Annotated in this window: 51 protein-coding genes and 1 pseudogene (2 of these 52 running past the window's edge); 23 read left to right on the top strand and 29 right to left on the bottom strand. The window is 33.1% G+C overall.

The features are described 5' to 3' along the window. The 3 genes from ABXT06_RS12460 to ABXT06_RS12450 form a co-directional block, all read left to right on the top strand. A protein-coding gene (locus ABXT06_RS12460; RefSeq protein ID WP_354591044.1) for a serine hydrolase domain-containing protein crosses the window boundary here: on the top strand, positions 1–255 show its final stretch. The gene continues 1,251 nt to the left of window position 1, outside the view; only the last 255 of its 1,506 coding nucleotides appear in the window; its start codon lies beyond the left edge, outside the window; its stop codon occupies positions 253–255. Positions 256–583: 328 nt separating this feature from the next. Further along, complete coding sequence (locus tag ABXT06_RS12455; RefSeq protein ID WP_354591043.1) at positions 584–2,032, top strand: serine hydrolase; 1,449 nt, start codon at positions 584–586, stop codon at positions 2,030–2,032. 151 nt (positions 2,033–2,183) lie between these two features. Further along, positions 2,184–2,627: a hypothetical protein gene (locus ABXT06_RS12450; RefSeq protein WP_354591042.1), complete on the top strand. Its 444-nt coding sequence runs from the start codon at positions 2,184–2,186 to the stop codon at positions 2,625–2,627. 107 nt (positions 2,628–2,734) lie between these two features. Here the strand turns inward: ABXT06_RS12450 and ABXT06_RS12445 are convergent. Continuing rightward, a pseudogene (locus ABXT06_RS12445) lies at positions 2,735–5,125 on the bottom strand (penicillin acylase family protein). Between the two features lie 105 nt (positions 5,126–5,230). On the opposite strand from ABXT06_RS12445, the gene ABXT06_RS12440 reads away from it, so the two are divergent. Both ABXT06_RS12440 and ABXT06_RS12435 read left to right on the top strand, forming a co-directional pair. Beyond that, entirely contained in the window at positions 5,231–6,787 is a 1,557-nt protein-coding gene (locus ABXT06_RS12440; protein ID WP_354591041.1) for a hypothetical protein, read from the top strand. A 200-nt stretch (positions 6,788–6,987) separates the two neighbouring features. Further along, a complete protein-coding gene (locus ABXT06_RS12435) occupies positions 6,988–8,784 on the top strand; it encodes a hypothetical protein (protein WP_354591040.1) in 1,797 nt (598 codons plus the stop codon). Positions 8,785–8,840: 56 nt separating this feature from the next. Here the strand turns inward: ABXT06_RS12435 and ABXT06_RS12430 are convergent, their stop codons facing one another. The 10 genes from ABXT06_RS12430 to rsgA form a co-directional block, all read right to left on the bottom strand. Next, positions 8,841–9,266 carry a YMGG-like glycine zipper-containing protein gene (locus tag ABXT06_RS12430; protein ID WP_354591039.1) on the bottom strand — a complete coding sequence of 142 codons (426 nt, stop codon included), beginning with the start codon at positions 9,264–9,266 and terminating at the stop codon, positions 8,841–8,843. Between the two features lie 330 nt (positions 9,267–9,596). Then, positions 9,597–10,871 carry a kynureninase gene (gene kynU / locus ABXT06_RS12425; RefSeq protein ID WP_354591038.1) on the bottom strand — a complete coding sequence of 425 codons (1,275 nt, stop codon included), beginning with the start codon at positions 10,869–10,871 and terminating at the stop codon, positions 9,597–9,599. Positions 10,872–11,184: 313 nt separating this feature from the next. Beyond that, positions 11,185–12,234: a tRNA preQ1(34) S-adenosylmethionine ribosyltransferase-isomerase QueA gene (queA, locus tag ABXT06_RS12420; protein ID WP_177211934.1), complete on the bottom strand. Its 1,050-nt coding sequence runs from the start codon at positions 12,232–12,234 to the stop codon at positions 11,185–11,187. Between the two features lie 410 nt (positions 12,235–12,644). Further along, positions 12,645–13,874: a 3-phosphoshikimate 1-carboxyvinyltransferase gene (aroA, locus tag ABXT06_RS12415; protein WP_354591037.1), complete on the bottom strand. Its 1,230-nt coding sequence runs from the start codon at positions 13,872–13,874 to the stop codon at positions 12,645–12,647. Between the two features lie 98 nt (positions 13,875–13,972). Then, positions 13,973–14,299, bottom strand: coding sequence for a nucleotide pyrophosphohydrolase (locus ABXT06_RS12410; protein WP_354591036.1), 327 nt, complete (start codon positions 14,297–14,299; stop codon positions 13,973–13,975). A 3-nt stretch (positions 14,300–14,302) separates the two neighbouring features. Next, positions 14,303–14,563 carry a DUF3858 domain-containing protein gene (locus tag ABXT06_RS12405; RefSeq protein ID WP_354591035.1) on the bottom strand — a complete coding sequence of 87 codons (261 nt, stop codon included), beginning with the start codon at positions 14,561–14,563 and terminating at the stop codon, positions 14,303–14,305. 104 nt (positions 14,564–14,667) lie between these two features. After that, on the bottom strand, positions 14,668–16,692 hold the full coding sequence (locus ABXT06_RS12400) for a DUF3858 domain-containing protein (protein ID WP_354591034.1): 2,025 nt from the start codon (positions 16,690–16,692) through the stop codon (positions 14,668–14,670). Positions 16,693–16,726: 34 nt separating this feature from the next. Further along, complete coding sequence (locus ABXT06_RS12395) at positions 16,727–18,634, bottom strand: DUF3858 domain-containing protein (RefSeq protein ID WP_354591033.1); 1,908 nt, start codon at positions 18,632–18,634, stop codon at positions 16,727–16,729. A gap of 64 nt (positions 18,635–18,698) precedes the next feature. Then, positions 18,699–19,151, bottom strand: coding sequence for a D-aminoacyl-tRNA deacylase (gene dtd / locus ABXT06_RS12390; RefSeq protein WP_354591032.1), 453 nt, complete (start codon positions 19,149–19,151; stop codon positions 18,699–18,701). A 138-nt stretch (positions 19,152–19,289) separates the two neighbouring features. Then, positions 19,290–20,267: a ribosome small subunit-dependent GTPase A gene (rsgA, locus tag ABXT06_RS12385; RefSeq protein ID WP_354591031.1), complete on the bottom strand. Its 978-nt coding sequence runs from the start codon at positions 20,265–20,267 to the stop codon at positions 19,290–19,292. A 289-nt stretch (positions 20,268–20,556) separates the two neighbouring features. Here rsgA and ABXT06_RS12380 point away from each other — a divergent pair, with 289 nt between their 5' ends. Together ABXT06_RS12380 and ABXT06_RS12375 are read left to right on the top strand one after the other, a co-directional pair. Then, a complete protein-coding gene (locus ABXT06_RS12380; protein WP_354591030.1) occupies positions 20,557–21,822 on the top strand; it encodes a C10 family peptidase in 1,266 nt (421 codons plus the stop codon). A 47-nt stretch (positions 21,823–21,869) separates the two neighbouring features. Continuing rightward, a complete protein-coding gene (locus tag ABXT06_RS12375) occupies positions 21,870–22,304 on the top strand; it encodes a hypothetical protein (protein ID WP_354591029.1) in 435 nt (144 codons plus the stop codon). A gap of 209 nt (positions 22,305–22,513) precedes the next feature. Here ABXT06_RS12375 and ABXT06_RS12370 read toward each other — a convergent pair whose 3' ends face one another. The 8 genes from ABXT06_RS12370 to ABXT06_RS12335 form a co-directional block, all read right to left on the bottom strand. Continuing rightward, positions 22,514–23,596, bottom strand: a complete 1,083-nt coding sequence (locus ABXT06_RS12370; RefSeq protein ID WP_073410583.1) for a bifunctional 3-deoxy-7-phosphoheptulonate synthase/chorismate mutase type II — start codon at positions 23,594–23,596, stop codon at positions 22,514–22,516. A 12-nt stretch (positions 23,597–23,608) separates the two neighbouring features. After that, complete coding sequence (locus ABXT06_RS12365) at positions 23,609–24,466, bottom strand: prephenate dehydrogenase (protein ID WP_354591028.1); 858 nt, start codon at positions 24,464–24,466, stop codon at positions 23,609–23,611. Positions 24,467–24,575: 109 nt separating this feature from the next. Continuing rightward, on the bottom strand, positions 24,576–25,721 hold the full coding sequence (locus ABXT06_RS12360) for a pyridoxal phosphate-dependent aminotransferase (protein WP_111376515.1): 1,146 nt from the start codon (positions 25,719–25,721) through the stop codon (positions 24,576–24,578). A gap of 164 nt (positions 25,722–25,885) precedes the next feature. Then, complete coding sequence (locus ABXT06_RS12355; RefSeq protein WP_354591027.1) at positions 25,886–26,713, bottom strand: prephenate dehydratase; 828 nt, start codon at positions 26,711–26,713, stop codon at positions 25,886–25,888. 543 nt (positions 26,714–27,256) lie between these two features. Next, a complete protein-coding gene (locus ABXT06_RS12350) occupies positions 27,257–29,650 on the bottom strand; it encodes a ribonucleoside-diphosphate reductase subunit alpha (protein ID WP_354591026.1) in 2,394 nt (797 codons plus the stop codon). 262 nt (positions 29,651–29,912) lie between these two features. Beyond that, entirely contained in the window at positions 29,913–30,890 is a 978-nt protein-coding gene (locus ABXT06_RS12345; RefSeq protein WP_091494805.1) for a ribonucleotide-diphosphate reductase subunit beta, read from the bottom strand. Between the two features lie 335 nt (positions 30,891–31,225). After that, positions 31,226–31,795 carry a DUF3109 family protein gene (locus tag ABXT06_RS12340; RefSeq protein WP_354591025.1) on the bottom strand — a complete coding sequence of 190 codons (570 nt, stop codon included), beginning with the start codon at positions 31,793–31,795 and terminating at the stop codon, positions 31,226–31,228. A gap of 86 nt (positions 31,796–31,881) precedes the next feature. Beyond that, entirely contained in the window at positions 31,882–32,661 is a 780-nt protein-coding gene (locus ABXT06_RS12335) for a hypothetical protein (RefSeq protein WP_354591024.1), read from the bottom strand. Between the two features lie 291 nt (positions 32,662–32,952). Here ABXT06_RS12335 and ABXT06_RS12330 point away from each other — a divergent pair, with 291 nt between their 5' ends. The 3 genes from ABXT06_RS12330 (at position 32,953) to ABXT06_RS12320 (ending at position 34,449) form a co-directional block, all read left to right on the top strand. After that, on the top strand, positions 32,953–33,531 hold the full coding sequence (locus ABXT06_RS12330) for a MarC family protein (RefSeq protein WP_008465051.1): 579 nt from the start codon (positions 32,953–32,955) through the stop codon (positions 33,529–33,531). 107 nt (positions 33,532–33,638) lie between these two features. Then, positions 33,639–33,842: a hypothetical protein gene (locus ABXT06_RS12325; protein ID WP_095928256.1), complete on the top strand. Its 204-nt coding sequence runs from the start codon at positions 33,639–33,641 to the stop codon at positions 33,840–33,842. Between the two features lies 1 nt (position 33,843). Next, on the top strand, positions 33,844–34,449 hold the full coding sequence (locus ABXT06_RS12320; RefSeq protein WP_354591060.1) for an FAD-dependent oxidoreductase: 606 nt from the start codon (positions 33,844–33,846) through the stop codon (positions 34,447–34,449). A 5-nt stretch (positions 34,450–34,454) separates the two neighbouring features. On the opposite strand, the gene ABXT06_RS12315 is transcribed toward ABXT06_RS12320, so the two are convergent. From ABXT06_RS12315 to ABXT06_RS12290, 6 genes are all read right to left on the bottom strand, one after another. Then, positions 34,455–35,069 (bottom strand): hypothetical protein, encoded by a 615-nt coding sequence (locus ABXT06_RS12315; RefSeq protein WP_354591023.1) that lies wholly within the window; start codon positions 35,067–35,069, stop codon positions 34,455–34,457. Positions 35,070–35,105: 36 nt separating this feature from the next. Further along, on the bottom strand, positions 35,106–35,423 hold the full coding sequence (locus ABXT06_RS12310) for a hypothetical protein (RefSeq protein ID WP_354591022.1): 318 nt from the start codon (positions 35,421–35,423) through the stop codon (positions 35,106–35,108). Between the two features lie 133 nt (positions 35,424–35,556). Next, positions 35,557–35,922 carry a nuclear transport factor 2 family protein gene (locus tag ABXT06_RS12305; protein ID WP_111365862.1) on the bottom strand — a complete coding sequence of 122 codons (366 nt, stop codon included), beginning with the start codon at positions 35,920–35,922 and terminating at the stop codon, positions 35,557–35,559. Positions 35,923–35,938: 16 nt separating this feature from the next. Further along, positions 35,939–37,516: a S41 family peptidase gene (locus ABXT06_RS12300; RefSeq protein ID WP_354591021.1), complete on the bottom strand. Its 1,578-nt coding sequence runs from the start codon at positions 37,514–37,516 to the stop codon at positions 35,939–35,941. Beyond that, positions 37,516–37,947, bottom strand: coding sequence for a deoxycytidylate deaminase (locus tag ABXT06_RS12295; protein WP_008465062.1), 432 nt, complete (start codon positions 37,945–37,947; stop codon positions 37,516–37,518). The genes ABXT06_RS12300 and ABXT06_RS12295 overlap by 1 nt, the downstream gene beginning before the upstream one ends. Positions 37,948–37,953: 6 nt before the next feature. Next, entirely contained in the window at positions 37,954–38,547 is a 594-nt protein-coding gene (locus ABXT06_RS12290) for a HupE/UreJ family protein (RefSeq protein ID WP_201999638.1), read from the bottom strand. A 169-nt stretch (positions 38,548–38,716) separates the two neighbouring features. On the opposite strand from ABXT06_RS12290, the gene ABXT06_RS12285 reads away from it, so the two are divergent. Then, positions 38,717–39,148 (top strand): TerB family tellurite resistance protein, encoded by a 432-nt coding sequence (locus tag ABXT06_RS12285; RefSeq protein WP_177211913.1) that lies wholly within the window; start codon positions 38,717–38,719, stop codon positions 39,146–39,148. A gap of 134 nt (positions 39,149–39,282) precedes the next feature. Here the strand turns inward: ABXT06_RS12285 and fbp are convergent, their stop codons facing one another. Next, the gene (gene fbp / locus ABXT06_RS12280) at positions 39,283–40,290 is read right to left on the bottom strand and encodes a class 1 fructose-bisphosphatase (RefSeq protein ID WP_354591020.1); all 1,008 of its coding nucleotides are present in this window, start codon (positions 40,288–40,290) and stop codon (positions 39,283–39,285) included. Positions 40,291–40,461: 171 nt separating this feature from the next. Between fbp and ABXT06_RS12275 the strand changes: the two genes are divergently transcribed. The 8 genes from ABXT06_RS12275 to ABXT06_RS12240 all read left to right on the top strand — a co-directional run bounded on the left by ABXT06_RS12275 (position 40,462) and on the right by ABXT06_RS12240 (position 48,857). Beyond that, on the top strand, positions 40,462–40,950 hold the full coding sequence (locus tag ABXT06_RS12275) for a GNAT family N-acetyltransferase (RefSeq protein ID WP_160783128.1): 489 nt from the start codon (positions 40,462–40,464) through the stop codon (positions 40,948–40,950). A gap of 139 nt (positions 40,951–41,089) precedes the next feature. Beyond that, positions 41,090–42,349, top strand: a complete 1,260-nt coding sequence (locus ABXT06_RS12270; RefSeq protein ID WP_354591019.1) for an aspartate kinase — start codon at positions 41,090–41,092, stop codon at positions 42,347–42,349. 143 nt (positions 42,350–42,492) lie between these two features. After that, complete coding sequence (locus ABXT06_RS12265) at positions 42,493–42,693, top strand: hypothetical protein (RefSeq protein ID WP_354591018.1); 201 nt, start codon at positions 42,493–42,495, stop codon at positions 42,691–42,693. A gap of 166 nt (positions 42,694–42,859) precedes the next feature. Continuing rightward, on the top strand, positions 42,860–43,093 hold the full coding sequence (locus ABXT06_RS12260) for a putative signal transducing protein (protein ID WP_354591017.1): 234 nt from the start codon (positions 42,860–42,862) through the stop codon (positions 43,091–43,093). A gap of 54 nt (positions 43,094–43,147) precedes the next feature. Then, the gene (locus ABXT06_RS12255) at positions 43,148–43,375 is read left to right on the top strand and encodes a hypothetical protein (RefSeq protein WP_354591016.1); all 228 of its coding nucleotides are present in this window, start codon (positions 43,148–43,150) and stop codon (positions 43,373–43,375) included. 103 nt (positions 43,376–43,478) lie between these two features. Further along, positions 43,479–46,913, top strand: a complete 3,435-nt coding sequence (locus tag ABXT06_RS12250; RefSeq protein ID WP_354591015.1) for a DUF8818 domain-containing protein — start codon at positions 43,479–43,481, stop codon at positions 46,911–46,913. A 63-nt stretch (positions 46,914–46,976) separates the two neighbouring features. After that, positions 46,977–47,552 carry a hypothetical protein gene (locus tag ABXT06_RS12245; protein WP_354591014.1) on the top strand — a complete coding sequence of 192 codons (576 nt, stop codon included), beginning with the start codon at positions 46,977–46,979 and terminating at the stop codon, positions 47,550–47,552. Between the two features lie 225 nt (positions 47,553–47,777). Then, on the top strand, positions 47,778–48,857 hold the full coding sequence (locus ABXT06_RS12240) for a glycosyltransferase (RefSeq protein WP_354591013.1): 1,080 nt from the start codon (positions 47,778–47,780) through the stop codon (positions 48,855–48,857). Positions 48,858–49,007: 150 nt separating this feature from the next. Here the strand turns inward: ABXT06_RS12240 and ABXT06_RS12235 are convergent, their stop codons facing one another. The 3 genes from ABXT06_RS12235 to ABXT06_RS12225 form a co-directional block, all read right to left on the bottom strand. Further along, entirely contained in the window at positions 49,008–50,318 is a 1,311-nt protein-coding gene (locus tag ABXT06_RS12235; RefSeq protein ID WP_354591012.1) for a porin, read from the bottom strand. Between the two features lie 169 nt (positions 50,319–50,487). Beyond that, entirely contained in the window at positions 50,488–51,567 is a 1,080-nt protein-coding gene (locus tag ABXT06_RS12230) for a sensor histidine kinase (RefSeq protein WP_354591011.1), read from the bottom strand. A gap of 250 nt (positions 51,568–51,817) precedes the next feature. Next, complete coding sequence (locus ABXT06_RS12225) at positions 51,818–52,501, bottom strand: response regulator transcription factor (RefSeq protein WP_008465097.1); 684 nt, start codon at positions 52,499–52,501, stop codon at positions 51,818–51,820. 243 nt (positions 52,502–52,744) lie between these two features. On the opposite strand from ABXT06_RS12225, the gene ABXT06_RS12220 reads away from it, so the two are divergent. The 4 genes from ABXT06_RS12220 to ABXT06_RS12205 form a co-directional block, all read left to right on the top strand. After that, a complete protein-coding gene (locus ABXT06_RS12220) occupies positions 52,745–55,501 on the top strand; it encodes a TonB-dependent receptor (RefSeq protein ID WP_354591010.1) in 2,757 nt (918 codons plus the stop codon). A 246-nt stretch (positions 55,502–55,747) separates the two neighbouring features. Continuing rightward, the gene (locus ABXT06_RS12215; protein ID WP_354591009.1) at positions 55,748–56,932 is read left to right on the top strand and encodes a beta-helix domain-containing protein; all 1,185 of its coding nucleotides are present in this window, start codon (positions 55,748–55,750) and stop codon (positions 56,930–56,932) included. Positions 56,933–57,039: 107 nt separating this feature from the next. Then, positions 57,040–57,378, top strand: coding sequence for a T9SS type A sorting domain-containing protein (locus ABXT06_RS12210; protein ID WP_354591008.1), 339 nt, complete (start codon positions 57,040–57,042; stop codon positions 57,376–57,378). Between the two features lie 124 nt (positions 57,379–57,502). Beyond that, positions 57,503–57,671, top strand: partial view of a LuxE/PaaK family acyltransferase gene (locus ABXT06_RS12205; RefSeq protein ID WP_354591059.1) — the start only. Its footprint extends 812 nt past the window's final position; 169 of the gene's 981 nt are visible here — the first part of the coding sequence; it begins with the start codon at positions 57,503–57,505; its stop codon lies off the right edge, out of view.

Genomic DNA, 57,671 nt, shown 5'->3' with positions numbered 1-57,671 from the left:
CATCAAGTTCAGACCAAAAAGAACAAATACTTTGGTTTGGGTTTCGAAATTTACGATTTAGGAAATGAGAATTATGCTTTATCTCACGGCGGCGCAGATCAAGGTGTCCAGACTATTTTTATTTTGCTTCCCAAAACGAAACAGGGTTTGGTAATTTTTACGAATGTTGATGACGGCTATAAAGTTTACGAAAATATTGTTGTTCATTATCTTGGAGAAAACGGTAGAAAAATAGTCGATATCGAAACAAAATAATTTTCCACTTCAATCAGATATTAACTTTAATCTGAAAACATGCTAAAATTATTTATCCTTTTATTATTATACATAAGTAAAATTTTAACTGCTTAATAGCATTAAAAATATTTGTTAGTTATGAGCATAGACCAAGTTTTAAAGCAACAGGTCTGTGCTTTACTTTTTTATATTCTGAAAAAAAATAAAAAAAAATGGATTTATCTTGAAACCAAATCGCAAATCAATCGTCTAAAGTTTTAGAGCGTCTTTTGTATTTCATTTAAGAAGTTTCAATCATCAATCAAAAACGAATCATTCATTAATCTTAAACCATAATAAAATCATTATGAAAAAATCAATCAAGCTTATTGCACTTTTTGTTGCTTTTCAATTTTCATCCTTTAGCACTTTTGCTCAAGATAAAGCACAGCAAATTGAACAGCTTCTTAACAAATATAACGAATACGGACAATTTAACGGTTCTGCTTTGGTAGCAGAAAACGGAAAAGTAATTTTCAAAAAAGGTTTTGGTTCTGCGAACATGGAATGGAATATTCCGAATCAGCCAGATACTAAATTCAGATTGGGTTCTATCAGTAAACAGTTTACGGCACTTTTAATTGTAAAATTGGCTGAGGAAGGAAAAATAAAACTGGATGTCCCTATTACTACTTATCTTGCTGATTATCCAAAAGAAAATGGAGATAAAATCACAATTCATCACTTATTGACTCACACCTCTGGAATTCCAAATTATACTAACGCGCCAAATTTCCTTAGAGATAAAGCAAAAAACCCTTATACTCCAGAAGCATTTGTAAAGACATTTTCTAGTCTTCCGCTAGATTTTGCTCCAGGTGAAAAATTCAATTATAGTAATTCGGGTTATTTTCTATTAGGATACATTATCGAAAAAATTACAGGCAAAACATACGAACAGAATCTGCAAGAAACTATTTTCACGCCTTTAAAAATAGCTAATACGGGTTACGATCATAGCGAGGTTATTATAAAAAACAGAGCTGCTGGTTATGAAAAAGAAGGAAAGAAAATTGTCAATGCTTCTTACATTGACATGAGCATTCCGTATGCAGCAGGATCTTTATATTCTACCGTAGAAGATTTATATTTATGGGATCAAGCACTTTATACCAATAAATTGCTTTCTGAAAAATCAATGGAATCTTTATTCAAACCTTACATCAAAGCTTGGAATGGATTTTACGGATATGGATGGTCAACTTATGAAGTGCCAAATGGAGACAGCAAGCTAACTGTTGTTGAGCACGGAGGTGGCATCAACGGATTTAATACCATTATTTCGCGTATTCCTAAAGATAAAAACCTTGTTGTTTTATTGAATAATACTGGCGGAACTGTTTTAGGAGAAATGAATACTGCAATTCGCAATATTTTGTACAATCAGCCATTTAATCAGCCGAAAAAATCTCTTGCTCTTGATCTGTTAGATGTTTATAATGAAAAAGGTGCAGCAGCAGGAACAGAAACTTACAAAAAGCTAAAAACCGATCCGACTTATGCTATTAAAGAAGGCGACATGAACCGAGTTGGATATCAATTGCTTCAAACTGGAAAAAAGAAAGAAGCTATCGAAGTTTTCAAAATCAATGTAGAAGCTTTCCCAAAATCTGGAAATGTTTATGATAGTTTGGGCGAAGCATATTTGGCTGATGGAGACAAAAAATTAGCAATGGTCAACTATAAAAAATCTGTTGAACTTGATCCTACAAATGAAGGCGGAAAAAAAGTTCTGGAAGAGCTTTCTAAAAAATAAAAACAGGCAATTATAGATTAAAGTGGTTCCGAAAAAGTAGATTCAAAGTCTATTTTTTCGGAACCTTTTTTGTTACAACTTGGGACATTCAAATTCGGTGAATTATTTTCTTTTAATACTATTTTAGCCCACCCAAAAAATTGAATAACCTATGAAAAATCTAAAAAATCACGGTTTCTTAACTGTATTATTATGCCTTTTTATTTCGTCTAAATCTTTATCGCAAAACCATAAGCCACTGATGCCAAGTCAGCAAAACAAAATTATAATTGATCGAATTGTTGAGGCAACTCGCTATAAAAACTATGTTATTGATTTTTGCCTTTCAAAAATAAGTGAAGCAACAGCAAAAGAAGGCTGGAACGAACAAAAAGCAATGGAGATTACCCAAAGCATCAATTACAAAAATTTCAGAGATGCTATCTACAACAGTTTTGTTGTTTTTGATGAAGTCGAATTGGAAACTTTATTGAAAGCCTATGAAAAAAATCCAGCTTATCAAACCCAAAATGTAATGACCAATAATAAAGTGCTTATTAATAATCTGAACATTTTTGCTGATGATATTGTGAAGGGGAAATATCTTTTAAAGTAAGGTACAGAGATGCAAAGGAACAAAGGTTCAAAGATTTTTTAAAACTGAAATCTTTGAACCTTTCTAATTTTTGAAACTAACTTGAAACTTCAAACTTGAAACAAAATTTAGTTCTTCGGTTTTAAAACCAATTTTGTCGAAGTTTTTATGATTTCGTCTTTGTTCAATTTCATTTTTCTGAACTTTCCTGCGTTGTACATTTCTGCTTGATCGCTGTAATGTTTGCTAAAAGGATTTCCAGATTGACCCGTTGGCAAAATACTCCAGCTGTTTTCTACATCGGCAAAATCAACAATTCTTCTGGTTGAAGGTCCGCCTTTGGTGTAATATTTTCCTTCATCATTAAATCCGAAGAATAAATTATTGATTACTTCATTTGAGCCTGGAGAATTGAAAGGCCCAACATTAAACAATCCGCGAAGCGCTTTGATTTTTCCTAACGGATGTTCGTGTTCTACGGTATGCACTTTGCCCCAATTCCATTCTGAGATATTTTCTCCTAACTGATTTTGCAATGCGCCAACTGCTTCATGAAAAGATTTTGAAACAACTTCTGTTCTGTTTTCTTTTATATTTTTTGTTTTGATATTATCCCACCAAACCGAATTTTCGTTTTTTATCTGATTGGCAATAACTTGCTTTCCTAGAGAAATTCCCAAAAATAAATTGAAATTATCTTTGCCCATTTCATCCTCAAATGTATTTTTAAGATACAAATAAATCCATTTGTTGTAAATCGTTGGCGCAACATCATCAATATTTGTTGTTCCCTTCCAAGATTTTAAAAACTTCAAAACTTCATTTTCATTATTAGAAAGCGATTTATTGTCTAAACTTGCAATTAAGTTTTTGGTCGTTTCAACGGCAACATCAGAAGTATTGTCATAAATCATTTTGCTGATAGCTTCCTTGTCCCAATCTGATTTTGCATCTAAAATTCCCGAAATTCTTTTCGCACGATCTTCAGGCAGATAATAACCTGGGTATAAATAGCCATTATCTATAGCTTCAGGCTGATTATTGGCAGAATAGACATATCCCCATGCTGGATTTTCAGCTGATGGATTTTTTTCAAAATCTAAAAACTTCGTAATATCATCTTTTCCGCTTGAGCCGTCCAAAATTAAATGCGTATTAACGCCCTCATTATGTCGGTACAATTTTCCACTCGCCCACCAAGCCACATTACCTTTTGCATCACCATACATAACATTTAATCCTGGCGCTGCAATTAAGGAAACAGCCTTCTTAAAGTCGGTTGTATTTTTAGCATGCGAAAGTCCATAAGCTGCATCTAAAATCAAGATTGGCTCTCTGGTATAAGTCCATGACATTGCGATTGGATTTTTCTTTTCCAAATTAGCGACAAAATCATTCATAACTGGTCCGTGACGCGTAATCTTAACTGTCAAAACAACATCTGAAGAATCTTTTACTTTTATTATTTTTTTTCTGATTTCCTATTTGCTAAGACCTGTCGGAGTCTGATATTGAGAGGCATCATCTGCTTTGTTTTTCTCTTGATAAAAATCGATGTCATCATTTTCAAACATTGTCAAACCATAAGCATAATCTCTGTTGTGCGCCAAAAGCGGAAACGGAGTTCCAGCCAAATAACAGCCATACAATTCATGTTTTGGAGTTACAATATGCGCTTCATACCAAGTTGCAGGTTGAGAAAATCCGATATGCGGATCATTCGCAAAAATAACTTTTCCAGTTTTCGATTTATGTGGGCCAACAACCCAACTGTTACTTCCAACAAACGGCGGAATCGGAGATTGATCCAGCATTGCAGTTATAGATTTTGAAATCTCGGCATACTCATCTGTTTTCTCTTTTGAGATTTTTATTCTAGTATTATTAAATTCTCCTTCAATACCTAAATCTTTCAAATAAGCAACTCCATATTTATTTTTTATATCTGTCAATAACGGATCTGTTTTCTGCGCCATAGCAAAACTAAAAGACATATATCCAAAAATATTATAAACATCTTTTATGGTAAATTTTTGCTTTTTTACGCCAACCAAAGTAAATTCTATAGGCGTTACTCCCTCTTCCAAATACTGATTAATTCCGTCCAAATAAGCTTGAGTTAATTTATAGCTTTCACTATTTTTATCCAATTTTGCGATCGCTTTTGCAGAAGCTTCTTCGATTCCTATTCCCGCAAAAAATTTGTCGTTTTTAAGCGCAACGCCTCCAAAAAGCTCAGAAAGACGTCCTGGTGCAATTCGGCGTAACAATTCCATTTGCCATAATCTTTCTTGCGCATGCACATAACCAAGCGCTCGCATAGCATCTTTTTCAGAATCTGCATAAATATGAGGCACTCCAAAATCATCAAAATAAACTGTTGTTTCTTTTTCAAGATTTTTTAATTCTAATGAGCCTTCGTATTTAGGCTTTAAATGAAAAATATAAGCGCACAAACCAATCGCAAGAATTACAATAAGAACCAATAAGGCCAACAGAATTTTTTTAATTATTCTCATACTCTAAAAAGGATAAAAATTCAAAATGATATAACTTTTCTCTAAAATCTTATAAAAGAAAACGCTCTTTAAAACTCTAAATTTATGTATTTAAAATTAATACTAATGTCAATCTATAAAAAAATAGCGATTGTAGTAATTTCTCTTTTTGTAATTGTAATTCTCGCCAATGTTGGACTGAATTACTGGATCAAAAAACAGCTTCCGATTATTATTCACGAAAAAAATAAAACTGCATACAATATCAATTATGAAAAAATTGAAGTCTCTCTTTTTTCGAGTAATATCAATGCCCAGACTTTGCTTGTAAGTCCGAAAAACGAACCTAAAGACAGTAAAAATGGACTTTTCTCCAAAATCGAATCTATCACTATAAAACATTTCAACATTTGGGATTTGGCTTTTCGCGATATCATTCAGGCAGAAAGCATTATTATCAATAAACCGCGAATTATTTTATACAAAAAAGGCGAAAAATTAATCAATAACAGTAAAAGTATTGAAAAAGAAATTGTTGATCCTTTTCGAAAAATTATTGCGGTTTCGAATATTTACCTCAACGAAGGATCAATTGATGTTGTTTCTTTAGACACGGAAAAACCTATTTTCAGCATAAAAAAAATTCTTTTAAAACTTGAAGGCATTTTAATTACTGATGCTACTTTAAAAGAAAAAATTCCAATTCGATATGAAAAGTACGCTCTCGTTTGCGACAGCTTGTTTTATAGACCAAATGGTTTCTATTACATCAATATTGGAAAAATAAGTACCGAAAAGAATTTTTTAAAGATTAATAATTTCTCTAATCTTCCTCAATTTGAACGATACGAATTTGTAAAACGTCTAGAAAAAGAAAAAGACATCTACAATTTGAAATTTGATTCGGCTCAAGTTGCAAAAATGGATTGGGGTTTCAAAAATGATCGTTTTTATTTCAAAGCAAATTCGCTTCTAATTCATCATTTTGATGCCAATATTTACCGCGGAAAAATGCTAAAAGACGATCCAAGCAAAAAATATCTTTACAATCATTTATTGCGAAATCTAAAATTTCCGCTTCAGATTGATACTTTACAGGTTCTTAAATCGAAATTGGTTTATGAAGAAGAACTTGATGTTTCTAAAGGGCCCGGAGTTTTAACTTTCGATAAGTTCAATCTTCAGGCAACCAATTTAAAAAGTGGTTTTGGTTTAAAAAAAACAGACGACGTAAAAATCAAAGTCAAATGTATTTTTATGAAAAACTCTCCTCTTAATGTCGATTGGAGTTTTAATGTTTTAGATAAAAGTGATGGATTTCATATTCAAGGTATAATTTCGAATTTTAACGTTGAAGGAATGACGAGATTTACAAAACCATATATTAACACCACTTTTACTGGAACTTTTAATAAATACCGTTTTAATTTCTATGGAAATGATAACGGATCAAAGGGAAATGCTTCTTTAGATTATGACGACCTCAAAGTCAAATTATATAAAAAGAATAAACCCGAAAAAGAGGCAAAACTCAAAACAGCTGTTGCCAATTTATTAGTCAAAAACGATTCGAAAGACAAAACCAAAACTGCAGAAGTCGAAGTTGAACGGCTTCAAGACAGATCTTTCTACAATCTTTTGTGGAGAAGTATTGCAGAGTCTTTGAAGAAGATTTTAATTTAATATATTATCCTTTAGCCACGAATTGCACAAATTGACACTAATTTTTTATCCATATTGTGAAAAAAAGAAAAATTCGAGAAAATTTGTGCAATTCGTGGCAATCTTTTTGCAGTATCCGCAATCCCTTTCAAACCTGACATTTATCAGGTTTTAGGAGAAAATATTTTTTTTCATTTGCTTCTATTTTAATCTGAATACAAATGACAAAAAAAAACCTGCATACTTTTCATATTCCGGTAATGGGATTGGCTTATACTATAGACAGTCCGATTAGAGTCGCGCAGTATGGAATTTCATCGGTTGTGGCTCTCGCAGACGATGATTTAATTGAAAAGATGCGTAATTTTTACAGCACAAAATTCAATATCCCATACGAAGAAATTACTCAAAAATTTCATGATTATCGTGCTGAAAGAATTACCTCCTATTTAAATTTAGTCGACAAGATTGTAAAAGAGAAGTTCGAGAATTTCAAGATAGAATTGACAGAAAGTAAAACGGCTTTAGAAAATTTCATGTCGATGCTACCGAATACTTCTGATATAAAAAAAGGATTTCAGAATTTACTGGATGACGGAATTGCTTTTAAAGAAAACATTCAAAATTACATCGAAACGCATCTTTTTCCAGGAGAAATTGACGTCAATATTATGACGAAATTAGACAAAGATAATTTCATTAAAAACGAACAGCTACCAATCGAGTTTAATGATGCTCATGCTGCTTTAAGAGGTTTTGCCAACAGCAATTTAGAATCTTCTGTTGTACTTTCTGCAGGAATGAATCCGAGGTTGTTTGGTTATTTCGAAAATTTCAAAGATTTTTTCCCAAATGAAAACAACCAACTTAAAAAGAAAATCATCTTAAAAGTAAGTGATTTTAGATCGGCCATGATTCAAGGAAATTTCTTGGCAAAAAAAGGACTTTGGGTTTCAGAATATCGAATCGAATCGGGATTAAACTGTGGCGGACATGCTTTTGCTACCGATGGACTCTTATTGGGTACTATTTTAGAGGAATTCAAGCAAAAAAAAGATCAATTGGTACAATCGGCTCATGATTTAATGATTAAAGCTTTACAGGCCAAAAATCAGCCTATTCCCGAAAATCCTTTAGAATTAAAAATTACGGTTCAAGGCGGTGTTGGTACTGCTGCAGAACATGAATTTTTATTGGACGAATATCATGTTAATTCTGTTGGTTGGGGTTCACCATTTTTATTAGTTCCTGAAGCTACTTCTGTAGACCAAGAAACTCGTAATTTATTAATGAAAGCCAAAGAAGATGATTTTTATTTAAGCAATATTTCGCCTTTGGGAGTTCCTTTTAATACTTTGAAAGGAACTACAAACGAATTCTTAAAACAAAAACGAATTCACGAAAATAAAGCTGGAAGTTCATGTCCGAAGAAATTTTTAGCCTTAAGCAAAGAATATGATCCGCATGGAATTTGCACGGCTTCAAAAAAATATCAGGATATAAAACTGGAAGAATTAGAAGCAAAAAAAGATTCTTTATCTGCTGACGAATTTGACAAAAGCAAAATCAAAATCACCGAAAAATCATGTTTATGCGTTGGTTTGGCTAATGCTTCATATCTAGAAAATGATATTAAAATAAAAGGTCAGGCACAAGGCGTAGTAATTTGCCCTGGACCAAACTTGGCTTATTTTGATCAGGAAGTTTCTTTGAAAGACATGATCCAGCATATTTACCAAGGAAAATCGGTTATTAGAACTGAGCGCCCAAACTTGTTTATAAAAGAGCTCAAAATGTATATTACTTATTTTAGAAATGAAATTCAATCGGTTTCTGGAGAATTTACAGCCGCTCAGCTTAAAAAATGGAATTCTTTTAAATCTAATCTGTTAGATGGAATTGAGTATTATAAAAATTTATTTGAATCGACGACAGTCTTTAAGGGTGATATAGATCAACTCGATTCTTGTAAATCAGAATTAGTTGGTATAAAAATTCCCGTTTCAGAGTTGGTTTAAAAATGAAAACCCCAAATTATTATCTAATTTGGGGTTTGTTTTTATTTATAGAATAGCTATTCTTTCTTTTTGTTTTTACTGTCAATAACGGCTCCAGTTCCTGTTCCCACTGCAGCTCCGGCTAAACCACCAATAATGGCACCTTCTCCTTTTTTCTTACTGACAATTGCACCAGTTGCCGCTCCTACTCCAGCACCAATTACAGCACCTTTAGCGGTTGCGCTCCAACCTTTCTTTTTAGTTGGCGTCGCTGCTGTTGCATCTTGCTGATGTACTACAACGACTTTCTCTTTCTGGGCTTCGATCTTCTCTTCATTTAATTTCGCCATTTCAGTCTTCATCGAATCGATAACACGCTGTTTGTTAATCTCAACTTTCATTGAATCAATGCTGGCTTGTTTGGCTTTATTTATATCTTCTTTGTTTTGTTGCTGACAAGAAGTTAAAAATATCACGGTCAATAAAATATATAAGCCTTTCATGATCTTGTAATTTTAAAATTATACATTACAAAATAAGCAATATCTGCTATAATGCTTATTACAGAATTTTTTTGAAAGTTTATAAAATTACGCTAAGGAATATTCTTTCAGGAACATTTTATTTCTAAAAATCTCGTAAGTTTAATTTTAAGTTGCTTCCAGCTTTAGTTATAGGACAAAATTGACAAATAAAAAAGGCTTTAGCCAAACTGATTATTTGGGCTAAAGCCTTTCTATTTTGATTCAAAATAACCTCCAGCTAAAGCTGGAGGCAATTCATATAATAATTTAAAAAACTTTGCGTCTTAGCGATTTTGCGAGCAATTACTCTTACTTTGCTAAAATCCCTTTTTTCAGAATTTGTCCAAAGTCATACATATCTTCATAAGAACAATATAACGGAACTGGTGCTAGACGAATAACATTTGGTTCGCGCCAATCAGTAATGACACCATTTTTCATTAAATAATCAAATAAAGCCCTTCCTTCTCCGTGCAAAAATACAGACAGTTGTGAAGCTCTTTCTTCTGGATTTGAAGGCGTAATAATTTCGAAAGTACTTTCTACTTCTTTATCAATTTCGTGAAGAATAAATTCTAGATACGAAGTAATATGATCACGTTTTGCAATTAAAGCATCCATTCCAACCTCAGCAAACATTTCTACTGAAGCTAAATATGGCGCCAATGAAAGAACCGGAAGATTACTAATTTGCCAGCCGTCTGCTCCGTGAACAGGATCAAAAGTAGGTTCCATTTTAAAACGGCGTTCTTTGTTGTGTCCCCACCATCCTGCAAATCTTGGCAGATTTGAATTATGATGCTTTTCGTGAACGAAGCATCCAGAAGCATTTCCTGGTCCTGAGTTCATATATTTATAACTGCACCAAGCAGCAAAATCTACATTCCAATCGTGAAGTTCTAATTTGATATTTCCAGCTGCGTGTGCTAAATCCCAACCTACTTTTGCACCAGCTTTTTGTCCCGCAGCAGTTATGGTTTTAATATCGAAAACTTGTCCGGTATAATAATTTACTCCACCAATTAAAACCAAAGCCAGCTCATCACCAACTTCTTCAATTTTAGCCAAAACATCTTCTAAACGAATATTATGTTCTCCTTCGCGACGCTTGATTTCTACAATTGCATCTTCTGGTTTGTATCCGTGAAAGTTTACTTGACTTTGAAACATATATTGATCTGATGGAAAAGCTTTTTCTTCACAGATAATTTTATAACGTGTTTTAGTTGGCTGGTAAAAAGAAACCATTAATAAATGAAGATTTACTGTCAAAGTATTCATCACCGTAACTTCAGACGGAAGCGCTCCAACAATCTTACTCAACGGTTCTGCAAATCTTTCCTGATAATCCCACCAAGGTTTCTCGGCATAAAAATGACCTTCAACTGCCAATTCTGCCCAATCGTTCATTACTTCATCAACATAAGCTTTGGTGCGTTTTGGCTGTAATCCTAAAGAATTTCCAGTAAAATAGATAACTCGTTTATCATTTACTTTAGGAAAAATAAATTGATCTTGATAATGTTTTAATGCGTCTTTCGAATCTAGCTCTCGTGCAAATTCGCGTGTATTTTGAAAAGTCATTGTTTTTTGTTTTGCTTGCTAAAATAACAAAAATTGTTTGTTTTGTTTCAGGTTGATATGCTTTGTGTGTTTTTTAACGCAAAGAACGCAAAGTCTTTTTTTTATCAAGGCTAACGTTTATAAACGCTAAGTTCGCAAAGCTTTGCGTTCTTTTGTTTCTGGTAAACATATACTGAGCAAAAAAACTTTGCGTTCTTTGCGTTTAAAATTTCTCAACGAATGTCAAACTTGAAACCTGAAACTTGAAACAATTAAAACAAAAAACCCGACAAGTCTCGAAAACTCGTCGGGTCTTTTATATGATAAATTCTAATTAAAGAATTAACATCGCATCTCCGTAAGAATAGAATTTGTATCCTTCTTTGATTGCTTCGTCGTATGCTTTTTTCATTAAATCATGTCCACAGAAAGCAGAAATCATCATTAATAATGTTGATTTTGGTGTGTGGAAATTTGTAATCATACAGTTTGCAATACTGAAATCGTGAGGAGGGAAAATAAATTTATTTGTCCATCCTTCGTAAGGATTTAAAGTATTAGCAGAAGAAACAGAACTTTCGATTGCACGCATAGAAGTTGTTCCTACAGCACAAATACGTTTTTTCTTTGCTTTTCCTTCATTAACGATATCACAAGCTTCTTGAGTAATGATTAATTCCTCAGAATCCATTTTGTGTTTAGATAAATCTTCAACCTCAACTGGATTAAAAGTTCCTAAACCAACGTGTAAAGTTACCTCAGCAAAGTTCACTCCTTTGATTTCTAATTTTTTCAAAAGGTGTTTTGAAAAGTGTAAACCAGCTGTTGGTGCTGCTACAGCTCCTTCTTCTTTTGCGTAGATTGTTTGGTATCTTTCAGCATCTTCAGCAGTTACTTCTCTGTTGATGTATTTAGGAATTGGAGTTTCTCCAAGTTCTGTCAATTTATTTCTGAATTCTTCATAAGAACCATCGTATAAGAAACGTAAAGTTCTACCACGAGATGTTGTATTGTCAATTACCTCAGCAACTAACGAATCGTCATCACCAAAATAAAGTTTGTTACCAATACGGATTTTTCTAGCAGGATCTACTAAAACGTCCCATAAACGTTGCTCTGAATTTAATTCTCTTAATAAGAAAACCTCAATTCTAGCTCCAGTTTTTTCTTTGTTTCCGTACAAACGTGCAGGGAAAACTTTTGTATTGTTAAGAATTAAAACGTCTCCGTCATCAAAATAGTTGATCACGTCTTTAAACATTTTATGTTCGATAGTGTTTTTTTTACGGTCAATTACCATTAAGCGAGATTCGTCTCTGTTTTCTGCTGGGAATTCAGCCAAAAGTTCTTTCGGTAAATTGAAATTGAAGTGTGATAATTTCATATTTGAATTGTTGATTTTAGAGTGTAGCTTTTAGATTTGTTTATCTAAAATTTTAAATCGGTTGCAAATATACGATTGTGAAATAGGCGTTGTCAAGTGTTTTGCCTTTTATTTTCAAAAGTCCTTGATTTTGTGGCATTTTCAGAACCATTAAAAATGTTTTTTTCTATAAAAAACATTTTCAACATATTATTGTCATTTCGACGAAGGAGAAATCTTCGCCAGAAACTCGACAAAGATTAGATTTTGATTGCGGAGCTACTTGCAAAGATTTCTCCTTCGTCGAAATGACAAACTTTGCGATTATATTCAAACTTGGACATAAAAAAACCTCTGGTTGAAACCAGAGGCTATGTTTTATTATGCTTTAATTTAAATGAACTTATATTTCTTATATGGTTCAAAAAAAATTACAATTCTGAAATTTGAAAGTTCAATGCTTTTAAATCATTCCAGAAATCTGGGTATGATTTAGAAACTACTTCAGCGTCATCAATAATAACCGGAACTTTGATTGCTAAAGGCGCAAATGCCATTGCCATGCGGTGATCGTTGTAAGTCGCAATATGAACATCGTGATTAATAGCTCCTGAGCGCTCTAAAGTTAAACTATCATTGGTTACAGAGATATTTGCTCCTAATTTTGTAAGCTCAATTCTTAAAGCTTCTAATCTATCTGTTTCTTTAATTTTTAAAGTATGAAGACCTGTTAAGTGACATCCAATTCCTAAACCTAAACATGTTACAACAATTGTCTGCGCAATATCTGGAGTATTATTCAATTCAAAATTTACATCTTGATAATTGAATCCAGCAACTTTCTCCAAAGTCATTTTATTGTTTTGGAAAGTCGTTTTCACACCCATTTTTTCATAAAGAGAAACTAATTCTGAATCTCCTTGAAGGCTATTTTCTTTATAACTGCTCAAAGTAATTTTAGCAGATTCAGATAAAGCTACTAAACTAAAGAAATAAGAAGCTGAACTCCAATCCGATTCTACAACCATTTCTTTTGATTCAACTGATTCTTTAGGAAAAACTTTAATTACATTTCCTTCAAAGCTTGTTTTAATATCTAAATCATTTAGCAAAGCCAAAGTCATTTTGATATACGGAATAGAAGTAATTTCTCCTTCTAATGTCAATTCTAAACCGTTATCTAATTTAGAAGCTACTAATAAAAGTGCTGAAATATATTGACTGCTCACATTTGCTGCCAAGTTCACTTTTGAAGCCGTAACTTTTTTTCCTTTAATTCGAATTGGCGGATAACCTTCTTCCTTTTCATAAGAGATTTCAACACCTAATTGTCTTAAAGTATCAACTAAAATTTTGATTGGGCGCTCCTGCATTCTGCTGGATCCTGTCAAAACCACTTCTCTTCCCTCGTTAACAGAAAAATAAGCAGTTAAAAAACGCATTGCAGTTCCAGCGTGGTGAATGTCTACGATTTCGTCATTTCCTGCCAAAGCTTTTTGCATTACTTCGCTGTCATCAGAGTTTGAAGTATTGGCTAAAGTAATATTTGGGAATAATGCTTTTAGTAATAACAAACGGTTCGTTTCGCTTTTTGAACCAGTAATATTGAGTTGCGAATCATCAATTATGAATGGTGAATTCGTCGTTAATTTTAAATTCATGATATTAGTTATGAGTTGCGAATTATGAGTAACATAATCCAAGCGTGCAATTTACCACTCCTCGCTCGTAAATCAAAATTCACGCTGAAATTTCACAATTATTTCAATTTATCATTGTTTTTGTGACGATCTTTATCTCTAACCGATTTCAGATCCATTTTTTTGTCGAAAGCAGCTTGTAAATCAATTCCTGTTTGATTCGCTAAACATAGTACAACAAAAACAACGTCTGCCAATTCTTCTCCTAAATCTTTATTTTTATCACTTACTTTCTCAGATTGTTCTCCGTAACGGCGGGCAATAATTCGGGCAACTTCTCCAACTTCTTCTGTTAGCTGTGCCATATTGGTCAATTCGTTAAAGTAACGAACACCGTGTTCTTTTATCCAAGTATCAACATCTAGCTGTGCATTTTTCAAATCCATCTTCTATATCTTTTTTAGAATTATTTTTTCATTTTGGCTAAGGATCATCTTCTGAAAAAACTCTTTTACCATTCCGTAATCCTCTGTTGCAAAAATACTATTGTTGATTTCTTTTTGGCTCACAATTTGAATTTTGTTTTCTGTAATTGAAAAATTTAAAATAAACGACATCTGTTTGTCCTCTGAAGTTATCTTTACCGGTTTTGAAATAGATTCCACAGCATAACCTTCTGGAATCTGAATACTAAAATTATACTTTTCCATGTTTTTATATCCAAAATAAACGAGCATTTGTTTTCTTTCCTGATTAAAAGGTTTTTGCTTCGGGTAAAAAATAATAAACTAGGAGAAATCTCAGCATAATATTTTTAAATACGTTTTAAAACGATTTTTTCTGTTTCTTTCGCAATCATCGCCTTATAATACTCTTTCAACATATCATACTTTTCAGCAGAAACAATTGCTTCATTTATCTGATGCAAAATAGACAATTGTAAAGTATCTCCATTGGCTGCAATATTAAATTTAAAAGTGCCAAGATTATCTTCCATTGTTATAGCGGCCGGAGCTGGAAATGTTTCCACTGCAAAACCTTCTGGGATTTTAATCGTAATGTTATACTTATCTGCAAAAGGATAACTAAAATCAACTGGATATTCTCGTACTTCTTGTTTAAAAGGGTTTTTGTCGTTGGTAAAAAATAGCATTGGGCTTACATAAATTTTTCCGCCTATCAGTTCACATAAATTATTTCCCGTAAAAGAATAAGTTTCAATTATAGGCAGTAACACATCATGCTCGTTTGTTTTTGAATAATCGCTTATTTCTATTTTATTATTTTTATTTTCAAGCTTTTCCAGATATTCCTCCTCTTTAAGGTTACTTATATTGTCTCTTGTTATCATGGCATTATAATCTGCATACTGTCTTCTGGTTTTTCCTGTCACCTTCCCATCAGATTCAATACTGTAAGTCATAAAAACATTGTCGCTAGATGTTTTTTCTGGCATCAAATTAATCATTTCAGATGTTCCATCCTTTCGTATTAATCTTCCCGACCAGTTTAAAACTCTTAAAGGCAAAATATTTGGAGTTGAAAATTTTTCGGATGCATCTAATAAAATATTTCCGTTTGGAGTTTCTACAGCTGCAATTACATAATTGAATGCCGTTCTGTTTGGGAATAGCGCAATTCCGTTAGAACGTGTGCTTACTAAAACTGGATTTGCTGTTAAACCAGAATAACGAAGCATTGCTGTAAGCATTAAATTAATATCGGCAATATTTCCTGTTTTCTCTTTATAAGCCTTTTTAACGCCACTATCACAGCTATAACCCGTATAATTATTCCATTTCACGTTTGATTTTACATGATTAAAAACCACCCAAATTTTCTCTTCTGGTGTTTTCGTTTCTGCTAGGAGTTTTTTCAGATCTTCTTCAAAATATCCTGTCTTATTCAATTCTGGACCAAAACTATCATAATCATAAATGGTTTTGACCACTGAATTCCAATCTGCAGAAAGTTGTTTTATGGGTTTATTAGGAAACTTTGTCATAGACAACTCATGAGAAACTGATGACATATAATTTTCTATATTATTTACATAGTCCTCGTCTTTCATTGCGGCAAAGTTTTCTGCAATATAAGTAGTTAACGTTTCTACATACTCGATTTTATCCTGATAAAACTCGGTCTTGGTCACTCCGCCTGCGAAGCCTCCTGTATTGTATCTTTCTTTTGAGTTTATAATGAATGATTTGTTAGATTTTTCAGAAACAACCTTAGGAAAAATATAGCCTTTTTGTGCTGGAGTAAAAACAAAATATTCAGGGACATATGTTTTAAATTCTGAATAATTTACAGGAATACTAGTTTGAAAATCCCAATCACGAATAAGAACATCTGGGCTTCTAACGCTATATTTAAATTCTATAATAGAACCTTCTTTAACGTTGGGCATAGTAATTTTTTTCTGGCTTCTAAATTTACTTACCGTCTCGTCAAATACTCCATCACTTTTTAGTTTTGTAGCTTCAATTTTACCTCCAACCAAATTATACGTTACAGCATCACTAACTGATACTTTTTCTTTAAAATCAGTATTGTAATAATACCAAATTGCTTCATTGGCCCAATTATACCCTTCTTTTTTATAGATTTTAATACGAGTTTCAACCTCCATGTAAGTTACAAAACCTAAATTCTGGTCATAGTCGATTCTTGCTTTTCCTCTTTTGTATAAAATAGCAGCTGAGGCAGATGAATCTTTTGGATGTATCTTTTGTTCAAGTTCAGCAATAGATACTTTTCCTAGTTTAAATTCTTGAGAAATTACTTTTTGACCAAGTAACAAGATCACAGATAGAGTAAATAGTTTTATAATTTTCATTGGTAATTTTTGATTTGTTTTGGGTTTATAATGGTTAGTTCTTGGTCAATATTATTTTGGCATTATCATTTCTGGAAACTTGTTCCATAAATAAGCGGTACTCATCATATTCTTTGTTAGAATATCTTCCTTTGCTTACAAACATGGATCTTTTGTAAGTTAATTTACTATTATCCTTTTTTATGATTTCGGTTTTGTATTCCCCAAATTTTCCTTTCAATTCATAATTGGATGGAAGGAATTCAATACTATATCCTTCAGGAAGATTGATCTCGATTTCATCTGTATCTAAATAGCCACGCTGAATTTGAAATGGATTTTTGCGATTTCGAACTCGTTTTATATTTCCTGTATACTGATTAAAAGCGTCAACCACAAAAATCATTTTATTACCTGTAAGTGTTCCATAATTTGTTGCGCTTAACTGGACATCTTCAGTAAAACAAATATTCTCTTTATCGTTGGCAAAAGTTATTTTACCTAATTTTAAGTTATTGATGTTATCCCAGTAATCTTTGTAATGTTCTTCTTTTTCGTTTGGTTGCATGGTTTCGACACGAGATTTAGAAGCATATTGACTTCCTTGCGATGCAATTTTTAATGTCCCTGAAAAATTGCCAACTCCATCAATTGTATATGTTCCTTTACCATTCTGAGTATTTCCATTATCATTGTAGATTTTAGTGCGAACAATTTCTCCCCCTTCTGGTTTCACAACCAAAACATCACGATCGTCTGTAAAAGTTCCTTGATAACCAAATGGATCATCCTGACTTGTGCATTCCAGCCAGATGTAATTATCATTATTCGGAATTGCCAAAATCATGTGATTTCCCTGCATCGAAACAAAATCAGATTGAATATCTGATTTATAACGATCACCATACAAAATAGTATTATATGACGGAACATCTACAACCTGCAAAAGTGCTTTTGTATAATTAGACAATGCTTTACAGTCTCCATAGCCCAAACGATCAACGTCATTGGCCAACATAGGTTTCCAGCCGCCAATACCAACTGCAATGTTTACATATCGGGATTTTTTCTGCACATAATCGTAAATGATTTTAGCTTTCTTTACAGGATCTTTTTCATCACCAACAAGCGCTTTGATTTTTGTTTTTGTTTCTTCTGGCAAAACAGTAGTTCCTGTTAAGATTTTATCTCCATACCATTTTCCAAATGCTTCCCAAGTAGTAGCATTTCCGTCAACTCCTTCCAAGTGGAAGTTTTCTAAACCCATCATAACTTTCGGGAAAAGATCTGAAGGAGAAGGACTAAGGTCTTCTTGTTTTTGAGCAACTATATTCGTTGCTATATAACTTAAATTGGTATCGGTATCGACTGTTTTTTGTATATTAAAATTATCAAATCGGAACTCTTTTTTCTTAAAGCCCAATCCTTTTGGGAAAGTAACATTCAAAACACATTTTTCCACACTTTCATAATAATTACCAATAAAATACCATTGCGGAATAAATGCTGTATTTGATGTTTCAGTTTCGCACGTAAAAGCGATTGTAAAAGGATATGAAATTGGAGTATAATCTAAATAAACCACTCGATTATCTGAAAAAAGAGTACTTCCGCTTACAGCGCTCTGATCTCTAAAGTCTTTTCTTTTGATTTTCTTTATTTCATTTCCTAATGCATCATAAACAATAGCTTCAATATTTTTTATTGAAGTTGTTTTATCATAATGACTAAAAGCATCAATATCTTTTAACCCTTTTTCATTAAAAACAGAAACAACCCTTTGAGTTTTGATAACCATGCTTCTTTGTGAAGCAATGACAATGTCCATCTGATCCAAGCGAAGAACAGAATTAGCATTTTGTGTTAAACTATCAGGAATAGAAAAGGTAGGATAAATGCTCTTTTGAGCAGAAATATTGGCACTAAATAATATAAAAAATAACGCGCAAAACAGGTTTTTCATTAGTAGGTATTTTCGTCAAATATATATTATTTTCAGAAATCCTTAACAAATGTTTAATAATATTTTATTCCCTATTTTTACTATCCACTACGATTGTAACTGGTCCGTCATTAATAAGACTAACTTTCATATCAGCACCAAAAATTCCGGTTTGAATCTTCTTACCCAACTCTTTTTCTATCACTCGAACAAAATTTTCATACATCGGAATTGCAAAATCTGGTTTTGCCGCTTTAATATAAGAAGGACGATTTCCTTTTTTAGTCGATGCATGAAGCGTAAACTGACTCACAACAATAATATCTCCGTCAATATCCTGCACTGAACAGTTCATAACATCATTTTCGTCTCCAAAAATTCTCATTTTTATGATTTTTCCAGCAAGCCAATCAATGTCTTCCTGTGTATCAGCTTCTTCAATTCCTACTAATACTAATAATCCTTTTTTAATGTCTGCTGTTTTTTTATTGTCAACGGTTACTGTTGCTTCTGAAACTCTTTGGATTACAACTTTCATTTATTTTATTTTTTAGCCACAGATTAAAAGGATTAAAAAGATTTTAAATTCTAATGTTAGATGCACTGTAGTACATTTCTACAATTAGAATCGGTCTTACCTTCTGTTTGGAATTTGGATTTTTAAAATTGGATTTTTTTACTTTCTCGTTTCATCACTTGCAGCGCGATCTTCTCCATAGGTATCAGTACGATAATGTTCTTCGTCGCCTTCAAGAATTTTAAGATAACTGTTGTAGCGTGACCAAGCAATTTCATCTTTTTCTAAAGCTGCTTTTATGGCGCAATGCGGTTCTTCTTTATGTAAACAGTTGTTAAACTTGCACTGATCTTTGAGCTTGAAAAATTCTGGGAAATAATCGGTGATTTCTGTCGGTTCCATATCAACGATTCCGAAACCTTTAATTCCTGGAGTATCGATAATTCGTGCATCAAAAGACAAGTCGTACATTTCAGCAAAAGTAGTCGTATGCTGTCCTTGCTTGCTTTGCTCTGAAATTACAGAAGTTTTTAAGTGCAGACTTGGTTCTAAAGCATTTACCAAAGTTGATTTTCCAACGCCAGAATGCCCTGAAAACATACTTACTTTTCCGATCATCATTTCTTTCAGCTTGTCAATTCCTTTATTTTCTGTCGATGAAATTCGGAGACATTTATATCCTATTTCCTGATAAATATGCTGCAGATAAAGCTGATCGTCTAAAGTTTGTTCCGTTAAAGTATCAATTTTATTAAAAACAAGAACGGCTTCAATTCCATAAGCTTCAGCAGTTACCAAAAAACGGTCTATGAAACTAGTAGTTGTTGGCGGATTATCAATCGTAACCAATAAGAAAACCTGATCGATATTTGAAGCAATAATGTGAATCTGCTTTGACAAGTTAACCGATTTACGAACGATATAATTTTTTCTTTCGTGGATATTATGAATCATTCCAGTAACAGCATCAGATGTTTCTTCTAATTCATAATCAACTATATCGCCTACAGCAATAGGATTGGTACTTTTAATTCCCTTAATTCTAAATTTCCCTTTCATACGGCATTCCACAAAATCTCCATTTTCAGATTTTACGGTATACCAGCTTCCTGTAGATTTATAAACGGTTCCTGTCATTCTTTAATTTTAGATTGCTGATTTTAGATTTTTAGATTCCTCTTAAAACTAAAAATTTTAAAAGACAAAATTACAGTTTTTCTAATGGAAAGTTATTCAATCCATTATTTAAAAATTCATTGGCACTACAATTTAAAGAATTAGACTAAAAAACTTATTAAAGTTATTTAATAAACCAAATACTATTATTTAAAATAATTGCATTTAATTAACAAATATTAAACTACTTTTAATATTTTTATAACAGAATTTTCTTAAGTAAATCTATCTATTAACAAAAAAAGTAAAAATGAAAAAAAGCAAACCAAACCCAAATCACACCAAATTCAATCTTTATGGATTAACAAAAATTCTTTTTTTAGTAATTACTCTTCTATTTTTAGCAAGTTGCAGTAATGAAAAAGAGGATGGAGAACTTAATCCTTCATCAAATTCAACAAATAAGGTTTCGAAAGAAACTATTATTTTAATTGCTCAAAATTTTTTTAAGAATACAAGTATTACAGGAAAAAATGTAATACAAAATAGAACTATCAAAAGCACAAAGGAATATGTTACATCAAAAAAAGAAAGTGCTTTTTATGTTATAAATTATAACGAAGGCGGATTTATTATATTGGCTGCTGATAATCGAGTAAGTCCAATTTTAGCCTATTCTGATTCAGGAAATTTTGCGACTACAGATCAGCAAATTATTCCTCCTGTAGCTTATTGGATGGAAGGACAAAAAAAAGAAATTCAAGCCAAAATTAGCAACAATCAAGTTCAAACCAAAGAAATAAAAAGTGAGTGGAACGCTATTACAAATAAAAGCACTGCTCAAATAAAAACAACTAGTAAAACGTCTTATGTTGAGCCAGAAGACCCAACAAGCTGCCCAGATTATTCTACTTATGTTAAAGGTCCACTTTTAACAACAAATTGGGGGCAGGGCGATGGATATAATAATCTTTTAGCTTTGAACTGTTCTCATGACTATTATTTTGGATACAAAGCGGCTACAGGTTGTGTTGCCACCTCAATGGCGCAAATTATGCGCTATTTTCAAAAACCTAATACCTACAACTGGAATAATATGCCAAATAATGGGCAATATGGATATGGAACTTATGACATACAACTTTTAATGAAGAATGCAGGTGCTTCAGTGAATATGTCATATGGATGTGGCTTATCAAGTGCAGTTACAGCAAATGCTGCAACCGCTTTAAAAAATACATTTGGCTATCACTATGCAACATTTGGCAATTTTAATTTAAACACTGTTATTCAAAATCTTAACAATAACCGACCAGTTATTTTAACAGGAGGAACAAATTCTGGTGGAAGTTATGTAAATGGACACGCATGGGTTTGTGATGGCTATAGTCAAACTACAATTTATCATAAGGATGATTATGGTGTTTGTCTGGGAGCTAGCACATATCAAGCAATTTTGCATATGAACTGGGGTTGGGATGGTGATTACAACGGTTATTATAGTGTCGGAAGCTTTAACCCTGGAACATATACTTTCAATTATCAAAATGGAATGTTATACGATATTGGTCTTTAATTTATTTTATTAATTTGAAAACTCTATTTTTTATTTTTCTAATCTTAATGGGAACATCAGAACATAACTCGCGTCCTACAGATCAAGCAACTGTATTAGGAAGAAGTATAGATATTGAATTAAAAAACAAAATTGGTATTAATTTGTTGGGAACTGAGAAATTCCCAATTACAGGAATTTTGGTCAAATATTATAGTAATGATTTGCAACCTCCACAAGCAAAGAGCAGTATAATTTTAGACAATCCTAATAATATATTATTTATAGATCAAAGAGAATCTAAATATGTTAAGGTATTTTTAAATTATTCAAAATCTGAAGATTTCCCCATGACTTATATTCATTGGAATAAAACTGATATAGATACTATTAAAGCAAAATATAAAAAAAATGAAAATTCTATAGTACTTGAGAAGTTGTGGATTTTCAAAAACAATTCGTGGGAAGAGATCAAATCAAAACCGTTGGTTCTAATTAAGTAAATCTTAAAGGCTAAATTCTATAAAAAGTATATAGAATTTAGCCTTTTTTAATTTTAATCATTTTTGGCAAAAAAAAATCCTCAAACTTTTTCCAAAGTGTTGAGGATTCTTAAAAAACAATCTATTTTTAATTAGTGCTATAATAAAATTTAGAGAATCGTTTTGCTTCAATTTAAATTAACTTATATCACTTATATGTTTAAAGAAAATTATGCGTTGAAAATTTTCTCTTGGTGTCCGATACTTTCTTGGTGAATCGCTTTGAACATTCTTAAAACGAACTCTTCAGTAAGACCTTTTTTCTCACCTTCAAGGATCATTTTACCTAAGATTTCGTTCCAACGGTTGTTTTGAAGAATTGCAACGTTTGCATCTTTTTTCACTTGACCAATTTCGTCAGCCACTTTCATACGTTTTCCTAACAACTCTAATAAGTTAGCATCCAAAACGTCGATGTTAGCTCTTAACTTAGTCATTTTTTGGCTGTACTCATCTGTAGTATCATCCGTTTTTCTGATAGTCAAATCTTTGATGATTTGTTTCAAAGCATCTGGAGTTACTTGTTGTGCAGCATCAGACCAAGCGTTGTCTGGATCGATATGAGTTTCGATAATCATACCATCGTAGTTCAAGTCTAAAGCCTCTTGAGTTACTTCAAAAATCATTTTACGATCTCCAGTAATGTGAGATGGATCGATGATTAATGGCAAATCAGGGAATTTATTTTGTAATTCGATAGCAATCTGCCACTCTGGAATGTTTCTGTATTTTGTTTTTTCGTAAGTAGAGAAACCTCTGTGAATAACACCTAATTTCTCTATTCCTGCCATGTGTAAACGCTCAACACCACCTAACCATAAAGCTAAATCTGGGTTTACAGGGTTTTTAACCAAAACGATTTTATCAGTTCCTTTTAAAGTATCAGCAATTTCCTGAACTGCGAAAGGGTTTGCAGTTGTACGTGCACCAACCCATAATACGTCGATATCGTGTTCTAAAGCTAGTTTACAGTGCGCTGCAGTCGCAACTTCTGTTCCCATTAATAAACCAGTTTCAGCTTTTGCTTTTTGTAACCATTTTAATCCAATTTCACCAACACCTTCAAATCCTCCCGGACGAGTTCTTGGTTTCCAGATTCCAGCTCTGAATACACTTACTTTTGAATCTTTTAATTCGTGAGCAATTTTCAAAACCTGATCTTCAGTTTCTGCACTACAAGGTCCAGCTATCACAAGTGGGTGATTTAAATTGAAATCTTCTAACCACTTTCTCATTTCTTTTTTATTTTCCATCGTTTTTATAGTTTACTTTTTTATAGTTATTCCGTTTAATATTTCTCTAATTTTATTTACGCTTTCCATTTCTTCAAAAATGGCGTTGTAATTGTCGTCTGCCAGCAAATCTCTAAATTGAGTTAAATTTGCGATATACCCTTCTAAGGTTTCCAGAACGTATTCTTTGTTTTGTTTAAAAATTGGTGTCCACATTGCGGGTGAACTTTTTGCCAAACGTACGGTACTTTCAAATCCACTTCCCGCCATATCAAAAATATCCTGTTCGTCTTTTTCTTTTATCATTACTGTTTTTCCGAGCATAAACGAACTGATGTGCGATAAATGCGAAACATAAGCAATGTGTTTGTCGTGCGAAATCGGATCCATATATCGAATCCTCATTCCTATTTCGCTGAAAAGCTGCAATGCTTTTTCCTGCAACTTGAAAGCGGTTTTTTCCACTTCACAAATAATGTTTGTTTTTCCGTTAAACAAACCTTTTATTGCTGCTGAAGGTCCGGAAAACTCTGTTCCTGCAATTGGATGCGTGGCAATAAAATTTCTTCTTTTTGGATGATTGGCCACTACATCGCAGATTGGCTTTTTGGTCGATCCTACTTCAAAAACTATCGTTTTATCTCCAACTGCATCCAGAACTTTAGGCAAAACCGTCAACGCTACATCTACGGGAACCGAAACGATTACAAAATCTGCTTTTTGTAAATCTTCGAAGCTTCCTGCTTCGTCAATAACTCCAAGATCAATTGCTTCCTGCAAATGTTTTTCGTTATTATCAATTCCGAAAATAGTCGCATTCGGATGCTTTTCTTTGATGTCTAACACCATCGAACCGCCTATTAATCCTATTCCTATTACGTATACTTTCATACTATCTTTTTAATTTCCAATTTTAAAATTCCAAATTCCAACCTTATTTACCGCAAAGGATTTACGCAAGGTTCGCAAAATCTGAAATCTAAAATCTGCATTCTAAAATCTAAAATCGATCAATCGCTTCCTGTACTTTTTCTTCTTTCACACACAATGAGAATCTGATATATCCTTCGCCGTTGCTTCCGAAAATCGTTCCCGGCGTGATGAAAATATGTTTCTCGTATAATATTTCGTCAATGAACTTCTCTGCTGATTCTATTCCTTCTGGCAATTTTGCCCAAACAAAAAGACCAACTCCTTCTTTATATACTTTACAGTTTAACTTTTCAGCCAATTTCTCCGTTAATTCTCTACGGCGTCTGTAAATTTTGTTTTGGTCTTCAAACCAAGATTTATCACATTTCAAAGCTGCAATAGCGCCTTTCTGGATTCCGTAATACATTCCGCTGTCCATGTTGCTTTTTACTTTCAGGACTGCATCAATAATTTCAGGATTTCCTAAAACCATTCCGACTCTCCAGCCTGCCATGTTGAATGTTTTACTTAACGAATTCAATTCTAAAGCCACATCTTTCGCTCCTTCAACTTGCAGTAAACTCATCGGATTATCATTCAAAACAAAACTATACGGATTGTCATTAATCAATAATATATTATGTTTTTTAGCAAAAGCAACCAATTTTTCAAATAACGCTAAACTTCCTCTGGCTCCTGTTGGCATGTGTGGGTATCCCAGCCACATAATTTTTACTTTCGAAAGGTCTAATTTTTCTAAAGCTTCAAAATCCGGTTCCCATCCGTTTTCTTCTTTTAAATCGTAATAAACCGGAACTGCCTGAACCAAATTAGTTACCGAAGTATAAGTTGGATAACCTGGATTCGGAATCAAAACGTGATCGCCTTCATTTAAAAATGCTAACGAAATGTGCATAATTCCTTCTTTTGAACCCATCAATGGTAAAATCTCATTATTCGGATTCACTTCAACACCAAACTGATCACGATAGAAATCCGCCATCGCCTGTCTCATTTCTGGTAATCCCTGATAGCTTTGATAGCCATGTCCGTTTTCGTCTTGAATTGCTGCAGCGACTGCTTCAATTACTGCTTTTGACGGACTCAAATCAGGGCTTCCAATTCCCATGTTGATGATCGATTTTCCTTCAGACATCAACTGACGAACTTCTCTTAGTTTTGACGAGAAATAATATTCTTCAACTGTGTCTAATCGTTTTGCTGTTGTAATCATTGTTTTTAATTTTTGCTATATGCTTTAAGCTTTACACTATATGCTTTTTCTTTTTTGACTTGTCACCCTGAGCGAAGTCGAAGGGCTTTCCAATTGGAACATGGGCTTCGACTTCGCTCAGCCTGACAAAACTTTTAACTTCTAACCTATAACTTTTAACCTTCTTAAGGTCTAGTATTCTTATATTCTCCCAACACTTTGAAATATTCTGCCATTATATTCAATAACGCTTTGGCTTTTGCAAAATCTTCGTATTTCTCGAATGTTACGTCTACGAAGAATGAATATTTCCAAGGAGTTTCAATTTTTGGAAGCGACTGAATCTTTGTCAAATTCAGTTTGCAGTCGCTCATTACATTCAAAACTGCTGCTAAGCTTCCTCTTTTGTGATCTAATTCAAACTTTACAGATGCTCTGTTGATTTCGCTTTCTGGCAAAAATGAATTTTGCTTTTTGATGATTACGAAACGAGTCATATTGTTTTTGATCGTTTGAATCGATGGCGCAATAATATCAAGATCGTACATTTCTGAAGCCGTTACACTTGCAATTGCAGCAATTCCTGTTAATTGTTTTTCCTGAATTCTTCTTGCTGTTTCTGCTGTATCTTTATCCTCAACCAATTTGATATTTGGATATTGTTTCAAGAAATCCATACACTGTAAAAGTGCCATTGGGTGCGAATGAACTTCTCTAATATCTTCAATTTTCTGACCTTTTAAAGCCATTAAATTCTGCTGAATATTTAAATAATGCTCTCCAATTATGTGTAAATTATTCTTGTCAATTAAAGCATAATTCGGAATAATTGGCCCTGCAATTGAATTTTCGATCGCCATAACGGCCTGATCAGATTTTCCGGCAATAAGGCTATCGATCAATTCTTCAAAAGACAAACACTCATCAATATCCACATTTTCAGAGAAATACTCTTTCACAACCTGATGATGAAATGATCCTTTTATACCTTGTATTGCAATTTTCGTTGTCATATAGTCAAAAAAAAATCCTGATTTGCATCAGGATTGTATATTAGTTTTATTTGTCTTAAAATTTTTCTCAAATAACCATAGCACAATCCTGACTTCTACTAAAGAAGAAATAAAAATTGTTGCTAAAATAAAAACGGTTACTTGCCATTTTGTTTGTGTTTTGTTTTAAATTCTCTGCGAATGTATAAATTATTTTTAGTGCACCAAAAAAAAGATTGCATTTTATGAAACAAAAAAGGATTTCTTAACAAATTTAGCAGGTTTTGTATGATAATATAAAAAAATCGGCTTAAAATGAGATATATACAATGGTAATTTTTAGATTCTAAGATTCTAAGTTGCTAAGATTCTAAGGTTTTTTCGCCACGAATTCACGAATTAGCGCAAATTGTTGTGGTTATTTAATTCTAATTACACAGATTTTAAAATAAAAATCGTGAATTCGTGGCAAAAAAAAAGCAGCTATCATTACAATAACTGCTTTCTATAAATTAAGAATAAATCTTTCTTCTTTATTCTATCTTCTTTTATCTGATAAAAAAATTAAGACCCACACATCTCACAATCCTCAGGATCTGCAGCTTGTGCCTTAAGCAGCATCGCTTTGTAATCCTCAACACTGATTGCTTCAGTTTCCTGAACTAAAGATGGAGCTGTTTCTTCTTTTTTATCGTTGTTCAATGTGAATTTAATCGCATCTACAGCCGCTTTTGTTCTTAAGTAATACATTCCAGTTTTTAAACCTGACTGCCAAGCGTAAAAGTGCATTGACGTTAATTTAGAATAGTTTGCATCCTGCATGAACAAGTTCAACGATTGCGACTGGTCAATGAAATATCCTCTTTGGCGAGACATATCAATAATATCTTTCATCGACATTTCCCAAACTGTTTTATAAAGATCTTTCAAGTCTTGCGGAATAATATCAATATTTTGAACAGATCCGTTATGACGCATAATTTCTTGTTTCAATGACTCGTTCCATAAACCTAGTTTTACTAAGTCTTCAAGTAAATGTTTGTTTACTACGATGAACTCTCCAGACAATACACGACGCGTGTAAATGTTTGAAGTATATGGTTCGAAAGCTTCGTTGTTTCCAAGAATCTGAGAAGTTGAAGCTGTTGGCATTGGCGCAACTAATAATGAGTTACGAACTCCGTGTTCCATCACTTCTTTTCTTAAAGAAGCCCAATCCCAACGACCTGATAATTCTTCATCTTTCATTCCCCACATATTATGTTGGAATTCTCCTTGTGACATTGGCGAACCTTCGAAAGTCGAATACGGTCCTTCTTCTTTTGCCATTTCCATAGAAGCAGTTACGGCTGCGAAGTATAACGTTTCGAAAATCTCTTGGTTCAACGCTTTTGCTTCGTCGCTTGTAAACGGCATACGCAACATAATGAAAGCATCTGCTAAACCTTGCACTCCTAATCCAACCGGGCGGTGACGCATGTTTGAGTTTTCAGCTTCTTTTACTGGATAGTAGTTTCTGTCGATTACTTTGTTCAAGTTACGAGTTACACGTTTTGTAACATTGTAAAGTGCTTGGTGATCAAACTGTCCATTTTCGATAAACATTGGCAATGAGATTGAAGCCAAGTTACAAACTGCAATTTCATCTTTAGATGTAAACTCCATAATCTCTGTACACAAGTTAGAAGAACGAATTGTTCCTAAATTCTTGTGGTTCGATTTGCGGTTTGCTGCATCTTTGTACAACATATATGGTGTTCCAGTCTCGATTTGTGACTCAAGGATTTTCTCCCATAATTCACGAGCACGGATTGTTTTTCTTCCTTTTCCTTGAAATTCATAATCTGTATACAATGCTTCAAATTCGTCTCCGTAAACATCATATAAACCTGGACATTCGTTTGGACACATTAAAGTCCATGTTGAATCTTCCTGAACACGTTTCATGAATAAATCTGAAGTCCACATCGCGAAGAATAAATCTCTCGCACGCATTTCTTCTTTTCCTGTATTTTTCTTTAAATCTAAGAAATCGAAAATATCAGCATGCCACGTTTCGATGTAAATCGCAAAACTTCCTTTACGTTTTCCACCACCTTGATCTACGTAACGAGCCGTATCGTTAAATACTCTCAACATCGGAACAATTCCGTTTGAAGTTCCATTTGTACCGCGAATATAAGATCCTGTTGCACGAACGTTATGAATAGAAAGTCCAATTCCTCCCGCTGACTGCGAGATTTTTGCTGTTTGTTTTAATGTGTCGTAAATACCATCAATACTATCATCTTGCATTGCCAAAAGGAAGCAAGAAGACATTTGTGGTTTTGGAGTTCCAGCATTGAACAACGTTGGCGTTGCATGCGTAAAGAACTTTTTAGACATTAAATCATAAGTTTCAATAACCGACTTTAAATCGTCTAAGTGAATACCAACAGAAACACGCATTAACATGTGCTGTGGACGCTCAACGATTTTTCCGTTTATTTTAAGAAGATAAGAACGCTCTAAAGTTTTAAAACCAAAGTAATCGTAATTAAAATCTCTTGTATAAATAATATGAGAATCTAAAAAAGCAGCGTTATCCTGAATCACTTTGTAAACATCATCAGCAATTAATGGAGCATCTTGTCCATTTCTTGGATTTACGTAGTGATACATATCTTTCATCGTTTCTGAGAAAGATTTTTTTGTATTTGAATGCAGGTTAGAAATAGCTATACGAGCTGCTAATTGAGCATAATCAGGATGCGCAATTGTCATAGAAGCCGCCGTTTCTGCAGCAAGATTATCCAATTCAGAAGTCGAAACCCCATCATACAATCCTTCGATAACTCTCATGGCTACCTTAACTGGATCTACGAGCTCATTTAAGCCGTAACACAATTTTTTGATTCTTTCTGTAATCTTATCAAACATTACGGGCTCTCTGTGGCCATCTCTTTTTACTACATACATAAGCTTACCTTTTATAGTTATTGAAAAAATGAAAGTAACTAGAGAACGGACTCTAGCACTTAAACATTGCGTGTTTTTAAATTAATTTTAGAGAATTACCAAATTCTCAATAGTTACTCGTTTCAAATTCGAAAATCGAATTTAAATGCGTCAAAAATTGCTATTGAATCTACGACTTGGGGAAAGAGATTCAACCTTAAAATATTCCTGTAATCTTTTTTTAGTGTCTCTTGAAGATAGACACTAAAAGTATTTTTGTTGTCTAAAAATCTGCATCAAATGAAATTTTCTGAGCATCACTGTCATTGTTCATAACACCTGACTTTTGATACTCTGCAACACGTTTTTCAAAGAAATTAGTTTTTCCTTGAAGAGAAATCATGTCCATGAAATCGAATGGATTCGCTGATCCGTATACACGCTCGCATCCTAATTCTACTAGAAGTCTATCAGCAACGAACTCTAAATATTGTGTCATTAAAGTAGCGTTCATACCAATTAAACTTACCGGAAGAGATTCAGTAACAAACTGTCTTTCGATATCTAAGGCATCGACAATAATTTCTTTAATTCTTTCTTTTGGCACTTTGTTTACCAAATGGTGATTATGCAAGTGAACTGCAAAGTCACAATGTACACCTTCGTCACGAGAAATCAACTCATTAGAGAATGTTAAACCAGGCATTAAACCACGTTTTTTCAACCAATAAATTGAACAGAAGGCACCAGAGAAGAAAATACCTTCAACTGCAGCAAAAGCAATAAGTCTTTCAGCAAATGAATCAGACTCGATCCATTTTAAAGCCCATTCTCCTTTTTTAGCAATAGCAGGGAAAACTTCCAAAGCATTAAACAATTCTGTTTTTTCTGCTTCATCTTTCACGTAAGTATCAATTAATAAAGAATACGTTTCACTATGAATATTTTCCATCATAATCTGGAAACCATAGAAAAACTTCGCTTCTGCATATTGAACTTCGTTTACAAAGTTCTCAGCCAAATTTTCATTTACGATTCCGTCAGAAGCAGCAAAAAATGCTAAGATATGTTTAATAAAATATCTTTCATCATCATTCAATTTGTTATTCCAGTCTGTCAAATCTTGGTGTAAGTCGATTTCTTCTGCAGTCCAAAAACTTGCTTCCATCTTTTTATACCACTCCCAAATATCATGATGCTTAATCGGAAAAATAACGAAGCGATTTTTATTTTCTTGTAATATTGGTTCGATTTGTGACATGACAGATTCTGTTAATTTTTTTATTGAATTTTTACACATTCAGTGCACTACAAAGATTGTCAATTAACGTCAAAAATAAAAGCCAAACTTATTCACAATCGGACGTAGTTTTTAACAAAGGCTAAAATTTGAAAAATTTTTCAGACAATAATTAATTTACTGCAAATGAATGATTTAAAAGCTATTCTACACTTCAAAAGCCCGTAAAATATAGACTTTTTAGAATAAAAAGCAAGAATTTTTAAATAGTTTTAAAAAGTTTTTTTCGGGTCAAAACTTTATTTTTTTGAGCTAAAAAACGATCTCAAAAAAAGGTAATAATTACACTTTAAAGTTTATGAATTTTTGAGTTCTTCGGCTACTTTTTCTAGTTCCAAGTACCAGTCTTCGCCAAAGCGTCTTATCAGTGCTTCTTTTACAAATTTGTAAACCGGAACTTCCAATTCTTTTCCTAACGAACAAGCATCATCACAAATATCCCATTTATCATAATTGACTGCAGCAAATTCTGTGAAGTCTTTTACACGAATTGGATATAAATGACAAGAAACTGGTTTTTTCCAATCTACTATTCCTTGATTGTAAGCTTGCTCAATTCCGCAAAGTGCCGTTTTTCCGTCAAAAATTACATAAGCGCAATCTTTATTATCGATAAGCGGCGTTTCGAGATCACCATCGGTTCCTTTCACCCAAGTTCCTTGCGCTTCTATTGCATCAATTCCTTCTTTCCTCAAAAAAGGCTTTACTTTTGGGTAAATTTCTTCTAAAATTTTTGTCTCGGCTTCGTTTAAAGGCGCGCCAGCATCTCCATCAACACAACAAGCCCCTTTGCATGCTGACAAATTGCACACAAATTCTTTTTCGAGGATATCCTCTGATACTATGGTTTTTCCTAATTGAAACATTTTGCAAAGGTAACTAAAGATTCAGGAAATAAAAACCGCTCCTAATATATGTTCTTAGTCTAAATAACCTGACTTACAAACCCATTTTACATGAATTTATAATCTGATTTATTGAAAGTAAAAGCGCTCTTTTCTAAACTAACGCATTTCATTGTAGTCACTTTTTTGCTTTTTAGATCTTTCATCGTCATATCCATTAGCAAAGTACGCTCATCTGGTTTGAAGTAATTAATGAATTCATCAGGAATTTTCCAGCCTTTTTGATTTTTAAACATATCTCCAAAACTCACTTTTGCTTCGTTTGTGTAATAACAAATAATATCGTGTTCACTATTTGTCATTTGTATTCCTTTGCAATTGTATCCTAAAAAAGTTTTATTGGGCAATGTCTTAATCGTGTATTTTGATTTTTCTCCTTCCTTTTTTGCCATTGCCGAATAATCTGGCATTTTTGAAGCTGTAGCCATTTTGCTTTTACCATCACCAAACCCCGTCACCGTTATATTATTTTTAGAATCCATTATCATCATATTTTGTCCTTTTCCCTGATCTATATTCATTGCAAAATAAGAAGCATTTGGTTCTAGAAAATAATTTGCATTCATAGCCTTACCTTCATCTGTTTTAATTTCCATAATATATTTCCAACTAAAAGAATAAGAATCTGGAACTGCCGAAGGATCAACTTTGTTTTTACTATAATTTAAAACGGCATTTTCCATACTTGCATTTTGCTCAGCACTTCCGCTGTCACTTTGACCTTTTTGTTGTGCTGCTTTTTTAATTTGCTGCCAGATTTGGGCTTGTGAACTATTGTATGAAAACAACAAACACAAGAAAACTATAACACACATCATCTTTTTCATAATTTCCCCTTTTAAATTCACAACAAATTTACCAATTGATTTTCAGTAAGTTATAATTTTTAACGTTTGATTATATGAACTTTGCCAAATGAGGAAAACAAATAAATTGAGTTCAAAAATAAAACGTCCTTTTTTCTTCAAATCAACAACTCAAACAGTAAAATGTTACATATATCACATTTTACCTAACTGAACAATGTTTTTATAACAAAAATACATTCTAACGAAAAAACACCTAACTTTATTAACTACTTTTGCAGCAGTTTTTTAAACCCTAAAAATCAAAGCGATATGTTAGAAATCGATTTTAAAGAAATCATTACCGTTAGTATGGTACTTTTTGCCGTAATTGATATTGTTGGTTCGATTCCGATTATTGTGAATTTAAGAGCCAAAGTCGGACACATCGAATCTGAAAAAGCTTCTATTGTTGCTGGAGCTATAATGATTGTCTTTCTTTTTGTTGGAGAAGGTTTACTAAACTTAATTGGCATCGACGTTCATTCGTTTGCCGTTGCTGGATCGTTTGTTTTGTTCTTTTTGGCTTTAGAAATGATTTTAGGAATTAGAATCTATCGTGACGAAGAACCTGGATCAGCGTCTATTGTGCCTTTGGCTTTTCCTTTAATTGCGGGAGCAGGAACAATGACCACTTTATTATCCCTTCGTTCTCAATTTCATACTATTAATATTATCATAGCGATTGTACTAAACATTATCTTGGTTTACATCGTTTTGAAGTCTTCTAAAAAAATCGAAAACCTATTAGGAGAGAACGGACTGGGAGTGGTTCGCAAGACATTTGGAGTGATACTTTTAGCAATTGCTGTTAAATTATTCGCTGCTAATGTTAAAGGTTTGTTTGTCTAAAATTTATTTTTATAAATTTACCCCGTAAAATTTCTAAAATACAACTTTAAGGCAATTTCCCCATAAAGTTCTACTTTATTATTTTAGGCAAAAACAAAAACAACCTTATGAAAATTTTCACTTCAATCTTAGTGCTTTTGGCATTAGCTTTAATCGTTTTTAATATTACGCTATTAGACTTTCAAAACCCTTTCCAAGGAGATAGTATGGTAGCTTTTATTGGAATCGCCGCTTCATTTTGCGCTGTTTTGATTCTTTTGATTTTTAGAATTTCAAAGAGAATTGAAGAAAAAATGAATGACAACAGATAATATGTTTGATGTTTTAATTATCGGCGGAGGAGTGTCAGGAATGTCCTGTGCTTTGGTCTTAGGATCCGCAAAAAACAAAACTTTTGTTACTGATAAAAAAATCGGAATTTTTACCCACCAGAAAAATTCTTCTTTACAAGAGGCAATATTTTATAACGCTTACGGAATTACACCAGGAAAATTAGGTTCTGAACTTTTAACAGAAAGCACACAGGATTTAACGACAACTTACCCACACATTACTCAGATTCCAAATGAAAAAGTAATGAAAATTGAGGGCAGTTATCCTGAATTTACCGTAGTAACCAACAAAAATTCATACAAAACAAAAAATATCGTAGTTGGAATTGGCTCTGCCAATACTTTCGACATTGAAGGTTTAATTCAATTTGTTGAACCTCACAAAAAAGCACTTCCAGAAAAACAGCGTATTCAGCTTAAAAATGAAGATCATAAAGTTGCTGATGGCATTTATGCAATCGGAACTTTGGCTGGCTGGAGAAGTCAGTTGGCAATTGCTGCCGGAAGTGGTGCAGCTGTAGCAACAGATATTCTTACTTTATGGAATAACGGCGTGCAAACACACGCTCATGATAGCATTCGATAAAATTACTATTTGAATTTCACTTTATTATAAGTTGGCAATTCTGGTAAAGGCATTGCCAATGTATCTGTACGCATTGAAAAAGATATTATCGCTTTCTTTTTTTCAGCAAAAGAAAGAGTGTCTTTTATCTTTTCATATTTTCCTTCAATCTGATTTATTTTTAAAGCGACATATAATTTCTTTATAACGGAATCTATATTGTTCTTTTTCTGAAAATAATATTCATAATACTTTTCTTCGTTGTTAGAATGAACCACTTTTAGCCTAAACGTTGGAGAACTTTCCATACAGCCATCTTGTTTATACGAACTTATAAGAGCTTTGTTTTGATCAATTTCAGGTAAACACTTCACCAAATCAGTTATTAATTTCGCATCAACCTTCGAATAAAAATAAAATTCAGTTTTATTTGGAGAAAATTCGCAGACATAAGTTTGATTATCCCCATTTAAATTTATAATGGAATATAATTTTGGTTGAATATAAAATTTCCCTTTAAAAGATTCTGTAGGATATTTTAAATCCCAGTTATAACAGATAAGTTCAACACTTCTAATATCTTTTTGGCTTGAAGAGCATCCAAAACTAAAAAAGACAAAACCTATCAGAAGTTTTTTCATATATTAAAACTAGCCTCTTTTAATGAAATTAAATCTTTATTTAACCGAAACGATTTGGGTTACTTTAATATGGTTTTCATCTTCGGTTTTCCATTTTTCTCCTTTAACAGATACCACATCTCCAATTTTTAGTTGTTTGTAGTTTTGAGGTCCGCCTACGTTTACAATACTAATTGTGGCAAAATATACCTCTTTGACATCTGTTGTAATTTTGGCTGTGTAACCATCTTTACCTGCTTCTATGCCATCAACTTTTCCTGAAACTATAGCATTCGTGTCGTTTTTCATAGTTGTACAAGAGATTATAAAAGTCATTAGAAGTGTTAGAAAACTTATTCTTGTTAGGTTTTTCATGTTTTAAAAATTTAAATGTGAGTAATCTCCAAGATTACGATATTTTTTTTTTTGCCACAGATTAAGAGGATTAAAAAAGATTATAATCTGTGTTAATCTTTTTAATCTGTGGCTATATATTTTCAACCAAAATTTATGCCAGCTGAACACAGCTTCCTGCTATAACTTTTAGATTTTTTCCTATTTTTTTCCAGACTCTTATATACTTAAAAACTCCGTTAATTGGATTGCCATCATAAGCCCCTTTTAATGCAACTGTAACCGTAACCACAGCCGAATCGCCAATTATATTAACAATTTGATCTGAACCTTCTAAAGAATCAATTTTAATCTTTCCAGAACGGTATGTTTGTAAATCGAAATCTTTAGTGATGGTTTGTCCGTCGGGCATATTAAACAATAAATCATCATGAAGGATTGTTTCCAAAGCCATAACATCCGATTTTTTAATTGCAGTCAAGAGTTCGATTTCTGCATCAACAACGGTTTCTATTTTCATGATATAAGGATTGAAGTTATTTCTTCGGAGTAAGAATTGTTTTTATCATGGCATCTTCTTTTAAGATCACATCATAATAATACAATTCTCCATACAGCTGTCGTGCAAATTCAGCTGTAATATGGCGGTTTACCAACGCTTTTGTTTTATCCAATTTCAAATCCAAACCTGTCATCAAGATATAATTCTTGAATTTCTTAAAATATGTATCTGAACTTTTCATTTTAGCTAAAAACTCAGCAAAATTAGAGCCTGCAAAAGCATTTCTATTTTTATCTAATTCTTCAAAAACAAAATGTCCCACAATTCCTGTTTGCAGTAAATAAGCAACATTTTCATTTCCGTGCTCTGCTTCCATCGGCACAAAAACATCAGGAACGATTCCGCCGCCGCCATAAACTATTTTTCCTTTAGGAGTTTTGAATTTTAAAGAATCAGCCACTTTTATACTGTCTTTTGCATACAGTTCTCCTGTAGCAATTCTAGCTTCAGATTCTTTAAAGTATTCTTCGTTACCTTTTTTATACGGTTTTTGAATCGATCTTCCCGTTGGCGTATAATAACGTGCTACAGTCAATCTTACTGCAGACCCATCGTTAAAGTCCATTTCACGTTGCACTAAACCTTTTCCAAAAGAACGACGTCCTACGATAGTTCCACGATCATTATCTTGAATTGCTCCAGCTAAAATTTCACTTGCAGAGGCGCTATTTTCATTAATTAAAACATATACTTTTCCAGTTTCAAAACTTCCTGCTTTTGTGGCGTATGTTTTTTCAGTAGAACCGTTTTTACTTTTTGTAAAGACAATTAACTGTTTGTCTTTCAAAAATTCATCGGCAATTGCGATCGCCTCTTCCATATAACCACCGCCATTGTCGCGAAGATCAATTACAAGAGACTGAATTCCTTTTTGTTTTAATCTTGTTAAACCTGTTTTGAATTCGTTGAAAGTAGTTTCCGCAAAACGGTTTATTTTAATGTATCCAACGTTATTTCCAACCAGCAATGAAGCATCAACGCTTTTAATCGGAATGATATCTCGTTTTACTTTAAACTTTAGTTTCTTTTGTTCTGATTTTCTAAAAACCGTCAGCTCGATTTCTGAACCCTGAAGACCTTTTAATTTAGAAAACAAACTATCTGAAGGCAATTTTCTACCATATAATTTGGTTTTCCCTGCAAATAAAATTCGATCGCCAGATTTTATTCCTGCTTTAGCTGAAGGTCCGTTTTCAACTGGTTTTATAATCGCAACCGAATCTTTATACATATAAAAATTGATTCCGATTCCGACGAAATCTCCTTTCATGCTTTCGGCAACCTCAGCTTGTTCGCTTGGCGGAATATAAACAGAATGCGGATCTAATTTGGAAAGTATATTATCGACTGTAAGATTTACAATCGAATCGGTATTTACGCTATCAACATATTCTGTATTGATAAAATCAATGAGTTTGTTAAGTTTGGTTTTTGAGTAATTTTTAGCCAAAAGCTGGTCGCTTGCGGGAGCGTTCATCAAGCTTCCGGCAATTGTTCCAAGAGCAAAAGTAGCTCCTATTACTATTGGCAAATATTTTGGATTAAATTTCATTACTCTTCTAAAACAGGAATGTGCTCTACTTCTACACCTGCTTTTATTAAAAATTGAATTCCAGAATCATCACGATATCCATCTTTATACACCACTCTTTTTATTCCAGACTGATGTATTAATTTGCTGCATTCTTTGCAAGGCGAAAGCGTGATATATAATGTCGCTCCTTCGCAAGATTGTGTTGATCTTGCTACTTTCAGGATTGCATTTGCTTCGGCATGTAAAACATCCCAGCGTGTTAATCCGTTTTCGTCTTCGCAGCAATTTTCAAATCCAGACGGTGTTCCGTTGTAACCGTCAGAAATAATCATTCTATCTTTTACGATAATAGCGCCAACTTGTTTACGTTTACAGTAAGAAAGCAGACTCCACTCTTTTGCAATTCGCAGATATGCTTTATCGTATTTATTCAGTTTTTTTACTTCCATTTAAATTTATCTGTTCCAAATTGGGCTTTCAATAATCATCGGAATTACAACTCCAATAATAAAAGCCGACATTACAAGTGCCCAGTCACGTTTTGAAAAACGGAAAACTGTCTGCACTATATATGAAATTACCAGAACAACAAAAACTACTACTAGCTGAGCAGCTTCGATTCCTAAGGCAAATTCTCCTAAAGGCAACAATTTTGAGGTAGCTGAACCGCCTAAAATTGTTTTGAAATAATTAGAAAAACCTAGTCCGTGAATAATTCCAAAGAATAAAGTTATGAAAAATACCAGATTTACACCATCATTTTTTGAAGTCTTTCCTGCAGTAAATAAATGATAAAGAGCTGTTACCAGAATTGTAATCGGAATCAGGAATTCTACAACGTCTACTTTTATGGCAATTATGCCGTAAACTGAAAGAACTAAAGCCAAAGTGTGGCCAATTGTAAAAAGAGAAACCAATAAAAAAATTCTTTTCCAGTCTTTAAAAAGATACGGAACAGTTAAGGCGATTAAAAAAAGAACGTGATCGTAAGCGTTGATATCTAAAACGTGTTTCAATCCTATTTGAAAATAAATCCAAAATTGTGACATAGGTAATCTATAATTTAAATAATTAGGGGTTGTAAACTTACGATTAATTTTCAAACTTAAATATTGAAGACATTAAATCCTTCAATAAAGAAAAGTTAAATTTTATGAGAATTTTAAAATCGATAATTTAAAAATAAGGCTATATTTGTTTTACAAAAACTTTACAATTATGTCATTTTCAGAATTATTTGATAGCGAATTCAAGCAAAGAAACAAAGGACACTTTTCTGCTATTGTTCGTGTAGCTTTGGCTGATGGAGTTGTTTATCCAGAAGAAAAAGCCTTTTTAGATAAACTTGCTTCTCGTTTAGAAATTACAGAATCGGAATATGAAGAAATTCTTAGCGATCCATTAAAATATCCGATCAATCCACCTTATTCATATGTTCAGCGTTTAGAACGCCTATATGATTTAACAAGAATGGTTCATGTTGATCATCATCTTGAAGACAAACAAGAAGTATTATTGAAAAAAATAAGTGTTGCGCTAGGATTCACACCAAGCAACGTAGACTATATCATTGCAAAAGCATTGTCGTTGGTTGACAATAAAGTAGATGCAGATACTTTTATTTACGAAATGCAGCATATGCATAAATAGTATTCAGTTTTTGTACTGAAACTTGACTGTGAATGAAAATAAAAAAAACAAACCCGACAAGTTTAAAAAAACTGTCGGGTTTAATGTTTATAGTCAAAAATAATTTGAAACCTGAAACTTGAAACGAAAAAAACTTAATTCGCTTCAGCCATAAATTCCTCAGCTTTTTCTACCATATTATAACTTCCACAGAAGAAAGGCACTCTTTGATGCAATTCAGTTGGCTGGATTTCCATAATTCTTCCGAAACCATCTGTTGCTTTTCCTCCTGCTTGTTCTGCCAAAAATGCCATTGGATTACATTCGTAAAGCAAACGTAACTTCCCTTTCGGTGCTTTTGAACTTGTTGGATAAATATAAATTCCGCCTTTAATCATATTTCGATGAAAATCGGCTACCAGACTTCCGATATATCTTGAAGTATACGGTCTGTCTCCTTCTTCTTTCTGGCAGTATTTAATGTAATTTTTTACTCCTTGCGGAAAATGAACATAATTTCCTTCGTTTACCGAATAAATATTTCCATTTTCTGGAAACTTCATATTTGGATGCGAAAGATAAAAAGTACCTATTGCTGGGTTCAATGTAAAACCATTTACCCCGTGCCCAGTTGTATACACAAGCATCGTCGAAGTTCCATAAATTACATAGCCTGCTGCAACTTGATTGATTCCCGGTTGTAAAAAATCCTCGCTAGTTACCGGAGTTCCTATTGGAGTTACTCTTCTGAAAACAGAAAAGATAGTTCCCACAGAAACATTTACATCAATGTTTGAAGATCCGTCAAGCGGATCCATTAAGATCACGTACTTATTATTATGACTGTTGTCGCTCCCCTGAACAGTAATAAAATCGTCGTTTTCTTCAGAAGCAATACCACAGACAATCTCACGGTTTATTAACGTTTGGATAAATACTTCGTTTGCATAGACATCTAATTTTTGCTGGTCTTCACCTTGAATATTCTGTTCGCCTGCGGCTCCCACAATATCTACTAAACCCGCTTGGTTTACTTTATGATTGACCACTTTTGCTGCCAATCGAATAGAGTTGATAATTCGCGAGAGTTCTCCCGACGAATACTGAAATGCTTTTTGGTTCTCAATAATAAACTCTCCCAGTGTTTTATTGCGTTCTTCCATTTCTAAATCGTTATAGTTTTATTTTTAAGTCACAAATATCGCTTATTTTGTGAGAATGATTTAAAAATTATGTTGTTAGTTTGCTACTATTGTATATTTGCTAATAATCTGCAAAAAGCACTAGCTAAAATGAAGCTTTTTTAGATATTAAATAGTTAAAAATAGGAATATATGAATATTAGAAAAGGAAATCCTGAAGACATGAAATCGGTGTTAGGGCTTATTCAGGAGCTGGCTATATTCGAAAAAGAACCTGATGCGGTTGTCATTACAGAGGAAGATTTAGTGCGTGACGGTTTTGGCGAAAAACCATTATTTAATGTTTTTGTCGCAGAGATCGAAAACGAAGAAAAACAAAAAGAAATTGTTGGAATAGCATTGTATTATTATCGCTATTCTACCTGGAAAGGAAAGACAATTCATCTTGAAGATTTGATTGTAAAAGAAAAGATGCGAGGCACAGGTTTAGGTTCTGCACTTTACGCTGAAATCATGAAACAAGGAAAAAGAGATAATGTTAGAAGAGTCGAATGGAATGTTTTGGCTTGGAATACGCCAGCAGTGAATTTTTATAAAAATTCGGGCGCAAAAATCCTTGACGATTGGCAGGTCGTTCAAATGGATGAAGCTGGAGTTAATGCATTCTTAGAAAAATTATAAAAAAAATATTTAGCCACAGATTATACGGATTAAAAAGATTTTAAAATCTGTGTAAATCATTTTAATCTGTGGCAGAAGACAAAATACTAGGTTTCGGTTGGAATCTGAAATCTAAAATCTAAAAAATCTAAAATTAAAAATGAGAGTATTTAAATTTGGTGGTGCATCGGTAAAAGATGCAGATGGAATTAAAAACGTGTATGACGTTTTGCAAAAAGTGGGTTATGAAGACGTGATTTTAGTAGTTTCTGCGATGGGAAAAACTACAAATGCTCTCGAAGTTGTAATCAAGAATTACTTTGAAAAATCGACAGAATTAAATGCTTCTGTTCAAGAAATTAAAAAATACCACAATCAAATCTTATTGGATTTGTTTGAAGATGAGAGTCATGCGGTTTTTGCAGCTGTAAATGCACAGTTTGACGAATTAGAGTACTTCTTAGCTCACAATAAATCTCCAAACTACAACTTTGTTTACGATCAAGTTGTAAGTTTTGGTGAGTTGATTTCGACTAATATATTAAGCCACTATATGAATTTTAGAGGAATTCAGACGCAATGGCTTGATGTTCGTAATTTCATTAAAACCAATGCAAACTACAGAGATGCAGAAGTTGATTGGGAAGTTACGCAGCAAAACATCAGTAAAAATGTACCTAGAAAACAATTAAACATTACTCAAGGTTTCTTAGGTGCTGACGAAAACAACTTTACGACTACTCTTGGCCGTGAGGGTTCTGATTATACTGCCGGAATTTTTGCTTATTGCTTAAATGCTGAAAGTGTAACAATTTGGAAAGATGTTCCTGGAGTTATGAATGCCGATCCTCGTTATTTCGAAAATGCAAGTCTTTTGAATCAGATTTCATATCGTGAAGCTATCGAATTAGCATTTTACGGAGCAACGGTTATTCACCCAAAAACATTACAACCGCTACAGAAAAAAGAAATTCCACTATACGTAAAATCCTTTATCAACCCATTATTAAAAGGAACTTGCGTTTCTAAAGGCGTAGATTTAGAACCGCAATATCCATGTTTTATTGTAAAAAGAGAACAGCTTTTAATTTCGCTTTCATCAATTGATTTCTCTTTCATTATGGAAGAAAATATTAGTGAAATTTTCGGTCTATTCCACGAATTCAAAATCAAAGTAAATTTGATTCAGAACTCAGCAATTAGTTTCTCTGTTTGTGTGGAAGATAAATTTGGAAATTTCCCAGAATTGAATGCCATTCTTTCTAAAAAATTCAAAGTAGAATATAGCGAAAATGTAACCTTATATACAATCCGTCACTTTACAGAAGAGGCAGCGCAGACTGTTGAAGCTAACAAAGAAGTTTTATTGAAGCAAGTTAGCCGCGAAACGATGCAGATTGTTACTAAAGAATTGATCTAATATTGCTTTATAAAAGGTAATTATTTAATTCAAAAATTATTGAAAAGGCTTCACTTAATTAGTGAAGCCTTTTTTATTTCGAAAGAATTTTCTTTATTTAATCATTTTTTGATTATATTTACTTTCTTTATAAAGAACTCAAAATGAGCAAAAAAGGCTTTTTATTAGTTTTCATTATTCTTGGCTTATTATACATCAGTATATCTTTAAGTCCATTACTTGCAAAAGACATAAAAGACATTTCTTATTCAGATTTTAGATTGGTAATCGGTCCGTTTTTATCTACAATTGCAATTCTTATAACCTATACACAACTGAAAAGAAGAAAAGCCAACAAACAATAGCAATATTTCTGTCAGTTCTTAAGTGAGAAATCAAAAACCATCCTACAAAAAACAATTGGCATAACTATTCTAACAATTGGTTTTAAAGAATATAGAATCCTAATTCACTCTTCTCTACAGCATTATTTATACTTATTTAAACATCATCTCAAAAACACATACAATCATGGTCGAAATTTTTAGAGGTTCTTATATTGAATCTATGAATATTAAAAATTTATTGGAAAATAACGGCATTTCTGTTTTTATTGCTAACGAATACATGTCAAATATTCAGCCATGGTCTGTTTCTGCTGGAGGGAATAGTCCCGCAGTTTTAAAAGTTCAAGAAAAAGATATCGCTGACAGCAAAAAAATAATTGACAGTTACAACCGAGGAGAATATAATTTACCTGTATAGTTGCACTTTAGGTTTCCAATTTAATATATATTGTAAAATTTGTATCTTTATGTAATGTCTTACAATCGAGAACCATCTGAAGAAGAAAAAAACAATTGGCATAATGATCCAGATAAGTGGATTTGGGGAATGTTTTATTATAATCCAGAGGACCCAAGATTATTTCCGCCAAAAAAAATTAAAGAATTTGGTTGGACGACCAACTTTGCAAATCCAAATTCAGTACTCGTTATGATTATACTAATTTTAGTATTGTTAATCTTCATATTGTTTGCTCATTAATATCTATCAAACAATTGTTATATAAGAAATTAAAACTAAAATTGCCGACACAACAATTCCCAATTATAAATACTACTTTTGGCTTTTTAGAGTTAAAGTATTTATGTTGAAAAAATTACTTTTTTTAACGGTTTTCTTCTGGTTTTCTGCGCTTCAGGCTCAGGAAACTGAATCGCTGTACAAAACCAAAAAAGTAATCGTTTCAAAAGACACTATTCGCCTTGAAAAAGCCTCTATAAATTCTGGATTTTTTCAAATTCTGAATACTAAAAATGAACCTATCGATTCAACTTCTTATAAGGTTGATTTCCAAAAAGGATATTTACTTTTAAATGAAAGTTTCCAATCGATTTCAGATACTTTAATTGTTAATTATCTTAATTATCCAGATCTCTTAACTAGAGAATACAGTCTTTACAAATCGGATCAGATTGTAAGCGGTGATGTTGGAACAGACAAATTATACCGAATAGACAATAACTCAAACGCTAAAAAAGTAACGCCTTTTGATGGTCTAGAAACTTCTGGAAGCATTACACGTGGCATTACGGTTGGTAATAATCAAAGTACGGTTTTAAACTCCAATTTAGATCTACAGATTACAGGAAAACTTTCAGAAAAAGTGAGCTTAAGGGCTTCACTTCAGGACAATAATATTCCGTTGCAAGATGGCGGATATTCACAAAAACTCGATCAGTTTGACAATATTTTTATCGAACTTTTCAGCGATGATTGGAACATTCGCGCCGGCGATGTGTTTTTAGAAAATAGAAAAACCCAATTTTTAGGCTTTAATAAAAAGGTTCAAGGACTCTCTGCCAACTTTGATTTTGATACTGAAAAAAGCAAAACCAATGTTTTTGCTTCGGTCGCTTTTGTAAAAGGACAATATGCCAAAAGTACTTTTACAGGTCAGGAAGGCAATCAAGGTCCGTACAAATTAAAAGGTCAGAATGGCGAATTGTATGTTCTTGTTATTTCTGGTTCGGAACGCGTTTATGTAAACGGCGTTTTGCTAAAACGTGGCGAAAACAACGATTATGTGATTGATTACAACGCGGGAGAAATTGTCTTTACTTCGCTTTTTACCATCACTTCGGAAATGCGTATTAATGTCGAATATCAATATTCAGAACGAAATTACAACCGATTAGTTACTTACGCTGGTGCAACTCATGAAAATAAAAATTGGAGTTTTGGCGGTTATTTGTATTCAGAAAATGATATGAAAAATCAGCCTTTGCAACAAAATCTTTCTCCAGAACAAGTTCAGATTTTAAGTCAAGCTGGAGATGATATTAATTTGATGAAAGCACCTTCCGCCTATGAAGATACTTATGCCGAGAATAAAATTTTGTACAAAAAAATACTAATCAATTCGGTTGAAGTTTATGAATATTCGAATAATCCTGCCGATGTTTTGTACAATGTAAGATTTAGCCAAGTTGGTGCAAATGCCGGAAATTATATCATTCAAAACAATAATTCTGTTGAACGTATTTATCAATATGTAGAACCTGCAAATGGAATTCTGCAAGGAAACTACGAGCCAATTGTACAGCTTGTCGCACCAATGAAACTTCAGGTGGCAACTTTTTTAGGAAAATACAATCCGAACGAAAAAACGTTGGTCGATTTTGAATTGGCTGTTAGCAATAATGATCAGAATTTATTTTCTGGAATTGATGATGCAAATAATGAAGGAGTGGCTTTTAAAACCAATCTTAAAAAACGTCTTTTTTCGAGAAGCTGGAATTTAGACGCTTTCGCGAATTATCAATATGTCCAGCAGAATTTTAAATCGGTTGAGCGTTTGTATAATATCGAATTTAATCGTGATTGGAATTTAACTGGAACTCTTTATGGCAATCAAAGTCTTTTGGTTACAGGTTTAAATTTTGATTTATTTTCGAAAAAAGAAACTTCAAATATTGGTTTGCTGACTTATCAATTTGAAAAATTAGATTACAGCGAAAGCTATTCTGGAGCGAGGCATACAACAAACGCTTTATTCAAATTGAAAAATTGGACGATTGAAAACAACGGAAGTTTTCTAAATTCTGACGCCACAGCTTCGACTTCAAAATTCATTAGAAATCAAACCAGAACCAAATATCACTTTGGAAAAAATTGGGTTGGAGGAACTATGCAATTGGAAGATAATCAGGAAAAAGATAAAGTTACGAATCAGTTTTCGGCTTTAAGCCAAAGATTTTCAGAATATGGCGTATTTACAGGACGTGGCGACAGTACTAAAGTTTTTGTTGAAGTCGGTTTTCTCCAAAGACGAAATGATAGTTTGCAAAATGGATTATTACAGCATGTCAATAATTCTCAGACGTATTATTTAAAATCAAAACTGATTCAGAACAAAACAACCGATTTGGCGGTTTATGTTAGTTATCGAAATTTAGATTTTATGGATAAATCAAGACAGAACGAACCTTCATTAAATTCGAGAATTTTATACAACGATCGTTTTTTTAACCAACTAATGCAACTCGGAACGGCTTATGAAACGAGTTCGGGAACTATCGCGCAACAGGAATTCACTTATGTAGAAGTTCCGACCGGCCAAGGAGTTTATACTTGGAATGATTATAACGGAAACGGAATTCAGGAATTGGAAGAATTTGAAGTTGCCGTTTATCAGGATCAGGCACGCTATGTGAGAGTATTTTTGCCGAATCAGATTTATATTAAAACCAATCAAAATAAGTTTTCGCAGTCTTTAACTCTGAATCCGCTGCAATGGCAAAATGAAAAAGGATTTAAAAAACTGCTGTCTTATTTTTACAACCAGACTTCTTTTATAATGGATCGAAAGGTCAAAAGTGATGGCGAAAAGCTAGAACTCAATCCCTTTGATTCCTCAGAAGAAAATATTTTAGGACTGAATTCAAGTTTTAGAAACAGCTTATTTTACAACCGAGGCAAACAAAAACATTCGATTACGTATTCCTATCTTATAAATAAAGGAAAAAGTCTGCTTTCTGTTGGTTCTCAGCATGTGCAGAATTATTCGCATCAAATTCAGTACACCCATTTATACCAAAATAGCTGGCTGTTTAATTTCTTCACCAAAACCATAAAAACCGATTTGGTTTCAAAAGATTTTGTAGAGAAAAATTATGATATTCAAGGCTGGCAGCTGGCACCAAAAGTCAGTTATTTATTTTCTAAAAACACCAAACTGGACTTCTTTTATGAGCTTCAAAACAAAAAAAATCAAATTGGAAATCTCGAAACTTTAGCCCAAAACAGAATCGGAACTTCTTTTTCTTATGCAGGCGAAAAGAAAGTTACGGTTAATGGAGAATTCTCTTTTTATGAAAATAAATTTAACGGAAATGAGTTTTCATCTGTTGGTTTTCAGATGCTAGAAGGACTTCAGGCAGGATCAAATTTGGTCTGGAAACTACTTCTGCAAAAGAACATTACGTCTTTTTTGGATGTTAATTTAAATTATCAAGGTAGAAAAAGTGAAACTGGAAATACCGTTCATACAGGAAATGTTCAGCTTCGTGCATATTTTTAATGTGATACGAAAAAGATGACAATAAATTGCGTAATTTTAATTGAAATTTAAACATATAACCTTATGAAAAAATTAGTATTGTTCTGTTTAATGGTTGCTTTCTCTTCTAATTTTTACGCACAGGAAACAACTGCAAAAACTACAAAAAGTAAAACAGAAGCTTCGGCAAAAAAAGCAAAAACAAGCGCAGATAAAGCTTCAGCTGATGCAAAAAAAGAAGCTACAAAATCTAAAAAAGCGGCAGATGACGCAAAAGCTGCTTCAACAAAAGCCAAAAAAGAATCTGCAGACGCAGCTAAAAAGACTGCCGACAAACAAGCGACAAAAGCTAAAGCAGATGCAAAAAAAGCTACTGTAGAATCTGATAAAGCAAAAAGTACTGCAGACAAAGCAAAAAGCACAGCAGACAAAACCAAAGCAGATGCTAAAAAAACAGCCGCAAAAGCTGACGCAACAAAGAAAGATGCCACCGCTGCTAAAAAATCGGCTACTAAAACTTTAAAAGAAACAAACGAAAAAGCACCTTCTGTTCCAGACAAAGTAACTGGCGAGTACAATGGTAAAAAAGTATATACTGGCCCAAGAGGCGGTAAATACTACATTAACAAAAATGGAAATAAAACTTATATTCAGGATTAAGCAAAGGTGCTGAGGGACTAAGGTTCTGAGGTGCTAAGATTTAATACGAGATTTTGAAGCCGAACTTAAGTTCGGCTTTTTTATTCAATCCAATAAAACTTAGAGCCTTAGTTCCTTAGCACCTCAGTACCTTAATCTTTGAACCTTAAATTAATAATTTAGTAATACCTTCGAAATAACATAAAAAACATATTTTTCTATCTTCGTTTTTAAAACGTGTTAAAAATGAGCATTGATTATTCTGCGAATAAAACTATTTTAGTAGCTCCATTAAATTGGGGACTTGGACATGCCACTCGATGCATTCCTATTATCAAAGCGCTTCAAGAGAATAATTATATTCCGATTATTGCCTCCGATGGCGTTGCGCTGGCTCTATTACGAAAAGAATTTCCTTATATACAAACTTTAGAATTGCCTTCTTATCATATTGAATATGCAAAGAATGGCAAAAACTTTAAATGGAAGCTGATTAAAAATCTTCCGAAAATGATTACTGCTGTTTTGGATGAGAAAAAAATGGTGAATCATTGGATTAAAAAGCATGGTATTGATGGAATAATCTCAGATAACAGATTGGGTGTTTTCAGCAAAAAAGTGCCTTCGGTTTTTATGACGCATCAATTGAATGTAATGACAGGAAATACAACTTGGTTTACGAGTAAGTGTCATCAGTATTTTATTAAAAAATATAATGAATGCTGGGTTCCTGATACTAACGAAAAAGTAAACTTAACGGGAGATTTGGGCCATTTAAAAAACAATGAGCTGAATCTAAAATATATTGGCCCGTTGAGTCGTATGAAGAAAAAGGATACTCCAAAAATATATGATTTGATGATTATATTGTCTGGACCTGAGCCTCAGCGCACTTTCTTGGATGAAAAACTGCAGAAAGAAACTGCAGCTTATCCTGGAAAAGTGGTTTTTGTACAGGGAAAGGTAGAAAAATCGCAAGAAAAATGGCAGGCTGGAAATGTTACCTATTATAATTTTATGAACTCGAAACAGCTTGAACAGACTTTTAATGAAAGTGAATTTGTATTGTGCCGATCTGGTTATACTACTGTAATGGATTTGGCAAAATTGGGTAAAAAAGCATTTTTTATTCCAACGCCTGGACAATATGAACAGGAATATCTGGCGATAAAACTTCAAGAAGAAAATCTTGTTCCTTATGCAATGCAAGACGACTTTAACATTGAAGATTTGTCAAAAGTAAACTCATTTAAAGGATTGTCTCAGTTTGAAAATAATATTGACTGGGATTCACTATTTAAGGTTTTTGAAGACAAAACAGCATAATTGCACGCTGATGAAGCAGATTTTATCTATTCTTCACTACAATAAAAAAACCTCCAGCTAAAGCTGGAGGCAATTAAGTTTTTTCTCAAATAAAAAATCAGTTTTTATCAGCGTCTTTGCGATAGCAAATCCGTTTAATCTGTGTCCTTTTTAGAAGTTAAACTGCACTTGCATTCTAAGTACATTTCCTTGCTGTCTGTTTACTGGCAAAACGCTGTCTTCAAAAGTTCGGTCTGCTACTACATATTCTGCAGTTAATTCTAAGGCTTTAATTGGCTGCCATTCTACACCAAATTCAAAATCCCTTACTACGTAACTTCTAGCATCTTTTTCGTATTTTTTTCCTCCGTCATAATATTGAAATTTGGCGAAAGGATAAATATGCTGTTTTTTAATATCCCATTTATAGTTTAACAAAACATAACCTCCGTTCAAATCGGTTTGATCAATTGTATTGGTAAGGGTATTGTATCGAGGCCCAGTACCAATATTGTATTCGGTTTGAATTCCGAATGGTCTTGGATATAAAACGAAAGTAGCTCCAACGCGCTGATCTTTTACATATTGAGGATCATTAACAGTAACTCCTGGCGAAACTTCTCCTGTAAAAGCCCATTTTCCGGTATAAGCCTGAATGCCTGGTTCTATAATTTGACTTCCAATAACAAAAGGGTAAGTTACTCTCGCCACCACATTTAAGTCTCTGTTTCCGTCCAATTTATTAGCAATCTGACCATTGTAAACACCGAAGGCAAAAACACCATAATCTCCAGAACCTTTATAGCCATCCTTAACAAGCATTTCAAAACGCTGTCTAATTTCAGCTGGAGCCCAATAAAAGAATATTCCTAAATCACGTTCATTTAAGATTGAAGAGTTAATTGCATCAGCGCGGTCTAAAGTTAAACGCTGTGAACTTGACTGCATATTTTCAAATCCATATGGAATTTTGCTTTGTCCAACACGAACACGATATTCTCTTTTTTTATCAAAAGAAAGATCAAAATACAAGTCACGAATCTGTACGAAGTTATTAATTCCGCTTGACGGTGAACTCGCAAAATCGGGCTGAAAATAGAAAAATACATTTGGATGCACTTGCCCAGAAAATACTAAACGAGCACGGCGAATAAAAAGTCCGTTGTTTGCTTTTGCATCTGGAGCTGTAGAAGTTGTTCCCCAAGATCTGTCACATTGCTCACAAGAAACTTTATCATTTGTAGAAAACAGACCATTATATCTAATTTGTGCATAACCTCGAAGAGAGATTCTATCGTACCAATGTTCTTCAACTCCTCCTCCAGATTTAGTCTCTGGAAGTTTTGCTTTGTTGATAGAATCTAAAATACGCATTACTTCGTTTTTTACATCCTGTTTATTTAATTCTTGTTTATTTGTTTCTTGCGCATTGGCTGCACAAGCTAACAGTAATAAAACGGCTAAAAATTTTCTTTTTATCATTAGTTCTGTAATTCCCTTAATTTCAGGATGCAAAGATGGAGCACCTATGTTAAGAAATCATTAACCAGATGTTACTATAATAAAAATTTAATGTTATGGCCTAAATCAGAATGTTTATTTATCGTTAAACACCCCTGTTTCAGGGCTTTTAATTGATTTGAGATTACATTTATTTAATCTCAGCTTTTGACGATTTATTCGCTTTTTCGAGCGTAAAAGAGAACTCAGAACCAATTCCGAACTCACTTTCTACATAAACTTTCTCTTTATGAGCTTCAATAATATGCTTTACAATTGCCAAACCTAAACCAGAACCGCCTTCAGATCGAGTTCCACTTTTGTCCACTCTATAAAAGCGTTCAAAAAGTCTCGGAATATTTTGTTTTTCCACACCTTCGCCATTATCACTAATACGAATTAAAACTTTTTTCTTGGTTAAGTTTACAACTCCAACTTCTGTCAAACCGCCTTCTTTTCCGTATTTAATCGAGTTCACAATTAGATTTTCCAGCACTTGCTGAATTCTATCCTGATCACCTCTAATGATAACCGACTTTACATTTTTACTTTCAAAAGCCAGTTTGATTTTCTTTTTGTCTGCTTTCATTTCAAGCAGTTCAAAAACATTCTCTATCAATTCGACAATATCAAAATCAGTCATATTCAAATCCAAATCTCCCGATTCTAACTTTGTAATCATGTCTAGATCTTCTACTATATAGATAAGACGCTCTACTCCTTTTTCGGCGCGTTTTAAATATTTTTTTCTAATATTTTTATCATCCATTGCTCCGTCAAGCAAAGTTGAGACGTAACCTTGAACAGTAAATAAAGGAGTTTTCAATTCGTGAGAAACGTTTCCTAAAAACTCTCTTCTATACTGTTCACGTATTTCGAGCATTTCGATTTCCAATTTTTTATCGGTCGCAAATTTTTTCACTTCACGCGAAAGCGTTTCCATATCTGTATTAATCGGCTGATTAATCAACGTTGTTGATTCTAACAGCGAAACCTCATCGTAAATTTTCTTTACTCTTCTATAAATAAATCGTTCTACACGATATTGCAAAACCAAAAAAGAGAATACATAGACTGCAATAATGAAAATGATTCCAAACGCAACTTGATGTTTTAATTGATTTTTATAAAATAACGACATTAATATCAGTACAAATCCCGTTGTAAATAGACTGATATACAATGCCGATTTTATGGCGAATTTGTATGTTTTTTTAAAATTAATTTTCATTGAAAAAATTGAACCATTAAGAAATTAAGAAAATTAAGCTTTGCTTTTAAGTTATTTTCTTTTGAGTGAATCAAAAAACAAAAAAGGAATAACTCAAAAACCATATAAGAAAATGAAGATTTTAGCTTCAATTCTTATATGGTTTAAATGTATTGAATATTTTTAAAAGAATTTGAAAGGGTTTAAATCTTTGCCAAAATTCTAAAATCACTTATCAACTGAGTATCTTAGAACCTTAGCATCTTAAAATCTAAACCTCAAATTTATAACCAACACCTTTTATGGTTTTAAAAAGGTCTTCGCCTATTTTTTCGCGCAGTTTTCTGATGTGAACATCGATTGTTCTTCCGCCGACCACAACTTCGTTACCCCAAACTTTATCCAAGATTTCATCTCTTTTAAAAACTTTCCCTGGTTTTGAAGCCAATAGATAAAATAATTCGAATTCTTTTCTTGGCAAAGCAATTTCTACATTGCCTTTTATGATTTTGTATTCCTCACGGTTAATCTCGATTCCGCCTACATTCAAAGTATCTGTAACAACTTCTTGTTCTTTTAACCTTCTTAACAGCGCCTTTACTTTTGAGACCAATAATTTTGGTTTAATTGGCTTAGTAATATAGTCATCGGCACCTGCATCAAAACCAGCTACTTGAGAATAATCTTCGCTTCTTGCTGTAAGGAATGTTATGATAACATTATTTAATTCTGGAATTTTTCTAATATGCTCGCAAGCCTCCATTCCGTCCATTTCTGCCATCATCACGTCCATAATGATTAGTTCTGGCAACTCTTTCTGTGCTTTTGCTATAGCATCTTTTCCGTTAGAAGCTGTAACAATCTGATAGCCTTCCTGAGCAAGGTTATAGCCAACGATTTCTAAGATATCTGGTTCGTCGTCAACTAATAAAATCTTAGTTTGTGTTTTTTTCATAAATAGCAAAAATTGAGATTTTTATATCGAAACTTCTTCATTAAACATTCGATATTTCTTATTTCACAGGGTAAATATACTAACAAAAGAACCTTTAAAAAATGGTGTTAACCGTAATTTAATCTCGTAACAATTTGATAATCTTAACAACACAAAAACATAACAAGTCGGTAACATGGACTTCACAGAGCGGTTCTTTCTTTGCACAAAAATAATTAAGACACAAACACAACACTGAAAAAAATGAAATTCAATTTAAGATTTCTCTTTATTGCATTATTTATCTGTACGATTTCGATCGCGCAAAACAAAGGTACGATTTCTGGAGTTCTGACTGACAAAGACATGAACAACGCAGCTCTGCCATTTGCTAATGTTTTAGTTAAAGGTACAAATATTAGCGTAAATACCGACGTTGACGGAAAATATTCGTTAAGCGTAAATCCTGGAAATTATACTTTAATTTTTAGTTTCTTAGGATATGAATCTGTTGAAGCTCCGGTTGCTGTTAAAGCAAACGAAACTGTAACAGTTAACCAAGGGCTTTCTTCTGGAAGTTATACTCTTAAAGATGTAGTGGTAAAATCTTCTGCAGGGAGTAAACAAAAAGAGTCAGCATTATTATTAGAACAAAAAAATGCTGTAGATATTAAACAATCTATTGGTGCACAAGAGCTTTCTAGGAAAGGAGTTAGTGATGTTGCCGCAGCTGTTTCTAAAACTACTGGTATTACAAAACAAGAAGGTTCTGGAAATATTTTCGTAAGAGGTTTAGGTGACCGTTACAATTCTACAACAATGAACGGATTGCCAATTCCATCAAATGATCCAGAAAAGAAAAACATCAATCTTGAAATTTTCTCTACAGATATCTTAGAGTATGTTTCTATCGACAAAGTTTACAGCAGTAAATTGTATGGAGATTTTGCTGGAGGTAACGTAGATATCATTTCAAAAGACTACAAAGGAAACGGATATTTTAAAATTGAAATGGGTTCTAATGTAAACACAAACGCATTAGCCGAAAAAGATTTTAAATTACAAAAAGGAATTAACAGCTTTGGTTTTGACAATCCTTCTATTCCAAACAATCCCCTAACTCAATATAACTATAACACTTTGCAGATGGACGGGAAAAATCCTATCGCAGGTTCACTAGGCATATCAGGAGGAAAATCTTTTAATGTTGGTGATGGAGGAAAATTAAGTTTCTTCGCAACTGCAAATTTCAGTAATGAGTACAACTCAATCCGTAACGCTACTGCAAAAGGTGGAGTAAACGGTGCTGGAGTTGCAAACAAAGATTTCTACTCTTATACTGACATGGGGTATCAAACAAACTCTACAGGTTTATTAAATGTTGGCTACAAAATTAATTCAGACAACAAAGTAAGTTTTAACACTGTATATATTAACACTTCATCTCAATCTAAAGAAGAATATGCTGGATACATTGTAGATCTTGCTAATAACGGAAATGGTTTGATTCGTCGTTTTAACTACGAGAAAAATAGTCTTTGGATCAACCAATTGCTTGGAGAGCATAAATTAAGTGATAGATCTAAATTAAACTGGGGAGCATCTTACAACATTATTGATGGGTCTATGCCAGATAGAGCACAAAACACTTTTAGAAATGAGCCAACCGGTTATGTATTATCTTCTATCTCTAGACCAGACAACCACAGATATTTCCAAAAACTAAAAGAAGACGAGTTGGCAGGTAATCTTTCTGTAGATTACAAATTCAACAAAAATTCTGATGATGAATACAAAGGAAAATTCACATTAGGGGCAAGTGGAAGAATTAAAAACAGAAACTTTGAAGCTTCTCAATTTAACTTCTTATCTCAGCCAGGTTATACAAACACGATTGTTGACCCAAACAACTTAGATTTGTTTTACAACGAAACAAACTTAAACAACGGATATTTCAACATTTCTACTTTTAGAGGAAACTCTCAAGTACCAAATGCCTTAGATCCTCAAACTTATGATGGTAAACAAACAATCTTTGGAGGTTATTTAAACACAGAATACAAATTCAATCCAAAATTAACAGCTGTTTTAGGTTTACGCGCAGAATCGATTGTTCAAAATGTAGATTGGAATACACAGTTAGGAGATGTTGGAAGTGACGAATTAAGCAAAGTAGCATTCTTACCAAGCTTAACAATGAAATATGAATTGAACGAAAAACAAAATTTACGTTTCGGTTTTAGTAAAACATACACATTACCTCAATTTAAAGAAAGAGCATTATTTGTTTACGAAGAAGTACTACAAGTAAAAGTGGGTAATCCTTACTTATACGAATCTGATGATTACAACTTAGATATTAAATGGGAAATGTTCCCAAAAAGCGATGAATTAATTTCGTTTACAGCTTTTGGAAAATACATTGTTAATCCAATGAATGAAGTTACAATTGCTTCTTCTTCAAATGACATTTCTTACATCAATACAGGAGATTATGGATATGTAGCAGGGGCTGAAGTTGAGTACCGTAAAATGCTTTTCAATTTTGATGAAGTAAATGCAAAAAAATTATCTGCTGGTATTAATGCATCTTATTTACATACAAGCCAAGAGTTAAACGCAGACAAAGTTGACAGAGAAACAGATTACCAAGTTGTATTTACAAATACTAAAAGTCAATTTACAGGAGCCTCAGATTTATTGTTAAATGCAGACCTTTCTTACTTAGCAGAATGGGAAAATGATAGAAGTTTAAACACAACTGTTGCTTATTCTTATTTCTCAGATCGTATCAACGCAATCGGAACAAACGGAAGGGGCGATTTAGTTGACAAAGCTTTTGGTTCATTAGACTTTATTGCTAAATCAAAATTGAATAAAAACCTTGGATTAGATTTAGTTGTAAAAAATATTCTTGATCCAAAAATCAATAGAGTACAAGAAAATGCTTCTGGAGATGTAAATGTTTTATCGTACAAAAAAGGATTAGGATTAAGCTTTAAACTTAATTACACTTTCTAATCAAATAAAACAATCAATTATAGACAAGAGGTCAGTTTTAACAACTGACCTCTTTTTATTTTTAACATAAAACCGCGCTGGCTCTGGTCTTGCAAAAACAGTTTATTTTCAATTTACAAACATAACATTTACTTAATATTAAATACGTTTTTTATTAAACTAACAATCATGGTTTCTTAACATCTAAAAAAGATTTCTATTCCATCTTTGCCTCAAGAAATTAAACACAAAAATTACAACACAATTATGAAAAACTCAATTGTAAAATTAATTGGAATTGTTACTTTATCTGCAGGTTTATTCACAAGCTGCTCTAGTAGTGACGACAACAACAAACCATCATCTTCATTTGTTGTTAACGCAAATGATTTTAAAGGTACAATCACTGACGGAGAAGTAGTTCTTGATGCAGGAACAACTTACAAACTAACAGGAAAAATTCAAGTTAACTCTGGCGCTACTCTTACTATTCCTGCTGGAACAGTAATTCAAGGAGTTGGAGGAACATCTGCTTATATCGCAATCGCACAAGGAGGTAAAATCAACGTAAACGGTACAGCTGCAAAACCTGTTATCATGACATCTGGTTTAGCTACTAAAGCTGCTGGAGACTGGGGTGGATTAGTAATCTGCGGTAAAGCTCCTATTAACCGTACAACTGGAGGTGCAGGAACTGCTCAATCTGAGGTTGCTGACTTAACTTATGGTGGAACTGTTGCTAACGATAACTCTGGAGTTATTAGATTCTTAAGAATCGAGTATGCTGGAGCTGCTTTTAACACTGAAAAAGAATTCAACGCACTTTCTTTCTTCGGAGTTGGTTCAGGAACAGTTGTTGAAAACGTGCAAGCTTTCCACGGTTCTGATGACGGATTCGAATTCTTCGGTGGAACTGTAAATACTTCTAACTTAGTTGCTATTGGTAACGAAGATGATCAATTTGACTGGACTGAAGGATGGTCAGGAACAAACACAAACTGGTACGGTAAATTAGCTTTCGGAAAAGGAAACAGAGGAATTGAAGCTGATAACTTCGAATTAGGATACGCTAATACTCCAATCGCTAATCCAACAATCACTAACATGACTCTTATTGGACCTGGAAGTGCTGCAGATGCAACTGTATACACTGAAAATCAAGGTATCAAATTCAGAAGAGGAACTAAAGGTCAAGTTTCTAACGTTGTATTAAGCGGATGGAAAACTGGTATCGATGTTGAAAACGATGAAACTATCGCTTTTGTACCATCAGCTTTAAAAGTTTCAAACGTACTATATATTGCTGATGTAGCAACAAAAACAAAAGGAAAGAAAACAGACGGAACTTCTGCTGATGTAGCTGCTGTATCTGTAGAATCTGCTACTGCAACTGGAGCTGGAGCTGGTGTTGCTCAACCAACATGGGCTGCTGGATGGACAGTAGGTTTCTAATTACTTCGAACACATAATGTTAAAAACATCCTAATTCTTTAGGATGTTTTTTTTTGGCGTCATTTTTGTAATTTTTTTTGTATATTTACAGTAATCAAATACATGCGATGGCAAAAAACTACTTTTATATTACTTTCTTATTGGCATTTTTCTTCACTCTAAGCGTTTCAGCTCAAGACAGTAAGCAATTACCAAAAACTCAAGAATCTACTTCTATCGAGGGTCTTAGCTTGTATCCTAACCCAGTGACAAATGGAAAAGTCTACATATCATCTAAAAACGATTTAGAGAAAGAAATTATTGTGTTTGACATTCTAGGCAAAAAAGTACTGCAAGCACATTTAGTATCAAGAGAGCTAAGCGTTTCAGAATTACCGCCAGGTGTTTACATCATCAAAATAAGCGAACAAAACGCATCGGCAACACGAAAACTCATTATACGATAAAAGCTCCTTTGGAGCTTTTTTTAGTTTTAAATATCCGTCACAATACAATTTATATACTTTACTGAAAACCGTGACTGAATACTGCGACTGAACGCTAAATATAATATCTTTGCAAAAAAAAGTTTTGATTACAGCCAGCGATATCTTCACCATTTCAAGTCAGAAACAATTTGAAAAAATAGCATTAAAAGTGTTTCGTTTTCAGCATGAGAATAACAAAGTGTATCGTGAATTCTGTGATTTTTTAAATGTTAATCCACAACAGGTAAAATCACTGCCGCAAATTCCTTTTT

The organism is Flavobacterium sp. UW10123 (assembly GCF_040538975.1).
Lineage (GTDB): Bacteria > Bacteroidota > Bacteroidia > Flavobacteriales > Flavobacteriaceae > Flavobacterium.
The sequence above is the reverse complement of the archived record's forward strand: the minus strand, read 5'-3'. Positions and strand labels throughout refer to the sequence as shown.

Bases quoted from the DNA above. Each gene is read 5' to 3' on its own strand.
- ABXT06_RS12455 (WP_354591043.1), top strand. From the start codon at position 584: ATGAAAAAATCAATCAAGCTTATTGCACTTTTTGTTGCTTTTCAATTT.
- ABXT06_RS12450 (WP_354591042.1), top strand. From the start codon at position 2,184: ATGAAAAATCTAAAAAATCACGGTTTCTTAACTGTATTATTATGCCTT.
- ABXT06_RS12440 (WP_354591041.1), top strand. From the start codon at position 5,231: ATGTCAATCTATAAAAAAATAGCGATTGTAGTAATTTCTCTTTTTGTA.
- ABXT06_RS12435 (WP_354591040.1), top strand. From the start codon at position 6,988: ATGACAAAAAAAAACCTGCATACTTTTCATATTCCGGTAATGGGATTG.
- ABXT06_RS12430 (WP_354591039.1), bottom strand. From the start codon at position 9,266: ATGAAAGGCTTATATATTTTATTGACCGTGATATTTTTAACTTCTTGT.
- kynU (WP_354591038.1), bottom strand. From the start codon at position 10,871: ATGACTTTTCAAAATACACGCGAATTTGCACGAGAGCTAGATTCGAAA.
- queA (WP_177211934.1), bottom strand. From the start codon at position 12,234: ATGAAATTATCACACTTCAATTTCAATTTACCGAAAGAACTTTTGGCT.
- aroA (WP_354591037.1), bottom strand. From the start codon at position 13,874: ATGAATTTAAAATTAACGACGAATTCACCATTCATAATTGATGATTCG.
- ABXT06_RS12410 (WP_354591036.1), bottom strand. From the start codon at position 14,299: ATGGATTTGAAAAATGCACAGCTAGATGTTGATACTTGGATAAAAGAA.
- ABXT06_RS12405 (WP_354591035.1), bottom strand. From the start codon at position 14,563: ATGGAAAAGTATAATTTTAGTATTCAGATTCCAGAAGGTTATGCTGTG.
- ABXT06_RS12400 (WP_354591034.1), bottom strand. From the start codon at position 16,692: ATGAAAATTATAAAACTATTTACTCTATCTGTGATCTTGTTACTTGGT.
- ABXT06_RS12395 (WP_354591033.1), bottom strand. From the start codon at position 18,634: ATGAAAAACCTGTTTTGCGCGTTATTTTTTATATTATTTAGTGCCAAT.
- dtd (WP_354591032.1), bottom strand. From the start codon at position 19,151: ATGAAAGTTGTAATCCAAAGAGTTTCAGAAGCAACAGTAACCGTTGAC.
- rsgA (WP_354591031.1), bottom strand. From the start codon at position 20,267: ATGACAGGAACCGTTTATAAATCTACAGGAAGCTGGTATACCGTAAAA.
- ABXT06_RS12380 (WP_354591030.1), top strand. From the start codon at position 20,557: ATGAAAAAAAGCAAACCAAACCCAAATCACACCAAATTCAATCTTTAT.
- ABXT06_RS12375 (WP_354591029.1), top strand. From the start codon at position 21,870: ATGGGAACATCAGAACATAACTCGCGTCCTACAGATCAAGCAACTGTA.
- ABXT06_RS12370 (WP_073410583.1), bottom strand. From the start codon at position 23,596: ATGGAAAATAAAAAAGAAATGAGAAAGTGGTTAGAAGATTTCAATTTA.
- ABXT06_RS12365 (WP_354591028.1), bottom strand. From the start codon at position 24,466: ATGAAAGTATACGTAATAGGAATAGGATTAATAGGCGGTTCGATGGTG.
- ABXT06_RS12360 (WP_111376515.1), bottom strand. From the start codon at position 25,721: ATGATTACAACAGCAAAACGATTAGACACAGTTGAAGAATATTATTTC.
- ABXT06_RS12355 (WP_354591027.1), bottom strand. From the start codon at position 26,713: ATGACAACGAAAATTGCAATACAAGGTATAAAAGGATCATTTCATCAT.
- ABXT06_RS12350 (WP_354591026.1), bottom strand. From the start codon at position 29,650: ATGTATGTAGTAAAAAGAGATGGCCACAGAGAGCCCGTAATGTTTGAT.
- ABXT06_RS12345 (WP_091494805.1), bottom strand. From the start codon at position 30,890: ATGTCACAAATCGAACCAATATTACAAGAAAATAAAAATCGCTTCGTT.
- ABXT06_RS12340 (WP_354591025.1), bottom strand. From the start codon at position 31,795: ATGTTTCAATTAGGAAAAACCATAGTATCAGAGGATATCCTCGAAAAA.
- ABXT06_RS12335 (WP_354591024.1), bottom strand. From the start codon at position 32,661: ATGAAAAAGATGATGTGTGTTATAGTTTTCTTGTGTTTGTTGTTTTCA.
- ABXT06_RS12330 (WP_008465051.1), top strand. From the start codon at position 32,953: ATGTTAGAAATCGATTTTAAAGAAATCATTACCGTTAGTATGGTACTT.
- ABXT06_RS12325 (WP_095928256.1), top strand. From the start codon at position 33,639: ATGAAAATTTTCACTTCAATCTTAGTGCTTTTGGCATTAGCTTTAATC.
- ABXT06_RS12320 (WP_354591060.1), top strand. From the start codon at position 33,844: ATGTTTGATGTTTTAATTATCGGCGGAGGAGTGTCAGGAATGTCCTGT.
- ABXT06_RS12315 (WP_354591023.1), bottom strand. From the start codon at position 35,069: ATGAAAAAACTTCTGATAGGTTTTGTCTTTTTTAGTTTTGGATGCTCT.
- ABXT06_RS12310 (WP_354591022.1), bottom strand. From the start codon at position 35,423: ATGAAAAACCTAACAAGAATAAGTTTTCTAACACTTCTAATGACTTTT.
- ABXT06_RS12305 (WP_111365862.1), bottom strand. From the start codon at position 35,922: ATGAAAATAGAAACCGTTGTTGATGCAGAAATCGAACTCTTGACTGCA.
- ABXT06_RS12300 (WP_354591021.1), bottom strand. From the start codon at position 37,516: ATGAAATTTAATCCAAAATATTTGCCAATAGTAATAGGAGCTACTTTT.
- ABXT06_RS12295 (WP_008465062.1), bottom strand. From the start codon at position 37,947: ATGGAAGTAAAAAAACTGAATAAATACGATAAAGCATATCTGCGAATT.
- ABXT06_RS12290 (WP_201999638.1), bottom strand. From the start codon at position 38,547: ATGTCACAATTTTGGATTTATTTTCAAATAGGATTGAAACACGTTTTA.
- ABXT06_RS12285 (WP_177211913.1), top strand. From the start codon at position 38,717: ATGTCATTTTCAGAATTATTTGATAGCGAATTCAAGCAAAGAAACAAA.
- fbp (WP_354591020.1), bottom strand. From the start codon at position 40,290: ATGGAAGAACGCAATAAAACACTGGGAGAGTTTATTATTGAGAACCAA.
- ABXT06_RS12275 (WP_160783128.1), top strand. From the start codon at position 40,462: ATGAATATTAGAAAAGGAAATCCTGAAGACATGAAATCGGTGTTAGGG.
- ABXT06_RS12270 (WP_354591019.1), top strand. From the start codon at position 41,090: ATGAGAGTATTTAAATTTGGTGGTGCATCGGTAAAAGATGCAGATGGA.
- ABXT06_RS12265 (WP_354591018.1), top strand. From the start codon at position 42,493: ATGAGCAAAAAAGGCTTTTTATTAGTTTTCATTATTCTTGGCTTATTA.
- ABXT06_RS12260 (WP_354591017.1), top strand. From the start codon at position 42,860: ATGGTCGAAATTTTTAGAGGTTCTTATATTGAATCTATGAATATTAAA.
- ABXT06_RS12255 (WP_354591016.1), top strand. From the start codon at position 43,148: ATGTCTTACAATCGAGAACCATCTGAAGAAGAAAAAAACAATTGGCAT.
- ABXT06_RS12250 (WP_354591015.1), top strand. From the start codon at position 43,479: ATGTTGAAAAAATTACTTTTTTTAACGGTTTTCTTCTGGTTTTCTGCG.
- ABXT06_RS12245 (WP_354591014.1), top strand. From the start codon at position 46,977: ATGAAAAAATTAGTATTGTTCTGTTTAATGGTTGCTTTCTCTTCTAAT.
- ABXT06_RS12240 (WP_354591013.1), top strand. From the start codon at position 47,778: ATGAGCATTGATTATTCTGCGAATAAAACTATTTTAGTAGCTCCATTA.
- ABXT06_RS12235 (WP_354591012.1), bottom strand. From the start codon at position 50,318: ATGATAAAAAGAAAATTTTTAGCCGTTTTATTACTGTTAGCTTGTGCA.
- ABXT06_RS12230 (WP_354591011.1), bottom strand. From the start codon at position 51,567: ATGAAAATTAATTTTAAAAAAACATACAAATTCGCCATAAAATCGGCA.
- ABXT06_RS12225 (WP_008465097.1), bottom strand. From the start codon at position 52,501: ATGAAAAAAACACAAACTAAGATTTTATTAGTTGACGACGAACCAGAT.
- ABXT06_RS12220 (WP_354591010.1), top strand. From the start codon at position 52,745: ATGAAATTCAATTTAAGATTTCTCTTTATTGCATTATTTATCTGTACG.
- ABXT06_RS12215 (WP_354591009.1), top strand. From the start codon at position 55,748: ATGAAAAACTCAATTGTAAAATTAATTGGAATTGTTACTTTATCTGCA.
- ABXT06_RS12210 (WP_354591008.1), top strand. From the start codon at position 57,040: ATGGCAAAAAACTACTTTTATATTACTTTCTTATTGGCATTTTTCTTC.